This is a genomic window from Geoanaerobacter pelophilus (assembly GCF_018476885.1).
In the GTDB taxonomy this organism is placed as follows: Bacteria; Desulfobacterota; Desulfuromonadia; order Geobacterales; family DSM-12255; genus Geoanaerobacter; species Geoanaerobacter pelophilus.
This window is the reverse complement of sequence record NZ_JAHCVJ010000006.1, coordinates 173,014-230,684: the sequence shown is the minus strand read 5'-3', so window position 1 is coordinate 230,684 and position 57,671 is coordinate 173,014. Positions and strand designations below refer to the sequence as shown.

The 57,671-nt window shown below is 51.4% G+C and carries 50 protein-coding genes (1 of these 50 running past the window's edge); 14 read left to right on the top strand and 36 right to left on the bottom strand.

The window, feature by feature from the left end; translation table 11 throughout:
• Positions 1 to 70 precede the first annotated feature (70 nt).
• Positions 71 to 361, top strand: coding sequence for a PxxKW family cysteine-rich protein (locus tag KI809_RS15135; RefSeq protein WP_214172422.1), 291 nt, complete (start codon positions 71 to 73; stop codon positions 359 to 361).
• Positions 362 to 433: 72 nt separating this feature from the next.
• Entirely contained in the window at positions 434 to 874 is a 441-nt protein-coding gene (locus tag KI809_RS15130) for an NUDIX domain-containing protein (RefSeq protein WP_214172421.1), read from the top strand.
• A gap of 3 nt (positions 875 to 877) precedes the next feature.
• On the opposite strand, the gene KI809_RS15125 is transcribed toward KI809_RS15130, so the two are convergent.
• The 33 genes from KI809_RS15125 to KI809_RS14965 all read right to left on the bottom strand — a co-directional run bounded on the left by KI809_RS15125 (position 878) and on the right by KI809_RS14965 (position 35,405).
• A complete protein-coding gene (locus KI809_RS15125; RefSeq protein WP_214172420.1) occupies positions 878 to 3,259 on the bottom strand; it encodes an EAL domain-containing protein in 2,382 nt (793 codons plus the stop codon).
• Positions 3,259 to 4,098, bottom strand: a complete 840-nt coding sequence (locus tag KI809_RS15120) for a menaquinone biosynthetic enzyme MqnA/MqnD family protein (protein WP_214172419.1) — start codon at positions 4,096 to 4,098, stop codon at positions 3,259 to 3,261. Before KI809_RS15120 ends, KI809_RS15125 begins: the two co-directional genes overlap by 1 nt.
• Before the next feature lie 74 nt (positions 4,099 to 4,172).
• Positions 4,173 to 4,559: a glycine cleavage system protein GcvH gene (gcvH, locus tag KI809_RS15115; RefSeq protein ID WP_214172418.1), complete on the bottom strand. Its 387-nt coding sequence runs from the start codon at positions 4,557 to 4,559 to the stop codon at positions 4,173 to 4,175.
• A 3-nt stretch (positions 4,560 to 4,562) separates the two neighbouring features.
• Complete coding sequence (gene accC / locus KI809_RS15110; protein WP_214172417.1) at positions 4,563 to 5,903, bottom strand: acetyl-CoA carboxylase biotin carboxylase subunit; 1,341 nt, start codon at positions 5,901 to 5,903, stop codon at positions 4,563 to 4,565.
• A 9-nt stretch (positions 5,904 to 5,912) separates the two neighbouring features.
• The gene (accB, locus tag KI809_RS15105; protein WP_214172416.1) at positions 5,913 to 6,380 is read right to left on the bottom strand and encodes an acetyl-CoA carboxylase biotin carboxyl carrier protein; all 468 of its coding nucleotides are present in this window, start codon (positions 6,378 to 6,380) and stop codon (positions 5,913 to 5,915) included.
• 56 nt (positions 6,381 to 6,436) lie between these two features.
• Positions 6,437 to 7,504 (bottom strand): M24 family metallopeptidase, encoded by a 1,068-nt coding sequence (locus tag KI809_RS15100; protein ID WP_214172415.1) that lies wholly within the window; start codon positions 7,502 to 7,504, stop codon positions 6,437 to 6,439.
• Between the two features lie 13 nt (positions 7,505 to 7,517).
• On the bottom strand, positions 7,518 to 7,958 hold the full coding sequence (gene aroQ, locus KI809_RS15095) for a type II 3-dehydroquinate dehydratase (RefSeq protein WP_214172414.1): 441 nt from the start codon (positions 7,956 to 7,958) through the stop codon (positions 7,518 to 7,520).
• Between the two features lie 7 nt (positions 7,959 to 7,965).
• A complete protein-coding gene (locus KI809_RS15090; protein WP_214172413.1) occupies positions 7,966 to 8,331 on the bottom strand; it encodes a roadblock/LC7 domain-containing protein in 366 nt (121 codons plus the stop codon).
• Positions 8,310 to 9,338 (bottom strand): tetratricopeptide repeat protein, encoded by a 1,029-nt coding sequence (locus tag KI809_RS15085; RefSeq protein WP_214172412.1) that lies wholly within the window; start codon positions 9,336 to 9,338, stop codon positions 8,310 to 8,312. The genes KI809_RS15090 and KI809_RS15085 overlap by 22 nt, the downstream gene beginning before the upstream one ends.
• A 1-nt stretch (position 9,339) precedes the next feature.
• Positions 9,340 to 10,473: a 3-dehydroquinate synthase gene (gene aroB, locus KI809_RS15080; protein ID WP_214172411.1), complete on the bottom strand. Its 1,134-nt coding sequence runs from the start codon at positions 10,471 to 10,473 to the stop codon at positions 9,340 to 9,342.
• Positions 10,474 to 10,539: 66 nt separating this feature from the next.
• Positions 10,540 to 11,721, bottom strand: coding sequence for a chorismate synthase (gene aroC / locus KI809_RS15075; protein WP_214172410.1), 1,182 nt, complete (start codon positions 11,719 to 11,721; stop codon positions 10,540 to 10,542).
• Positions 11,722 to 11,801: 80 nt separating this feature from the next.
• Positions 11,802 to 12,434, bottom strand: coding sequence for a hypothetical protein (locus tag KI809_RS15070; protein ID WP_214172409.1), 633 nt, complete (start codon positions 12,432 to 12,434; stop codon positions 11,802 to 11,804).
• A 25-nt stretch (positions 12,435 to 12,459) separates the two neighbouring features.
• A complete protein-coding gene (locus KI809_RS15065) occupies positions 12,460 to 15,234 on the bottom strand; it encodes a type IV pilus secretin PilQ (RefSeq protein WP_214172408.1) in 2,775 nt (924 codons plus the stop codon).
• Positions 15,235 to 15,246: 12 nt separating this feature from the next.
• Positions 15,247 to 15,867, bottom strand: coding sequence for a pilus assembly protein PilP (locus KI809_RS15060; RefSeq protein ID WP_214172407.1), 621 nt, complete (start codon positions 15,865 to 15,867; stop codon positions 15,247 to 15,249).
• The gene (locus KI809_RS15055) at positions 15,848 to 16,453 is read right to left on the bottom strand and encodes a type IV pilus inner membrane component PilO (RefSeq protein ID WP_214172406.1); all 606 of its coding nucleotides are present in this window, start codon (positions 16,451 to 16,453) and stop codon (positions 15,848 to 15,850) included. Before KI809_RS15055 ends, KI809_RS15060 begins: the two co-directional genes overlap by 20 nt.
• Before the next feature lie 62 nt (positions 16,454 to 16,515).
• Entirely contained in the window at positions 16,516 to 17,097 is a 582-nt protein-coding gene (locus KI809_RS15050; RefSeq protein ID WP_214172405.1) for a PilN domain-containing protein, read from the bottom strand.
• The gene (gene pilM, locus KI809_RS15045; protein WP_214172404.1) at positions 17,091 to 18,146 is read right to left on the bottom strand and encodes a type IV pilus biogenesis protein PilM; all 1,056 of its coding nucleotides are present in this window, start codon (positions 18,144 to 18,146) and stop codon (positions 17,091 to 17,093) included. The genes KI809_RS15050 and pilM overlap by 7 nt, the downstream gene beginning before the upstream one ends.
• A 20-nt stretch (positions 18,147 to 18,166) precedes the next feature.
• Positions 18,167 to 18,367, bottom strand: a complete 201-nt coding sequence (locus KI809_RS15040; RefSeq protein ID WP_214172403.1) for a helix-turn-helix transcriptional regulator — start codon at positions 18,365 to 18,367, stop codon at positions 18,167 to 18,169.
• Between the two features lie 295 nt (positions 18,368 to 18,662).
• Positions 18,663 to 19,277, bottom strand: a complete 615-nt coding sequence (locus tag KI809_RS15035) for a pilus assembly PilX N-terminal domain-containing protein (RefSeq protein ID WP_214172402.1) — start codon at positions 19,275 to 19,277, stop codon at positions 18,663 to 18,665.
• A gap of 14 nt (positions 19,278 to 19,291) precedes the next feature.
• Positions 19,292 to 20,575 (bottom strand): PilW family protein, encoded by a 1,284-nt coding sequence (locus tag KI809_RS15030; RefSeq protein ID WP_214172401.1) that lies wholly within the window; start codon positions 20,573 to 20,575, stop codon positions 19,292 to 19,294.
• A gap of 13 nt (positions 20,576 to 20,588) precedes the next feature.
• Positions 20,589 to 20,999: a type IV pilus modification PilV family protein gene (locus tag KI809_RS15025; protein WP_214172400.1), complete on the bottom strand. Its 411-nt coding sequence runs from the start codon at positions 20,997 to 20,999 to the stop codon at positions 20,589 to 20,591.
• On the bottom strand, positions 20,977 to 21,495 hold the full coding sequence (locus KI809_RS15020; protein ID WP_214172399.1) for a GspH/FimT family pseudopilin: 519 nt from the start codon (positions 21,493 to 21,495) through the stop codon (positions 20,977 to 20,979). Before KI809_RS15020 ends, KI809_RS15025 begins: the two co-directional genes overlap by 23 nt.
• Positions 21,496 to 21,534: 39 nt before the next feature.
• A complete protein-coding gene (locus tag KI809_RS15015) occupies positions 21,535 to 26,676 on the bottom strand; it encodes an Ig-like domain-containing protein (protein ID WP_214172398.1) in 5,142 nt (1,713 codons plus the stop codon).
• Positions 26,673 to 26,975: a hypothetical protein gene (locus tag KI809_RS15010; RefSeq protein ID WP_214172397.1), complete on the bottom strand. Its 303-nt coding sequence runs from the start codon at positions 26,973 to 26,975 to the stop codon at positions 26,673 to 26,675. Before KI809_RS15010 ends, KI809_RS15015 begins: the two co-directional genes overlap by 4 nt.
• Positions 26,976 to 27,022: 47 nt before the next feature.
• A complete protein-coding gene (locus tag KI809_RS15005) occupies positions 27,023 to 27,829 on the bottom strand; it encodes a DsbC family protein (RefSeq protein ID WP_214172396.1) in 807 nt (268 codons plus the stop codon).
• 207 nt (positions 27,830 to 28,036) lie between these two features.
• Positions 28,037 to 29,413, bottom strand: a complete 1,377-nt coding sequence (locus tag KI809_RS15000; RefSeq protein ID WP_214172395.1) for a sigma-54-dependent transcriptional regulator — start codon at positions 29,411 to 29,413, stop codon at positions 28,037 to 28,039.
• Complete coding sequence (locus tag KI809_RS14995) at positions 29,400 to 31,001, bottom strand: sensor histidine kinase (RefSeq protein WP_214172394.1); 1,602 nt, start codon at positions 30,999 to 31,001, stop codon at positions 29,400 to 29,402. The genes KI809_RS15000 and KI809_RS14995 overlap by 14 nt, the downstream gene beginning before the upstream one ends.
• Before the next feature lie 7 nt (positions 31,002 to 31,008).
• On the bottom strand, positions 31,009 to 31,797 hold the full coding sequence (locus tag KI809_RS14990) for a prepilin peptidase (RefSeq protein WP_214172539.1): 789 nt from the start codon (positions 31,795 to 31,797) through the stop codon (positions 31,009 to 31,011).
• A gap of 425 nt (positions 31,798 to 32,222) precedes the next feature.
• Positions 32,223 to 32,633, bottom strand: coding sequence for a VOC family protein (locus KI809_RS14985; RefSeq protein WP_214172393.1), 411 nt, complete (start codon positions 32,631 to 32,633; stop codon positions 32,223 to 32,225).
• Positions 32,634 to 32,641: 8 nt separating this feature from the next.
• Positions 32,642 to 33,364 carry a cytochrome c biogenesis CcdA family protein gene (locus KI809_RS14980; RefSeq protein WP_214172392.1) on the bottom strand — a complete coding sequence of 241 codons (723 nt, stop codon included), beginning with the start codon at positions 33,362 to 33,364 and terminating at the stop codon, positions 32,642 to 32,644.
• Positions 33,364 to 33,888 carry a TlpA disulfide reductase family protein gene (locus KI809_RS14975; protein WP_214172391.1) on the bottom strand — a complete coding sequence of 175 codons (525 nt, stop codon included), beginning with the start codon at positions 33,886 to 33,888 and terminating at the stop codon, positions 33,364 to 33,366. Before KI809_RS14975 ends, KI809_RS14980 begins: the two co-directional genes overlap by 1 nt.
• A 151-nt stretch (positions 33,889 to 34,039) precedes the next feature.
• The gene (locus KI809_RS14970; protein WP_214172390.1) at positions 34,040 to 34,279 is read right to left on the bottom strand and encodes a hypothetical protein; all 240 of its coding nucleotides are present in this window, start codon (positions 34,277 to 34,279) and stop codon (positions 34,040 to 34,042) included.
• A 157-nt stretch (positions 34,280 to 34,436) separates the two neighbouring features.
• Positions 34,437 to 35,405 (bottom strand): polyprenyl synthetase family protein, encoded by a 969-nt coding sequence (locus KI809_RS14965; RefSeq protein WP_214172389.1) that lies wholly within the window; start codon positions 35,403 to 35,405, stop codon positions 34,437 to 34,439.
• A 196-nt stretch (positions 35,406 to 35,601) separates the two neighbouring features.
• Between KI809_RS14965 and KI809_RS14960 the strand changes: the two genes are divergently transcribed.
• From KI809_RS14960 to KI809_RS14950, 3 genes are read left to right on the top strand one after another with little or no spacing between them, the layout of a single operon-like run.
• Positions 35,602 to 37,101, top strand: coding sequence for a M16 family metallopeptidase (locus KI809_RS14960; protein WP_214172388.1), 1,500 nt, complete (start codon positions 35,602 to 35,604; stop codon positions 37,099 to 37,101).
• Positions 37,098 to 38,537, top strand: a complete 1,440-nt coding sequence (locus KI809_RS14955) for a M16 family metallopeptidase (RefSeq protein WP_214172387.1) — start codon at positions 37,098 to 37,100, stop codon at positions 38,535 to 38,537. The genes KI809_RS14960 and KI809_RS14955 overlap by 4 nt, the downstream gene beginning before the upstream one ends.
• Positions 38,534 to 39,328, top strand: a complete 795-nt coding sequence (locus tag KI809_RS14950; RefSeq protein WP_337833328.1) for a polysaccharide deacetylase family protein — start codon at positions 38,534 to 38,536, stop codon at positions 39,326 to 39,328. Before KI809_RS14955 ends, KI809_RS14950 begins: the two co-directional genes overlap by 4 nt.
• On the opposite strand, the gene KI809_RS14945 is transcribed toward KI809_RS14950, so the two are convergent.
• Together KI809_RS14945 and proC are read right to left on the bottom strand one after the other, a co-directional pair.
• Positions 39,325 to 39,492, bottom strand: a complete 168-nt coding sequence (locus KI809_RS14945) for a hypothetical protein (RefSeq protein ID WP_214172385.1) — start codon at positions 39,490 to 39,492, stop codon at positions 39,325 to 39,327. The genes KI809_RS14950 and KI809_RS14945 overlap by 4 nt on opposite strands.
• Positions 39,493 to 40,308 carry a pyrroline-5-carboxylate reductase gene (proC, locus tag KI809_RS14940; protein ID WP_214172384.1) on the bottom strand — a complete coding sequence of 272 codons (816 nt, stop codon included), beginning with the start codon at positions 40,306 to 40,308 and terminating at the stop codon, positions 39,493 to 39,495.
• A 315-nt stretch (positions 40,309 to 40,623) separates the two neighbouring features.
• Here proC and KI809_RS14935 point away from each other — a divergent pair, with 315 nt between their 5' ends.
• The 9 genes from KI809_RS14935 to KI809_RS14895 all read left to right on the top strand — a co-directional run bounded on the left by KI809_RS14935 (position 40,624) and on the right by KI809_RS14895 (position 55,525).
• Entirely contained in the window at positions 40,624 to 41,820 is a 1,197-nt protein-coding gene (locus KI809_RS14935) for a saccharopine dehydrogenase family protein (protein WP_214172383.1), read from the top strand.
• A gap of 4 nt (positions 41,821 to 41,824) precedes the next feature.
• Positions 41,825 to 42,973 (top strand): carboxynorspermidine decarboxylase, encoded by a 1,149-nt coding sequence (gene nspC / locus KI809_RS14930; protein ID WP_214172382.1) that lies wholly within the window; start codon positions 41,825 to 41,827, stop codon positions 42,971 to 42,973.
• A gap of 151 nt (positions 42,974 to 43,124) precedes the next feature.
• Positions 43,125 to 45,032 (top strand): arginine decarboxylase, encoded by a 1,908-nt coding sequence (gene speA / locus KI809_RS14925; protein ID WP_214172381.1) that lies wholly within the window; start codon positions 43,125 to 43,127, stop codon positions 45,030 to 45,032.
• A gap of 888 nt (positions 45,033 to 45,920) precedes the next feature.
• Positions 45,921 to 46,616 carry a PEP-CTERM sorting domain-containing protein gene (locus KI809_RS14920; RefSeq protein WP_214172380.1) on the top strand — a complete coding sequence of 232 codons (696 nt, stop codon included), beginning with the start codon at positions 45,921 to 45,923 and terminating at the stop codon, positions 46,614 to 46,616.
• Between the two features lie 64 nt (positions 46,617 to 46,680).
• Positions 46,681 to 49,293, top strand: a complete 2,613-nt coding sequence (locus KI809_RS14915; protein WP_214172379.1) for a multicopper oxidase family protein — start codon at positions 46,681 to 46,683, stop codon at positions 49,291 to 49,293.
• A 181-nt stretch (positions 49,294 to 49,474) separates the two neighbouring features.
• The gene (locus tag KI809_RS14910) at positions 49,475 to 50,188 is read left to right on the top strand and encodes a hypothetical protein (protein ID WP_214172378.1); all 714 of its coding nucleotides are present in this window, start codon (positions 49,475 to 49,477) and stop codon (positions 50,186 to 50,188) included.
• Complete coding sequence (locus tag KI809_RS14905; protein ID WP_214172377.1) at positions 50,185 to 51,765, top strand: efflux RND transporter periplasmic adaptor subunit; 1,581 nt, start codon at positions 50,185 to 50,187, stop codon at positions 51,763 to 51,765. Before KI809_RS14910 ends, KI809_RS14905 begins: the two co-directional genes overlap by 4 nt.
• Positions 51,762 to 55,025 (top strand): efflux RND transporter permease subunit, encoded by a 3,264-nt coding sequence (locus KI809_RS14900; RefSeq protein WP_214172376.1) that lies wholly within the window; start codon positions 51,762 to 51,764, stop codon positions 55,023 to 55,025. The genes KI809_RS14905 and KI809_RS14900 overlap by 4 nt, the downstream gene beginning before the upstream one ends.
• On the top strand, positions 55,022 to 55,525 hold the full coding sequence (locus KI809_RS14895) for a TlpA family protein disulfide reductase (RefSeq protein WP_214172375.1): 504 nt from the start codon (positions 55,022 to 55,024) through the stop codon (positions 55,523 to 55,525). Before KI809_RS14900 ends, KI809_RS14895 begins: the two co-directional genes overlap by 4 nt.
• A 19-nt stretch (positions 55,526 to 55,544) precedes the next feature.
• Here the strand turns inward: KI809_RS14895 and KI809_RS14890 are convergent, their stop codons facing one another.
• A protein-coding gene (locus KI809_RS14890; RefSeq protein ID WP_214172374.1) for an MMPL family transporter crosses the window boundary here: on the bottom strand, positions 55,545 to 57,671 show its 3' portion. 555 nt of this gene lie beyond the right edge of the window; the window shows 2,127 of its 2,682 coding nt (coding positions 556-2,682); its start codon lies beyond the right edge, outside the window; the stop codon is at positions 55,545 to 55,547.

Below are 57,671 nucleotides of genomic sequence, written 5' to 3'. Positions count from 1 at the left end.
TTAATTGAAGCAAACTTGGTAAATTAGGCTTTACGCTTGAATCAGCAGAACGGGAAAGAGGAGGAGAATCATGCAGTGTCAAACCGTGCTTCGCGGTACAGAGTGTACATTCTGGGGGAATCAGGGGTGTGTGTTCTCCGCTGGCTCGTGCCAGGTAATTGTGGAGAACTGCGAAGGATGTGAAAGAGTTACAGAAGGCTCAATCGGCCAGGTCTGTACCGCATATCCAGCACCAGCCAAAAAATGGGCTGACGGCATATGCAATTTCGCCACACACGTTAAGGTAGAGATCAAGAGCGAAGAGCTCAAAATCAACCCTCTCAAGGCATCCAAAAAAGCTGCCGGCGGGAAGAAGAAGTAACTCTCAAGGAGACAATTGTCTCCGTAAGTACCAGGGGGCCTCAGTTGGCCCCCTTTTTTTATGGGGAACTCAATGGCTTTTGACACCCTCACCTGCCCCCAATGCGGGCAACAGGTCAAGTCGTACCGCAACCCGCTGCCAACGGTAGACATAATTATCGAGATAGACGAGGGAATTGTCCTGATCGAGCGAAAAAACGAGCCGTTTGGCTGGGCGCTACCCGGTGGGTTCGTTGACTATGGCGAATCTCTTGAAACTGCGGCAATAAGGGAGGCCAGGGAGGAGACATCTCTGGAGGTTTCAGACTTGCATCTGCTTGGCTGTTATTCCGATCCGACCAGAGATCAGCGTTTTCATACGATATCAACGGTTTTTATCGGTAAAGGCTCTGGAACACCAAAAGCAGCGGATGACGCCATAAACCTTGCCGTCTTTCCTTTGGCAGCCCTGCCAACAGCTCTTTGTTTCGACCATGCCCAGATCCTGACTGATTATGCCAGGCTGCGCAAATAACCCCTAGGCCGCCGTTTCCGGGTTCCGGATCTGCTTGCCGCGCATAAACTCGGTAACCTTCTCAGGGGGCATTGGCCGACTGAAATAATAACCCTGCATTTCGTCACACAGCTTTTCCTTCAAAAATTCCAGCTGCCCCTTGGTCTCGACCCCTTCGGCAATCACTCTCAGATTAAGACTGCTCCCCATGGCGATGATAGCGGTGGCAATGGCAGCATCCGTTGCACTTGACTCAACTTCACTGACAAAGGTCTTGTCGATTTTCAGGGTATTGACCGAAAACCGCTTCAGATGCGATAGCGATGAATAGCCAGTGCCGAAATCGTCAATTGAAATATGAATTCCCAGATCTCTGAGTTTATTCAGCATGCTAATGGTGAAATCAGGATTCTGCATGATCACGGTCTCGGTTATCTCGAACTCCAGACATTCAGGATCAAGGCCGGTATCAGTTAAAGATTCCTCTACAAATTCAAGGAAGTTCTGTTGCTGCAGTTGATAGCCTGACAGATTGATTGCTATTCTCAGATTTGAAAGGCCCTCTTTCTGCCACACGACATTCTGGGCGCAAACGTGGCGAATCACCCATTCGCCAATAGGGATGATCAGCCCAGTTTCTTCTGCAAGGGGAATGAATTCTGCTGGAGATAGCAGCCCCAAATCAGGGTGATTCCAGCGCAGCAACGCCTCAAACGCAGTAATGTCACCGCTTGAGATATCTACCTTAGGCTGATAATGCAGCAGGAACTCGTTACCTTCCAACGCCTTTCTCAGGCTGTTTTCCAGCACAAACCGCTTGTGCGCGTGCTCGTCCATGTTGGGCTCATAGAATCTATAGGCGTTACAGCCGTCTGATTTGGAAGCATACATGGCGATGTCGGCCTTCTTGATCAGATTGTCAACATCCTCATCGTCTCTTGGATACAGGCTGATTCCGATGCTCGTTGTAATGAAAAGCTCGTGAGCATCTATTATATGCGGCGCTGACAGAGCAACAAGAATTTTTGAGGCAATCTTTTCTGCATCCGACGGTTCGCGGAGATTGACCAGGATGACAACGAATTCATCCCCCCCGATCCTGGCAGCAGTATCGACCTCCCTGACACAAGAAGAAAGCCGCTTTGCTACCGATTGCAGCAGCCTGTCTCCAACCGGATGGCCAAGGGTGTCATTGATGATCTTAAAGCGATCAAGATCCAGAAAGATGACCGCCATTGTCCCGCCTTCACGATGGGCATAAGCCCGTGCCTGCTTGAGACGGTCATAAAGCAAGACCCTGTTCGGCAACTCGGTCAGGGCATCATAATGGGCAAGCTGATAGAGCTGCTGCTGCGCCAATCTCCTCTCAGAGATATCACGGCATATCCACCAGACTGCTACAGGCCGGTTATCGCGAAAACTGCAGGTGAAACTCCCCTCAACCGGAATGATTTTGCCATCCTTGGTTATAAGGTCGGTTTCAATTATTTCTGAATAACCATGCTTGAGAGCATGCCCCACTGCTGCATTGTATGCCCTGAGCCCTGCAGACGAGATCGAGCCGGAGACCTGCAGCTCAAGCATTTCTTCTTTATTGTATCCCATCGCTTTGCTCAGGGCCTTATTGGCATAAACCAGCTGCCCTTCAGGAGTGAAACATAGGATAAGGTCGTTGGCAGTATCGATAAAATTGAGGAGCCGCTCCTCGCTTTCCCGTAAGAGCTGGGACTCAGTTCGAATGACACCCATCAGAAATGTCGTTACCAATGCAGCGACAGTGTTCAGCATCGCCACCCAAAGCCAGCGCAGTGCAATATACAGGTAGTCATGGTGCAATTCGCCGGCAACAAAAGGCATCAAGACATTATCAATCACGCCATAATACTCAACCACAAGCAAGGCCCCGAACAGGCCCCCACCAATGGCGCCAAGCAGCCAGACATCCCTCTTGTTCTTGAGGAGAAAAGCCGACTCAATGGTCACAACAAGATAGACCGCCCAGAACCAGCTGGAAACGCCACCACTCACATGAACAAGTGCGGTAACAAAAAATATGTCCAAAAGGATCTGAAAATGGTCGGCGTAGCGAAAACGGCTGATCCTGTCATAGCAAAATTGATATGCCAGGTTATAGACGGCAACTGAAAGGACACTGCCGATAAGAATCAGTTTTTGTTCCTGGGACAGGAAAAATCCGTAGCGGCTGAAAGTGAAGACACTCCCGGCTGAAACCACATATGATCCGATGAATAAAAGCAGCAGCCAACGCACCTTTACCACAAGATGGCACCGGACCTCTGAACCATTTATCGGCTCTGCCCTGCGACCATTTCTAACTCCCCTGAAGCGGTCGGCAAGGATGTCAAACCAGCGGGCGCTACCTTTATTTCCGTTTAAGCTGGGCATTAAAAACTCCCGCCGCTTATGGCTCCAGGGAAAAAAACAATCTCTGGCAGTTGCTCTATAATGCCCAATTCATAAGAGTAGCGATAAAAGGTCCGTAACCCTTCCATCTCAAGTTCCCCAAGGTCGTAGGATATGGTCTGCCAATAGGAAATCAAGTTATCAAAACCATACCATTCAAGCCCCGACCCTTTGACGTATAAAGGAAGCCTGTCCCGGCATGCTACCTTTGCTTGTTGCAGAGTGCGCGCCAAGTCAATTACGCTGTCTTCCTGTCCCGCTACGGACTGCCGATTAACAACCCACAGGGCATAAACAAACGGAAGCCCGGTGAAGCGATGCCAGAGTTCACCGAGATCGTAGACATGATAATCTGAGACAGTCATGCTCATTCTCATCGCCTGATTACCAATGAGCAAAAGTGCTCCAAAAGCACTATCAGCTTGCTGCGGCAGGGCATCAGTGCGCTGAAAGCTGTTTTTGAAAGCAAGGAACTTTCCCAGAATTATCTTCAAAAGTGCAACCGAGGTATCAGACTCATTCGTAAGCCCGATAGTCGCCCCGTCAAGCTCTTCAAGAGGCTGCCGCGTAAAAAGGAGCACGCTCCTCACCGGGCCGGTTGCGCTGATGGACAATCCGGGGAGAAGCCAGTATCGGTTGGGATCTTTTCCATAGGCTATTGATGACGAAGGTGAAAGGTCGATCTCGCCAAGTGACAGCATGGCGTTCAATATGGCGGGCACACCGTCAACAAATCTGTGGTCTTTATCACAAAGCGCATCAAACGCTTTGAACAGCGGGACGCAGTTCGCATACTCAATTCGGCCTACCCTTAGCGACATTGACAATACCCTCATCAAAAAAAAAGCAAGGCGAGAAACCTCGCCTTGCGTAAACATGATAATTCAGAGTCGCGTCATTCCACTTCTGCTACATAATCCTGATAATCATCGGCGCTCATCAGGAGGTTGAGTTCTTCCTTATCGGAAAGCTCAATCTCGACAAGCCAGCCGCCATCGTAAGGATCGTCATTGACCAGTTCCGGAGCATCATGGAGTTCCTCGTTGTAAGCAACAACTGAGCCTCCAACCGGAGCATAGAGGTCTGCTACCGTTTTTCTGGCTTCTATGGAGCCGAACGAGTCGTCCTGCTCAAGATCATAGCCAACATCCGGGAGCTCAACCGAAGTAATCCCTCCCAGTTCGATCTGGGCGTAATCGGTAATCCCCAGAACCGCCCTGTTACCTTCAACTCGCACCCAAAAGTGCTCTTTGCTGTATTTCAACTCCTCAGGAAAATCCATCGACTACTCCAATACGATACGCTCAAGGAAACCGGTATCAATGTTCCCTTCTATGAAGTCCTTGTTGGCCATGATCCGCTTGTGAAAAGGTATGGTCGTTTTTATACCATCGATTATATATTCGTCAAGTGCTCTGGCCATTCTGCAGATAGCATCCTCTCTTGTCTCAGCATGAACGATAAGCTTGGCAATCAAAGAGTCATAATGTGGCACTACAGAGTAATTGGCGTACACGAACGAATCCACACGCACCCCAAGTCCTCCAGGCGGATGGTAGGCAGTGATCCGGCCCGGACAAGGCGTGAACTTTACAGAGTCCTCGGCATTGATGCGGCATTCAATGGCGTGGCCATTGATCTTGATATCGCTCTGTTTGTAGCGAAGCTTGTGACCTGCGGCAGAGCGGATCTGTTCGCGAACGATATCGACGCCGGTAACCATCTCTGTCACCGGGTGCTCAACCTGAACCCTGGTGTTCATTTCCATGAAATAGAAATTATTCTGTTTATCGACCAGGAACTCCATGGTACCGGCGCTGCTGTAACCGACTGCCTTTGCAGCCCTGACAGCGGCTTCGCCCATAGCTTTCCGAAGTTCAGGGGTGCTGATGGTAGATGGCGCTTCCTCAATCAGTTTCTGATGACGGCGCTGAATCGAGCAATCACGTTCTCCGAGGTGGATCACATTGCCGTGCTTGTCGCCGAGAATCTGGATCTCCACATGGCGAGGCTGCTCGCAGTATTTCTCGATATAGACTTCCGGATTGCCGAAGCCTGACTGTGCCTCAGCCCTGGCAGTAGCAAAGGCATTGGGGAGAGTCGCCGGAGAATGGACAATCTTCATCCCGCGACCACCGCCACCGGCTGTAGCCTTGATAATTACCGGAAAGCCGATCTGCTTTGCGACTTTTACCGCTTCATTGACATCATGGACACCTTCCTTGGTGCCTGGAAGGATCGGCACGCCCTCTTTTATGACAGCTTGGCGGGCACTGATCTTGTCCCCCATAATACGCATGCTCTCAGCAGATGGGCCAATAAAGGTTATGCCGCATTTTTCGCAAATATCGGCAAATCCGGCATTTTCTGAAAGGAAGCCGTAGCCGGGATGGATCGCCTCGGCATCGGTCAGCTCAGCCGCGCTGATGATGGCGTTTATATTCAGGTAGCTTTTCAGGCTCGGAGCCGGACCGATGCAGACACTCTCGTCTGCCAGACGGACATGAAGCGATTCGCGGTCAGCATCAGAGTAGACAGCGACGGTTTTTATGCCGAGTTCGCGACAGGCGCGGATTACACGGAGTGCAATTTCGCCGCGATTGGCGATTAGAACTTTATGGAACATGTGTGACTCCTAGGCTTTTTCGACAAGAAAGAGGGCATCGCCGAACTCAACCGGCTGGGCATTCTCCTTACAAATCTTGACGATCTTGCAGCGGTATTCCGCTTCAATTTCATTCATCAACTTCATCGCTTCAACAATGCACAGAACCTGGCCTTTTTCGACGACCTGGCCGACCTCGACATAAGGGGCGGCATCAGGCGCCGGTGCGCGATAGAAAGTGCCGACTATCGGTGAAGTGATGGGATCACCTTTCTCGGCAACCGGTGCGGCAGCGGCTGCAGGAGCCCCAGCAACCTGGGGATGAGCCGCAGCAATTGCCTGAGGTGCTGCCATGACCTGAGGTGCCTGCACATGAACAACTTCCGTGGATGTCCCACGTTTTATCAAGATGCGCTCTTCCGGATTCTCGATCTCAAATTCCGTTATGTCCGTCTCTGTAACCATCTTTATCAACGTTTTAATATCTTTGATATCCATACTTTCTCCTTTTCACATGGCAGCATCAGCTGCCTCACGCTCAAAATCCGCGGTGCTTAAAGCACCCGCAGTTCCTTGGAAACCTTTGTCAATAAACGGCAACCCGATGCTTCGACAACCACCGTATCCTCGATTCTCACGCCACCTAACCCCGGAACATAAATACCAGGCTCGATCGTGAAGACCATCCCCTCGGCAGCAATCTCATCGCTTCTAAAAGAGACCAGCGGCTTTTCGTGCACCTCAAGGCCAACGCCATGGCCCAGGCCATGCCCGAAGAAAGAGCCAAACCCTTTCTCCGCAATGAAAGAGCGGGCAATCCTATCCAGATCTTTAAGAGGAACTCCCGGCTTCACCGCGTCAATAGCCCTGTCATGGGCTTCCTTAACAATCGAGAAGATATCGAGGAGCTGCGGATCGGGACTGCCCAAGGCAACAGTTACAGTTTCATCCGAATTGTAACCGTTGCAAATAGCGCCAAAATCAAAAGTTATCAGCTCTCCCTGGCAAATGACCCGTTCGCTGGCACGACCATGCGGAAGCGCGCCCCTCTCCCCCGAAGCGACAATAAAGTCAAAAGCCTTGTCATCTGCCCCCTGTCGCCTCATGGCAACTTCCAGTTCCAGGGCAAGTTCCCGTTCTGAAATTCCCGGCCGGATCAAGGGTAAAATGGATAAAAAAGCTTCGGAAGCCAGAGACGCTGCCGTCTCCAGGAGTACTATTTCCTCGTGGCTCTTGATCCTCCTGATATCGGCGAGCTCATCCTTCAGTGCAACAAACTCGACTTCAGGGAGTTTAGCTTTAAGTTCGTCGTAAACCTCAACCGTCAGTTGAGAGGCAATAAAACCGATACGCCTGCAACCACAGGCGGAAAACCATTCCACAACGGCATCAAGTTTGGACCGGTATTCCGCAACAGCAAAACCTGAGACCTCACGGCTTGCCTGTGTGGTGTAACGCGAGTCGGTGAGAAAACAGCCGGCGTCCGGCGTTACCAGCAGAACACCATCGCTTCCCGAAAAACCCGACAGGTAACGGATGGACTGGAGAGATGTCACCAGGAGAGCATCAATGGAATTTCGCTCCAAACACTCCCTGGCCGAAAAGATTCTGTCTTTTAGCATAATCAATGGGGGATTACAATCTCAATTTAATATGGCTAAAAATTGCGCGAAGCCCCAACAGATAGCTATCTACACCGAATCCGGAGATCTGGCCGACAGCTACAGGGGCAATATAGCTCTTACTGCGGAACTCTTCGCGGGCATGGACATTTGAAAGATGTACTTCAACAACAGGAATCGCCACGGCAGAGACAGCATCGCGAATTGCAACGCTGGTGTGGGTGTATGCAGCCGGATTTATCAAGATGCCGTCGCAGTCAGTCTTGGCAGCCTGAATGGCGTCAACAATTCCGCCTTCGTGATTGGATTGCACGAAAGCGACTTCAATGCCAAGTTCTCCTGCAAGGGCTTGCAGAGCGGCATTGATATTCGTAAGGGTAGTGTTGCCGTATATTCCCGGCTCGCGTGTGCCAAGCAGGTTAAGGTTCGGACCATGAATTACCAGAATCTTCATAACTTCCTCAATCCTGAAGCATGTCTCTGAAGGCTTGCGCATTCAGTCTTAGCAGGTAGCGTCCGAGGCCGAAATTCCCCTCTTTCTCCAAAAGAAGAACCATGAAAAACTCTTCGTTCAAAGCCCGGATCACCACTCTCAACTCTCCGGATGTTATGGAAACCTCCTCCATCCCGCCGGTCTTAAGGACATCAACAGTTCTTTTAATCTCCTTCAGTAAAGTGGCGTACTCTACCGCCAGCAGTTGCACATCAAGTGAGGCATTAGGGCGAATGCTCTCGTCGATGGGGATGCCGTCATAGCCCATTATCAGGGCACCTATGGCCCCATCGACCTGTTCGACTATTTTTTTCAGTCTCTCCCGGAACGACATTCTCTAGCCCTCCTTATATTATCCAGCCATCCCTGAAGCAGAACGACAAGTTCGTCGGTGCCCTCTGTATTAGGTGATGGAGTCTCATCAGAAGTAACAGCTGCGCTAAAAACGTCAGCAAAACCGGCGGCCTCCGGTTCAACGACAGAAAAGGCCTCATCTGGCGGCTCGAGCACTGATGAAGATTTGCTCTCGGCAAGCAACCGCTCCAACTCTTCTATTCTTTTCCGATGGGCCAGGTTTTCCGGACTGGCCGCAAACAGTTCCTGATAAATATCGAGCGCTTGCTCAAGGTGCCCCTGGGTGACATAAAGCTCGGCTATCGTGGCGGTCCTTATGCCAACAGGATAATCGACCGGATCGTCTAAAGAAGTTTGCGCATCATGATCCGGTATAAGAGCAGGTGGGAAAGGCTCCTGTTCGGCAAAGAAGGACGGGCTTCCCTCAAGCTCATCCAGTTCTTCAACAAGGTCAAGAGTCTCCAGCTCCTCGGCATTCTCCTCAGAAGCATCCAGTTCGACCATAAAGCTAACCGCGCCAGTCCCACCGGATTCAAGCGGATCTGACACGTCCTGACGATTCGACGCAGCCGTTCTCTCCAGAGACTCCAACAGCAGCCGACTCTCGGTATCGGCAGGATTTAATGCTAAAAGCGCCTCCAGGGAATTCTTTGACAGGTCATAATCACCAAGATCCATGTATATCTGAGACAAAAGTTTCTGGGCGAGTATATTCTCAGGACTCAGCGCCACTACTTTCTGTAAGGCATCCAGGGCCTCAGGGTTCATCCCTTTGTCCAGATAGGCCCTGCCAAGAGCCATATACCCGCCAAAATACTGCGGGTGCAAGGCAGTTCCCTTCAAGGCCGTTGAAATGGCGTCATCCAGCAGACCGGACTTGCGGTATAACTCAGCTAAGGGAGCAAAACAGTAGGAAGCAGGGTCCTTTACAAGCGTGTCTTCGAATTTCTTGATATCCGTCCAAAAAGAAGATTCGTTTTGCGCCATTTTACCCCCCTATGCCGGATGCCGATAGAAGCGGTTTTAGATCTGTCACCCGTTGGAAGCTGAAGCTGCCGATCCCCTTGTTACAAACAAAAGTTAGACCACCATCGCGCGCTTTCTTGTCCCTGACAAGAGACGCTATGTACTCTTCGGAAGTAAATTGAGGAGCGACTGTAGGCAACCGCAGCCTGCTGATCAAAGCCTCAATCCGGGCAGTATCCGCCGAGGAAGCAAGCCCCTTTTGCTCAGAAAAGCGGGCTGCTGCTACCATGCCTATGGCTACGGCCTCGCCATGAGCATATTTGCCATAACCAGAGAGTGACTCGACTGCATGACCAAGGGTGTGCCCATAGTTGAGGACAGCACGTAACCCGGCCTCGCGCTCATCCTTACCTACGACTTCAGCTTTCAGGCTGCAGCACCGGGATATGAGGTGCTTAAGAGTTTCCGGTTCCCGTGCAAGGACTTCATCCACATGACTCTCGATATAGCAGAAAAACTCACTATCCAGGATAACGCCATATTTGACAACTTCGGCCAGACCGCCGATAAACTCACGCTCAGGAAGGGTAGAGAGGGTATTGACATCAATCAGCACGAATTTAGGCTGATAAAAGGCGCCTACCAGATTCTTCCCTTTGGCAAGGTTTACCCCTGTTTTGCCACCAACGCTGCTGTCCACCTGCGAGAGCAGTGTCGTCGGCACCTGCACAAAATCGATACCACGCAAAAAAGTGGCAGCTACAAAGCCGGCCAGGTCACCGACTACGCCTCCGCCAAGAGCAATAATCACTCCACCCCGGTCCATACCGGCATCAACCAGATCGTCATAAACAGCTGCGACTACTTTAAGATTCTTAAACTCCTCACCATCGGGAATCTGGGCTGTTGCGACAGTGAACCCAGCAGATTCAAGCGACGTGATTACCGATTTGAGGTAATAACCGGCAACGGTCGGGTTGGTAATAACAACTAGCTTCTTGCTCAAGCCCAGATCATTACAGACCTGCCCGAGACTCGACAAAGTACCACTGCCGATGCTTATTCCGTAACTCCGCTCACCCAGGGCAACATCCACACTCAGTGACGGCGCTGTATTAACATCTGTATTATTACTCACTGGCAGGATTTTAGTCATAGTAAAATTCCAAAAGCAGATGATTGACACTAAGCATATTGGTTAAGAACTGCGGCGACTAATAGTTCAAAATGAGCGTAAGTATTCTATGTAGCTGCGATAATTCCGCTCGATCTCCTCCATGGAGTCTCCGCCAAACTTTTCTTGAAAGGCATTGGCAATCTCTATCGCCACCATGGCTTCGGCAACAACCGCTGCAGCTGGCACAGCGCAGGTATCGGAGCGCTCCACAGTGGCCTCAAAAGGCTCCTTGGTAAGGATGTCTACCGACTTGAGCGGTTTGTAAAGAGTAGGAATCGGCTTCATCGCTGCCCGAACCACGATCTCTTCACCGTTGGAAATGCCTCCCTCGATGCCACCGGCATTGTTGGTCTTGCGGTAAAAACCGCTGGATTCACCATGGGCCACCCGGCTCGATTCGTAATAAATTTCGTCATGCACTTTTGAACCAGGGTTGCGCGCAGCATCAAATCCGCTACCAACCTCAACCCCCTTGATCGCCTGAATGCTCATCAGTGCCATTGCCAGACGGGCATCAAGCTTCCTGTCCCACTGCACATGGCTGCCAAGACCTGGGGGCACGGCAGTCACCACCACTTCAATAACGCCGCCAACTGTGTCACCGGCATCCTTTACCCGGTCGATCTCAGCCTTCATCTGCGCTTCCGCATCGGCATCACAGGTAAACAGTTCGGACTTTGCAGCAAGTTCACGCAGAGCTGCAAGCGGCAGGTTCTTGCGTTCAGCCTTAATGCCAGCCAGTTCAGTGACGAAACCGCTGACCTCTATATTGAACTGCGCCAGCAGAGCCTTGGCAACTGCCCCCACAGCAACGCGAGCGGCAGTCTCGCGTGCGCTTGAGCGTTCGAGGATGTTTCGCACATCGCTATGATTATATTTCATAGCCCCCGGCAGGTCGGCATGACCCGGCCTGGACCGGGTCACCCTGATCCGCTCATCACGAAACCGCTCATGCGGAGACATCTTCTCCTGCCAGTTCTCCCAATCCCGGTTCTGGATGCCAAGAGTAATCGGTGACCCGATGGTTTTACCCCAGCGAACACCTGAGAAAATAGCTACAGTATCTTTTTCGATAAGCATTCTGCCGCCACGGCCATACCCCATCTGACGGCGGGCAAGATCGGTGTTTATGTACTCCTCGGTAAGAGAAAGCCCGGACGGAACCCCTTCAACAATGGCGGTCAGCTGCGGCCCGTGGGATTCTCCAGCGGTAAGAAATCTGATCATTTACTGGTTCCTTTGTAAACAAACGCCAGGGAATTCACCCTGGCGTAAATGTTAATATGATGGCTAAAAAAACCTCTAACTTATTGTAGCACTACACTAAAAGATGTCGACTGTCGTGTAGGCGACGCGTCTGTGACAGTCACAATAACTGTACCAGTTGCATTTGAAGCCCTTGTCACAGAAACTGCGTTCCCCGAGACAGAAACAGTGGCAAGTGCCGCATTGCTTGATGATGCAGAATATGGAGTTGTACCACCAGATATCGCATTTTGCTTAATTGTAGGTGCCGGTTCGGTATTTGTGAATGTAATAGAAGAGGAGGCAACAGATAAAACACCCAAAGCGGGTACAGAAACTGATTTAGTATCTTCAAGACCTCCGGAGCTTGCGACAATCAGAAACCCCTGTGGGGTTAGTTGTTGCGGCACAGTCCACTGACAGCCAAAACTGCCATTTGTTGGTGTTGTGTCTGAAAATGTGCTTATGATAGTATTTGTAGCAGTATCGATAAGCTTAAAAGTTATAGACACCCCGACAAGATTGCTTTGAGAAGGATTAGAGTATGTGGCTGTAGCTCCTACCTGATAAGTGCCGTCACCATTGTTAGTCGCAAAAGGAGTACCCAGAGTAAGACTTCCAACTTTGCCATCATCTCCACAACCAAAAAGAGACATGCAGATAAAAACTAAAAATATAATCCTCAACAATTTCATCTTTCCTCCTATATACCTATATATATCAAATAATTCTCGGTGTTATAAATATCAGCAATTCGGTTTTGGTTTTGACCTTGGTGTTGGATTTGAAAAACCACCCGAGCAGCGGGATATCCATGAGATATGGTACTCCGGAATCGGATTCGGTATCGCTGTCCACATAAATACCGCCGATAACTGTTGTTTCACCATTTTTCACGAGCAGTTCCGTATTGGCTTCCTTCTTGTTCACTGCGGCAGTTGCCCCGGATGGTGCGGTACCCGGCGCATCGTTCTTGGCAGTGATCTTCATGGATATGGTGCCATCGGGAGTTATGTGCGGCGTAACCTCCAGAGAGAGGGTAGCATCGACTTTATCCTGTTTTGTTCCTTCTGCTGAAGTCGAAGGGAGATAGATTGCCTGGCCTTGGGAAATCTTCGCCTGCTTGTTATTCAAGGTGACAACCTTCGGGCTGGAGACAATCTTTACCAGACCGGCGTTGGCTGCAGCAGACAAACGGAGATCAAGCTGGATATTGCTGGTCAGTTTCCCGAATGATAGCCCCATGGATGCGCCGGATGTGCTGGAAGAGTTAAAACCTGAAGTAGGTGGGGTGATCCCTATAACTCCACCCCAACCGGTGTCAATGCTGTTAATGCCGGCCATTGATGCCGAGCCATCCTTGTAATGGAGCCCCCATTGCACCCCGAGATCGCGAGAGAAAGTTGAGGTTGCCTCAACAATGCGAGCTTCGATAAGCACCTGCTTCTCAGGCATATCTACATTTTTAAGCAGGAATTTCATTTCTTCAATCGCTGGCTGGACATCCTTTACTATAACCCGATTGGTGCGACCGTCTTTAGTAATGACCCCTCGCTCACTCCTGATCTTTTCAAACTGAGCCTGAACCTCACCAATATCGGCAAAGTTTACATCAAAGATTTCAGTTACCAGCGGCAAAGCACGTTCCTGAGCTTTCTTTGCTTCCTGCTCTTCAATCTGAGCGCTTTTGAACTTACCCTTAGGCTTGATCTGGACAATGTTCCCTTCACGCTTCATCTCAAGATTTTTGGATTCGAGAATAACGTCCAGTGCCTGATCCCAAGGAACATTGACCAGCTTGATACTGATTGTGCCGGTTACGTCGTCAGCAATAAGGAAATTGAGGTTACTGACCTCGGCAATCAACTGGAATATTTTGCGCACTTCTGCATCGGAGAATTCGAGTGAAACTCTGCGGCCAGTATATTTCTTTTTAGAAACCACCTTCGGAACAAAACTATTGGCCTTGTCGTCGGCCAGGATTTCAACCCCAGTCTCGCCGGCAAGCTCATTTTCTGATGGCTCTCCAATGAAGGATTTCTGGGGTTTAACATCGCCGGACAAAAGCTCCGGGACATTCTTATCCACTTTTGCGGGAGGCAGTTTGGTATTCTTAAACTCCCACACATATTTTTCACCGGACTGAGTTAGCTTATTGGGAGCATCAGCCCTGAGCTGTACGATAAGCCTGGTGTCATTGCTATTTTTTCTCTTGATGCTGAGCGGGGTTATGCCTTGAACAACACTCGGAAATGACCCTGAATCTATGAACCGCTGGAGTTTACGAGAGATCTGGCAGTTTTTGAATGTTAAGGTCATCCCTTTAGCGACCTTCACCGGTCGCCCCGGCTCACAGGAACCACTAACGGTTACCGTAATTAGTGAATTATCGCCCTTGACCTCAAAATCAATCGCTTCAACAACACCGGCTCCCCTTGATTTGAGATTTTTCTTTACGGTAGTTGCTTCAGTTTGAGCTGGAGGAACTTCTGCAATTGGTGCTTCTTTTACCTTTGATTCATTTGACTCACCAACCGGAGAAAAGATCACTTTCAGGCCGGCATCGCCAGTTGTCACCTGACTCGGCAGTAACTTGTCTTTTGCGGCATCAAAAACAAGACGTACCTTATCGGGATTAATACCAATCCTCACCTTGCCGACGCCAAAGGAATTAAGATCGATAGCTTGGGCTTTTATCGACGTTTTCGCCCCGAAGACATCAACTACAAGCCTGTCTGGCTTGTTCATCCTGAAACTCTTGAATGAAACCTGACCCTTGATCTTGATTTCAATTGAGTCTTTTAAAGCTTCGACCGCTGTGACCTCAATTACTGCACTATCTGACTTTTCAGATGCGACAAGTGTGGCTGCGGGAGATGCACTCTGGGCGTTAGCTTCATTTTTACCAGGTTGAGCATCGGGAGAAGCAGCCGTTTTGGGAGACGCAGGAGCAACAGCAGCTGTAACAGCAGGGACCACAGGTGCACTTTCAGCAGCTTTTTCCGAAACCTTTACTTCATCCTGCTTTTGTTCTTCGGGCTTTACAGACTGGGCCGCTTGGGGCTTTGTAAATGCAATAACAAGGCGGCCTTTATCTTCCGGATTCGGCGTTACGGTAAACTCTTCATCCGCAGCAAGAACGATCTCGACCCTGCTCAAAAAACCTGCCCCGAAAGTATGTTTGGTGACATTGATCCTCTTGATAATGCCGGCATTAACTTCCATGTTTTTCGGCAGTTCTCCGGCATCAGCCTGAGCAAGATCGATCACTGCCCGATGCGGATTTGATGTTTTATAATAAGTGAATGTCAGTGCTCTATCCGCAGCAATCTCAACCTGATAGCCATCAGGCGAAGCATTGATCGCTTTAAGCAAGGCAGGAGAATCCGCCCCTTTGTCAACCGCTGCCGAGGCCAATCCGGTCCATAACGCCAGGATCATTCCCACGACGGTCAGTGCATGAGTGAGCAGCTTACTGAACGGATGTTTTCTCATCTGACTGTCTCCTTACTTTTTCTGAGGCAGAACAAGCCGCACAGTACGTTTACGAAGTATCCCATTATCATCACGGAACTGTTCGAGAACCTCTACGGCATTATTCGAGATTTTTGTTATACGGCCATTGTTGTTACCCAGCAACATCCCAGCCTTGACCACATACCCTTTGCGATAAGGATCCACAATCAAGGCGCGATTTTCTTTAAGGCCGGCAATGATTCCAGCAAGCATGAACTTGTTAACATCAAAGCTCTGTATGGGAAGGGCATTTTGATTGGCCGATGTAACTCCTTTTTTAACAGGCATTACAGGTTGGACAATGAAAGGCTTGAAAGGGTCTTTTCTGTTGGAGAAATCTATTTGCGACTCATTGATTGCGACACGCTTGATTGACGAACTCTGCTGCTGAATCGCTTTAACCTGTCCTTTTGAAGAAGATGGCTGTTTTTGAACACCCTTTGCCACAACCCCACCTGCAGATGTCATTTGCTTTTGCACAACCTGTTGTGCAGGCTTGGCGGCCTTGGCTGGAGAAGGCGCGGCGTTCTCCTCCTTTTTGCATCCAGTAGCTCCAGCTATTAAAGCCAGTAACAGGAAGGCGATCTTGAGACTATTTCTTCTTCTTGTCATCCTTGATCTCTTTCTTGTCCAGGAATCGGAATGTCGTTGCAAGACAGGTGACACGCAGATTAGTACGCCCCTTATCCTTGTCATATTTGATGTCGGCAAAGTTCACATCTCCAATATTGACGATTCTTGGGAGATTGCCCACAGCAATGAAAAAGTTGGCAATATTCATGAACCCACCGGAAACTATTATATCAACAGGAACTTCTGCATAAAACCCTTTGGCGACTTCGGGCTTTGGCCTAAAAAGCAAAAAATCCAACCCTGCCGCTTTCCCGACATTGGTTATACTGGTCAATAGGGATGGGATCTCTTTCTGGTTCGGAAGCTCGGTCAGAGCGCTATCAAGGTCCTTTTGAAGCTTTGCATATTCAGCTCGGTACTTAGGTAACTGATCCGCAATTTTTTTCTTCTCCTGAACCTGGTCATGGATCTTAGCCAGAGTGTCCTGCTGGGCCTTCAACTCTTTTAACTTTGGCTGTTGAAGGCCGAAAAAGAAGCCAGCGCCGATAGCGATAACTACCAGTAGAAGAATAGCTAACTTCTGTTTGGCTGGAAGCTTCAGAATTTTTTCAATATTCGGATCCATAAATTATCCCCAAAGAAATTATCATACGGATAAGCCATCTCCAGTGAGTTGGAAGCCGTTGTTTACTTCTTGGGAGCACCTCCATCCTTAGGGGCAATTGATTGAACCGGCTTCAGAGTGCAAATAAGTTCAAATCTCTTTGCTTTTACGCCAACAACTTCATACTGCTCTGACACCTGGAGTTCAACATTAGAAAAATCGCCGGTTGCCATAAGGTTGCGCATCAACTCGGCAATCAGTTCTTCGTTGTATGCAACGCCAGCCAATGAAGTCGCGGCACTGCTTTCGACATATTTTGTCAGCCATACTTTTTCGGGTATGGCATCGCATATATGAGCAAGCCTGCTTGCAGGCCCGGTCTTGTTTTTACGAAGCTGATTGAGAACATCAAGTTTCCGTCTCACTTCGTCCTGGAGTTTCTTGATGTTATCGATTTCGCCTATTTTAGTTTTCAGAATCGCAATCTCTTTTTCAGATTTGCCGATTTCCTGCTTTGTGGCCGCAATCTTCGCTAGGGTAAGCGAATAAACGCTTATGCAAGCAACCAAGCACCCAGCTACAACAAGCGCGAAAATAAGAACCTGCTGTTTAGCAGTCTCTTTCTTTTTATTTGTCCTGACAGGGAGTAGATTAATTCTTACCATTTATCCCCGGACCTCCTTGTCGCCAAGCCAGTAACAACTGTCATTAACGGCGCAATTGCCTGAAGGTATTCAGGGTCAAACTCTTTCTCGCTAAATTTAATTTTCTGGAATGGATTCAATATCTCAACAGGCATTCCAAGACGTTCACTCACAGCTTCGGCAAGTTTAGAAGTCTTTGAACAACCACCGCTTAAAAACACCTTGGAAATTTTCCCATCACTTGCATTTGAGTTATAGAAGTCAAGCGATCTGCGAATCTCTATCGCCAGGGTGTCGTTGATCCTGTCTATTACGTCACTCAGTCGCTCAGGCTCCTGAATGTCACCAGTGAGCTTGACACGCTCTGCATCATCACGTGATAAAGCAAACTGTTTCTGAATCTCTTCTGTATAAAGATTACCGCCCATCTGAACATCACGGGTGAACAAAGAGATCCCACCCCTGACTATATTAATGTTCATAATGCTGGCGCCTACATTTATCAGGGCATACACTTCGTCGGGGTCGGTATCATAATTAAACTCAAATATATTCTGAACAGCAAAAGAATCGACATCCATTACCACAAGTTTCAACCCGGCCTCGCTGAAGACTGTGGTGTAGTCATTAATTATGTCTTTTTTGCTGGCCACAAGCAGCACGTTCATTTTTGAAAGGTCATTCTCGTCCTGGGCAAGCAGCTGGAAATCAATATTAACATCGTTGACATCAAAAGGAATATACTGTTCGGCCTCCCACTGAATCTGCTCTTCAAGCTCTTCTGGCGGCATTGCAGGAAGCAATATTTTCCTGATAATGACCGAATTCCCTGATACAGAGCAGGCGATCTCCTTATCTTTAATATTGAGGCTTTTTATAAGGTTCTTAACACTCTCCACGATAGATGAGCTGTCCATAAGGGCATTATCGACAATTGCCTCAGGAGGTAGGGGCAGCAGCCCGAGATTCACAAGGCTGTAGCCATTTTTCTGCTGTTTTAGCTGAACAAGCTTCACGGAACTGGAACCTATATCAATCCCGAGAATGTCCTTTTTTCGTTGGAATAACATGAGCTTTTCCTATCCTGGGATTATTCCTGAAAAACCTTGTCCTTTTCGGCAAGAGAAAAGCCGAGCGCCAGTATTATCTTTCTCTTGGTCTCCACTCTGCATTCCTTCCCGTCTTCAATGCGATCAATGGTGACCGGAGATACCCCGGCAAGTCTCGATAACTCAGCCTTGCTCATCAACTTAGCTTCTCTGATTTTTTTTACGCTGTTCTTACTTTTCATGCCTGTTCCACCATATATTAAGACATTTCCTATATTTAGCGGAAATGTACCGCATTTTCTACAATTGTCAAGAAGTTTAATATAATTATATGTTATTGTCATACTATTTCCATAAAAGTCCAACAAACTGCGACAATTTATTCATTCCATAGAATGAGTCAATAAAGTGCAATTCTTTTGACTTCACGGATAGGGAGGGACGTCGTCAATGAGAATATGAAGAAGATGTTTTTTTTATCGGCGGGCAGGTGACATTCTTAAATCAATATTTTGCAACTAAACCTCTAACGAAGTATCAATAAGCATACAGTGCCGAGATATTGGCCTGCTCCCTGGCATTTGACGAACGCTCCCCCTGAACCTCGACCCGGTAAAGATAGGGGAAATGCTGTGGAGTTAGAATGGGTGAGCTCTCAGCAACCCCAGACCCTTCAAGCTGCAGTCCGCTTAGATCGGAATTCCCTGAAACCGTATCAATTATCTTTGCGTAAACTTTATATGGATCTCCTGCAGTAGCTTGAAGGGTAAAACTCATATCAGGGCTCTGTCTGGGACTCATTGCTGAGCTGCAATCTGATGGCCACTGTGCTATGGGTGTTGTAAGTTTAGCTTGAAGACATGTTTTAGTGGTTGCAACTTGAAGCCCAATACCGCTGAAACCGCTCTCCACCTGTGATACAAGGTTTGTTTCAGAATAGTTTCTGAGAATCATCGGCAAGATATCTTTCATGGCAACCTCGGTCCCGCCATGAGCAGCCTCCATCGCTGTACGGTACCTTTTTTGCGCTCCAGAGAGCTTTGCCCCAGAGGTTATCATGGTGAGAAGAGCCATAATGATCCCCAAGGATATGAGGGTAAGCATAAGGGCAGTAACCAGCGCCACACCCTGCTCATTTTTCAGGAGTTTCATATCGGTCCCGCCTATCAATTATTGCTGGTAAGATTCTTTGGCCGGACTACAAGTTTATATACCTTCCAGCGGTAATTTCTCATGCTGTTTCCCAAGGCGTAGGTGCGGCCAAGCGTCGATTCACCGGTATCAAAAAGCTGGTAGCTTGCAGGGCTGGTGTAATTTGGGTCCTTTTTGCCATTCTGGGCCAGAATAAACACCTTGACCAGCTTGAGACTTGTCCGAATACATTCCGGCGCTGCGGGATATCCAGGCTGTTGCGCGTCTGTCCCTAAACATCCCTTCACTTCAGCAATTGATGCCTCACCACTAACCGCGCCACCATCAGCTCGGGAATAGGTATCGATCAATCCATCAGTGCCAGATGCTCCTCCACTTTTAAGATCCCACCCGTATATCACCTGCATATCGGCTATGCAATCCATTAGAGGTAGGGAATAATTGGTTTTCCCATCTTCTTGATTAATGTTACCCTTATACAAGATCCCAGTGTTTGGAGCGCAAGAGGCCGGCATGCTTTTGGCTTCAGCGGGGCGCAGAACAAAGTAGTCTGTCCTGTTGAAAGGCATGCTGATGTCATCTAAGTCTTTTGCCGCAATGCCATAGATGAAAAAAATATCATTTTTAGTAGACGGATTAAATGCAACCGGCGTTAGGAATCCTGTTGGATCATAAGTAAAAGAATAATAGAGATTTGAGGTTACACTTGGAAGGATATCTGGATCTAAAACAAGCTGATTTACATATTTACCATTGGTAAATGCCCGTCTCAAGGCAATCACCCAGTCATTTTTGACAAAGTTCTCCCCTGATGATTGCCATGCATGAGGTTTAGGAGAAGTTGAAGAATAACTAACATATGTCCATTTTTGTGATGCTGCTGACTTTGCCAAGGATGTTCCACGAAGAACTAGATAATCCGAACCTGTCACTATATTGCCGACGCCAGTGAGATCGTTGCCGGACATAATAGCTCTCGGTATCCCGCTTGGCGCATCATTGTAATCTGAAGCAGGAGAATCCTTGGCCTCCTCGTACTGTGGATCATTAGCAGAAGCAGTGCCATCAGAGTTGACAAAGGCATAAGGCAGCCCAAAACCTGACTGCTGCAAGTCATGCCTAAACTGCTCCAGCCCTACGATTCCTTCAATATTGCTCTCTTCGCTCTGCATCAGCTTTGATGTCTGCAAAAGTATCAGGTTAAAAGCATCTGTTGTTATCATGATGACGAAAATAAAGACCGCCATCGACACAATCAGTTCAACCAGTGTAAAACCTCGGTCGTTTCGTAAAGTCATAATGAGCCCGTTACTACTGTATCTTTGAAATAAGGGTCGAGGCACCATGCTGGAACCTGTCTTTCTTGTATCTCCAAGCCACCACAACATCCACTCGCTTGGTGTTATCTGTCACAGAACTGCCTACTTTAGTCACTGAGTAGTTCCTGAAACCATTCATAACTTTTTGGGAGATCAAAAGCTTGCTCGTCACTGTTGAAATCGCAGCAAACCCGGCTGTTGTGCCACCCTTAGAAAGCTCGGTTGCAAGCACTGAATCCGCCACCATTGCCCCCTCCAAACGAAGCTGATTGGTCATATTATGGCTTATGGCAAGATTGACCGATTGCAACAGGGCAAGGATGCCAAATGTGAGAATAACCAGCGCAACAAGAAATTCCAGTAAAGTAAACCCCTTAGAATCAGAACTGACAGGTGTTGTCACTTGCCACCCTCCCCATGTTTATCCTTGATGCCGAAACAACAATACAGTTCTGACTTGCTTCATTGCCAAGAGGATTCACAACCAAAGTTGTCCCAAAATCAGTAAAACCCCTGATATCAAACAGGATCATTTCATTAGCATAGGTTGTTCCGCCCTCCTTGGTAATCGCGTTGGGAATGGCTCTGGTTACAAGCGTCCTGCCTGCAGTAGTTGGCTCATTGGTAGTAAAATTCTTAAGCGCGTAACTATTAGTGTTCAGTATCACCGCATGCCTCTTCTTTGTGTGAATTGAATCTATCCTGGCGCTATTGATATCGGCGTACATTTCTCGAGTTTGGTTTTCAATCCCAGATTTGACCCTGTAGTGCCTGAAATTGATCGTAGCAATTGAAAGTAATACTCCCATGATTGCAATAACGGTAATCAACTCTACAAGAGTAAATCCAGATTCTCCGCCAGACGATTTATTATAAGATAGGAAAATGTGCCTAATCATTGCCAGCCCCTGGAATCAAAATGCTTTTAAGGCGTTGTCCTATTTCTCCATGATATGCAACAGTTTCTTCATCGGTTGTGGGTTAGTGATAAGCGCCAGCCCCTGAGAAGCAGGAGGAACTCCGGAAATTTTCTCGTTGAGCCGCCGTCCCTCGTATCCTTGATGACCGACAAGTGCCCCTTTTTGCTTGAAAGCTTCCCGGAGGGTCAATTCAGCAAAAGCACCGGTTGAAACCTGCAACAACGCTTTTCCTTGCATCGCAGCAGATGGCGGCACTCCGCCAGTATTGTATTTAACCGCCCAGACCAATGACTCACCGCCGAATTTGCAGACATTGGAACTCGGTTTGAACGTGGTAAAGAAAACTGCACCAGATGGCGTTGCTATTGGGTCGGTAATCACCCGCTCTGAATAACTATCGACCCCTGAGGCTTCCAATTGAATCTTCCAGCCGGCAGCAGTCGCGGCAAGAGTGCTGGCAGGCGCTGTTGAAGCGTCACCTGTCTGATCCACCAAAGACTCAGTTACCGTATCGGTACAGGTTGGGTCAAAACGATTACTGGCACCACTGGCATTGGTCTTCGGAGTATGCGCCTGCCTGTTGTTAGTTGAATAGCAGGGGTCTTTGATGCCATAAAGCTTCTGCTGTACTGCAGAAGGATCGTCCTGCTTGAAGAAATATCGACCAGTCCCAAAGTAAACCCACAAAGAATAATTATTCCTGTCCTGAAGTTTTGTAACCGATGAAGTCACTGGGCCGATACCGTTTATCAGAGTGGAGAGCTGCCATTTTGTAGGATCAGGGTCTTCCTTTGTTGACAACCTGAGGACCCCCCCCTTGGTCCAGGTATTCGGAGTTACAGATGTATCCTTCTGCACATACCCGATGTAAATGACATCATCGCTATAGAAACCGGAAAGTGAAGAGCTGTATCGATCGGTATCGACAAAACTTGTAGAAAGGGACCCAGCAAAAGCCTTTGCTATCCCAGTGTCGATTGTATGAAGAAGCGTACCTGTCCGGAGATCAACAACAAACAGCTTGAGATTCTGATCGGATTGTCCCTTGAACTCCTTGGTTGCCGTATCAATAGGACCTGTGGGACCGGAAGCGAAAACGGCAAACCATCGCCCGTTCTTGTCATGATTTGGGGAACAATAAACTTTTGGATCTGCAGCCAACCCATCTGCAGGGCTACAGGTATCAGGAGATTTGGTTGAGACTCTTACAATTGCTGGGCCGGTGGTTGAAAAACCAAGTGCCCCCCTGGCCGCTGCGTGAGATGTGGTGTTGGCATCTGCAGCGATTTCAGCACTCGGAAATTCCCACATATATTTCGGTGATTCCGGGTCAGTAACGTCAAGTGCAAAATAGGAGGATAAACCATTCCCAGAACTAGGCGTTTTAACACACCCCTCACCTGCACAAGCTCCTGAAGAATCCCTGCAGGCACCCCCAAGCCCCATACCTCCCAGTAAGACAGTCCGCCATGTAGATCCATTTGCGGCTTTAGTTTTTTTCCAGTAATCGGTATCGGTGCCGTCCGTTCCAATGCTCGCATCAAGCAGTGATGCTGTCTTGTCTACATAATACAAGTGACAGTAATCTTGCTCCTTCAGGTAGGCAAGATAAGGCAAAGCATTACGTGGGACATAACCCCACATCTCTTTGCCGAGTTCATTATCGGCAGTCGCTGTGTTGTCTGAAGTATCAACCAGCTTGGCTTTTTCGGTTGTACCGTTAATTTCTTTGAGAATGCCGAGTTTGAAGGCATGAAGCATACCGTCGTTGGCACCAACAAAAACCATTCCACGCTGCTTGTAGGTAGTTGAAGCCGCAAAAGCAGCGTAACTGTTATCTGCATACCCTGTTGGCGCGGCGAGAGAATAGTTGTTCATTCTGATACTTGAAACAAGCTTCGGAGTTGAGGAAACTATGTCTCCCAGGCGCCAGACCGATGAACTGTTAACGCATGTTCCGGGAGAACATTCACTATCAAGACTGCAGTTCTTTACGCGATTGTTGCTGCATGTTTTTATAGTTACTGTTCTTGATCGTGCTCCGGCCAGATCCTCACCACTTACATACTTGACTATATCCTGTGCTACGGTTTGATTGGCGGCCTGCAAAAGGGACTGGACATCAGTATCCGTCGTAAGCAACGATGAAAGGGTTGCAAGCTTGGAAGTAGCGCTATCATATCCCAGTCCTGAATGAGTATATATAGTCCTCGGCCCCTGCTTTCCGTCAGCGCGGGTAAGATCTCTTGCCCAGAGCATTCTGCCAGCCCGCCAAATGCTGTTGACATAATCCGGCGAAATCGTGTCTATCGGGGTTGAGGAATCAGCAGAACCATCCCCATCAGCATCTTCATAGCGATTAACCTTTGTCTGGTTATCAGATGTGTCAAAGTAAAATTGAACAACCTTGTCACCTTCAGGCGGACTCGCTGACGGTGTCGTCTTTACTTTCAGGATAAAGTTTTGATCAGAATCTTCTCGAATCGAAGTTTTCTGTAGGGCTGGATCCACATAATACCAAAGGTTCTGCATTTCACCGATCCAGCTTACGTCTGATCCTTCCACAAAGGCTTTCTTCGGATAAAATACCGCCTGTAGAAGATTGGCCCCGCTCCCCTCACTGTTATTGAGGATTGATGCCGCTGTACCGGAAGAAACTCTTGTCAGAATATCGAGCAGCGCCCCTTCAAGCACTCCCGGCAGTTTGCTGCCATCTTGCGCCTCATAGTAAGTATCAGGGATATTATCATTATTCTTATCCCATTCACTTTTCAGATCTGGCTTGTCATTGCCGTTCGAGTCATCAAACCCCCCATATTTGCATGTTTTCTGCAAAAGATCCCTGCCAAGATTTGAGTCGTCAAAAGCAAATACGGCATATATTGTGAGGTTCTGTTTATCTGCAATATCGCTCTTACCCATGGTGGAGGTTCGTAAATCAGTAATGTGCGCCCAGTAAGCCACCGCTTCGAGGTAATAGGAACCATCGCTAGTATTGGGCGAAGTGGCCCACTGGCTCGCATATCCTTCATTCGCGGCAATCTTGTCCATGTATGTCTTTACATTAAATGTATAAGGTGAAGGATTATCATCCGAAACCGGCGTGCCCCAGTTCCCTCCGGGCAAATTCTGATCCTTCGTTGATTCACCGTCGGTGAGAATCAGGACAAAGTTTTTCTGACAGGCGAAGGTAATAGGGTCTTTACCGTTATAGGTTCCTCCGTTAAACATGCTGGTGGTTGCCTGGAAGTATCGGGTAGCTTCATAATAAGTCTCGGCCAAGGGAGTCCAGGTCGTCGGATTGGTATTCTCAACCTGTGTCACCAGATTGGTGCCGGATGAACCGATGTCAACCGACACATAGCCGCCATCTTTAGAGTTATTCTGGTTGTCCTCAAACTTTGTGCCGGTGTTAAAAAACATGATCCCAAAGTTGATCCTGTCCACCATCTTGATAATCAGACCTTCTTCTGGAGGGTTATCACCCACATATACTTTGACATTATAAGTATTTGCCGCGTTACTGGATGAACACTCGGAATTATTGCCACAAGAGTAAATCTTGCCGTTGTCAATGACATAATAGTTATTCACATACCTTTTGTAGTAATCACGGTCAGGGTTGTCATGAGCCAACACATAATTTGCTGTTGAGGCAGACCGTGGAGATATCTTCCCTCCCACCAGCACCTTTCGGACAAGATCGGTTCTCCGCATTGTCAGCCAGTTAAGGAAATTCCCTGACCAAAAGCTGGTTTTATCGATTGCGGCAGCAGAGTTGATCTTGAAAAACCCGCCAGAAGTCGTGTCGTACTGAAACATTTTTGTCGAATCAAAATAGCCATAATAGGTTTTTCCGGAATCATAGCTAGTGTCGTAGTTGCTGTCGCCATACCCCTTATTCTTGTACGCAAACTCATTCATACTCCCTGAGTTATCAACCATCAGCAAGACATTGGGCTTTACCGCTGTGTTCGCAGCAAAAGGTGGAACCTGACAGAAATTGCCCATACCTGCCGGAGGGGTGTTTTGAGCTGTCGTAAATGAGGCAGTGTACGCAGCCTGCATTGCGTTACCGGAGAGGTCTTTCGCGGCTGTTGAGACCGTCACCGTGTAGGTCGTCGAATACGCAAGCGGGGCCGACGGCACGAATGTAGCTTGCATTGTGCCGCTGGAATCGTAGGTAACAGTACCGGTAACACCACCATTGACCGTTATTGTAGTAGCCGGTGAATTGATTGTTGCCGGGTTCATCTCTTCGCTGAATTTAATAACTATGTCCGTTGCAATAGATACCAAAGTTGCACCGTTAGCAGGGGTCACGATACTGCAGGTAGGCTTTGTAGTATCGCCGGCAACCGTCTTAAACGAGAATGAATACGGCTGGCTGGCGACATAATTCCCGTTTGCATCTTTCACGTTCTTTACCGTAACGGTATAGGTCGTATTTTGGGCTAGGGCGGATGAAAAAGTAATCTTGGCAATGGACTGCCCGGCATCATAGGAGAGTGTCCCTGCTACGGCAGGGGATATGTAAAAATTTGCCGGATTGATAACAGAGTCAGCATAATTAGCATCTGCAGCAGTTGAAGCTATCACCTGTTGGTCGAACTTCACTGAAACCGACGGCTGGTTGAGCGGGATGTTGATATCATTGTTGTTCGGATCAGTATCAATGATTTTTGCAGCAGTAGGAGCAGCCCCGGCCGTTTTAAATGTCACAAGGATATTGGAATTACCTAAACCATCACCGTTATCGTCTTCGATACTCTTATTAATAACAATTTCATAAACAGTGTTTGGCAAAAGGTCAGTCGACGGGTTTGCCTTGTACCAGTTACTCTTTTTTGACCCACTATCGGGATCAACCCAGCTACCGGACCAAGTAGACCAACGCGTGAAATCCGAAGAAGTCAAAAGATTTGCCGTTGTCCCTTTTTTCCTGAGTGTAATTCGTAACTGATTATTGTGATAAATTTCGTCCCACGGTACGGTAACGCCGAAAGTAAAGTAAATATTAACGTCAACGGCAACAGGATTCAGAAAAGACGGGTCATCCGCTGGAGTTGTGGTTACCGTATTGGTTGCAGCGTTAGATAAAGACGACAACAGTAGTGATAACGTGAGTACCGAAAAAAGGACAATGATCAGACGCTTCATTTCGGCACCTCCTTGATGGTGATCATAACAGCCCTGTCACCCTTGGCAGTAACGCTCAGCCGCGTCCCAGGGAGTAACTTTTCCAGTCTGGCTGTACCTTCACGGGAAGACACTAGAGTGTTCTTATTGACATCAAATCGCTCAGTGGTCCCTTTTTGATCCATAACAGTCAGGGTATTCCCTTTAAAACTGACCAAGATGCCATAAAAAACAGACTGATCTGCAGCTGAGCTAATTGCCGAAAACAAGGGGATGGACAGGAACAGAACTACCAGAATTACAACGCTGTATCTTTTCATAACCTTGCTCTCCTTAACCTTTCTCTTTAGGCCGAGAAAACATCTAACTACTTCTCAATCTCTCCATTTACAAGCTGCTTAATCTTGGCAGCATCGCGAAAGCCGCTGACTATACGCCCGTCCGGTAGCACCAGCGTAGGCGTTGCAGCTATGCCCAGCGATTGGCCAAGTTTAATAGATTCATCAACTGGTTCTTTTGCATCCTTAGGCCCGGGCGCTGGCAACTGTTCCCCGGCAAAAGCCTTATTGAGCAGATATGGCGCGTCCCCGCCCAGTATGACCCTCGCCTTGTCATAAGCGCCGGGGTGCATCTTAAGTGGAAACATTTTCACATAAATCGCCAAGTCGGGCTCCATATAGATCAGCTTGATCAACTCCATATGCAGTTTGGAACAGAACGGACAATCGGGATCGGTAAAAACAAACAGTCGCTTCTTCCCTTCAGGATTTCCGAGAACAATCGAATACTTTGTCGGCAAGGAGTTTATATCCACCTTCGCGGGGTTTGACTGAGGAAGCTGCGGTCCATCAACCACTTGCTTTTTTGTTTCCAGAGAAAAGATCGTCCCGGCAATCAGGTGTTTTTTTGCATAATCGACATAAGCGGTTCCCTTTTTGCCCTGGCTTTCCAAAGCAACCTCAAAAAGCCCTCGCACCGGTGAATGCTTAACAGAAAGGACTTTACCTACTCCCTCCACGAGCTTGCTTGCTTCATTCAAATCCAAATTATGGCACTTCGCACAATCTTCGCCAGAGTGGCCCGATCCGCCGGAACAGCTCTCGTCCAACTGAAGAGCAATCGCAGATGCGACAGGGAGCATCAATAAAAGTCCAGCAATAATCACTCGCTTCATAGTCTACCTTTCGTCATGAATCATAGAAATATTGAGTATTTATTTATAATGAGTGATAAAAAATTAAAGCAATTGAAGTGCCACATCAACCAAAGAGAGCATTAGCTTGCATTTTCTACAGGTTATTTAATGCGCATACAGTAACAGTAAGAATTATACCGCAATATTTGCATAGCGTTTCCATCAATACTACGCATTAATTTCACACTACTCAATATTGTATTCTTTAAGCTTGTACAGTAGCGATCTGTGGCTTATCTCAAGCATCCTTGCTGCGTGGCTTCTGTTACCACCAGTCGCTTCAAGAGCTCGCCGAATAAAAGCCCTTTCAAGAAGTTCGCCGGCGCGTTTTAAAGAAATACAGTCAGGGGGTATGACTTCAGGCAACTCCCTGGCATTAATACGACGAAGCCTTTCAGGCAAGCATTCGGGGCCAAGAACAGTGCCGTCACACACGACTACCCCGCGTTCTATGGTATTTTCCAGTTCCCGGACATTGCCGGGCCATGGGTATTCCAAAAGAAGCTGCATGGCACTCTGGTTACACCGGATGCCATTCTTTCCGAATTTTTCCCCATAGCGGCTCAAGAAATACTCTGTCAAAAGCGGAATATCCTCTGTTCTCTCTCGGAGCGGCATGAGCGTGAGCGCAAAGACGTTCAATCTGAAAAAAAGGTCCTCCCTGAAGCGCCCCTTGAGCACATCCGCTTCCAGATCCCTTGAAGTGGCAGATACGACTCTGACATCAACCTTTTTTGACGATGACGCTCCGACCTTCCTGATCTCCTCCTCTTGTAGCACCCGAAGCAATTTCACCTGAAGCGACAAAGGCATCTCACCGATTTCATCAAGGAACAGCGTCCCACCATCAGCCTGCTCGAAAAGCCCTGTTTTGTCACTGAAGGCATCGGTGAAGGCGCCTTTAACATGACCGAACAGCTCGCTTTCGAGGAGGTTCTCAGGGATTGCGCCGCAGTTTACCGCGATGAATGGCCCTTTGCGCCGAACACTGTTGAAATGCAGCGCCTTGGCGATCAGTTCCTTTCCGGTTCCTGACTCCCCAAGAATGAGAACAGTGGTTTTGAAGTCACAGACCTTCTCGACCAGAGAGAAGATTTCGAGCATTCGAGGATTCTTGCTTATGATTCCGGAAAAACAAAACTCACGAGTTACCGCCGCCTGGAGCTGGCGGTTTTCCGTTTTCAGTCGCTCCCTCTCTTCGGCCTTCTTGAGCACCAAAGCGATCTCATCACTCTTGAACGGCTTGGAGATATAATCGTATGCGCCCAGCTTCATGCACTCAATGGCCGAATCGACCGTGCCATAGGCAGACATCATGATAATTGTTGCCGGATCCCCTGATTGCACAGCCTTGCTTATAAACTCAGTCCCGTCGACCACAGGCATCCTGATATCACAAAGCACAAAATCAAAGCGGTCACTTCGCATCAGCTCCAGCGCTTCGCTACCGTCAGACGCCAGCTCCACCGAATAACCGAGCTTTTGGAGCATTACCTTGAGCATATGGCGAAGATTTTCCTCGTCGTCTACCACCAGAATACGTTTGCTTTCAGGAGATTTCATGGTTCTCTGAGCCTCCGGTTGCCGGGACCGGCAAATAAATACCGAAACAGCTCCCCAACCTTTGATCGCTGGTCACGGTTATGCGCCCGCCAAATGAATCAATAATCCTGGCAGCGATGGACAACCCCAGGCCTGTGCCCTTCCCGGGCTCTTTTGTGGTAAAAAACGGATCGAAGATCCGCTCCAGGTTCTCTGGCGAGATCCCGGAACCACTGTCATGAATATCGACCCTGAGCATTTTGTACGTATTCCCTAAGGTAAAGGTGCTCTGAAAGGCTGAGCCAAAGTCTTCCTTGCGCCTCCCCATAAATCTGCCTGAAGGTGATTTAGCGCTCCTCCGGTCAATCTGTTCTTCAATCCCGGCTTTAATCTCTATGCGCCCTCCCGATGACATCGCGTCACGAGCATTTAAGAGCAGGTTGATCAGCACCTGCTGAAACTGAAACCGATCAATATACGGCTCAGGAAGCGGTTCAGCCACAGAGAATGATACAGTTAGACCTTTCAGTGCGCCCTGCCCTTCCAGCAGCGCAACAGTCTCCTTGATAAGTGACGGTATCTCCACCGGTGCCAACTGACATTTCAGAGGTCTGGCATAATCCAGCAGATCACGGACAATTCTGTCAATCCGTCCTGCTTCTTGCTCGATACGCCGGGAATAGTCCCTTTTTTCCGGGTCAGTGGACAATTCATCGGAAAGGATGCCGGCATAGCCGATTATTGAGGCAAGAGGGGTGCCGATCTCATGCGCGGTACCGGCGGCCAGCAAACCTATGGATGCCAGTCTTTCGGAACGGATAGCTTCTTCTCTGGCCTCTTTAAGCTGGCGGTTTACCTCTTCCAGTGAGCTGACATGCTGCCTCACCTCTACCCGATTGTTGCGTAAGGTCGTTACCATCGCATTGAAGGAATCAGAAAGGTCTGCTATTTCAGCGCTGCCTGGCACATGAACCGTCTGCCCGTAATCACCTTTGGCAACCCGCTCTATTGCAGCATGGAGATGCCGCATGGGCGCAACGACACTTCTCCTCAGAAACACAAACCCCATACCAAGAAGCAACAGAAAATCCAGAACAAAATAGGCCATAAGAAGCCGTTGTGACCTGGCAAGCCGTTCATGTTCGCCAGACAGAGACAGTGTCAGGCGCGCTGCGCCGATGCAGAGATCTTCATGCAGGATGGGCGCATATACATGAATCTCACGGGCACTGTCGCCCAAGAGATACGACCCGGCACCGGATTTGATGGTATCCGCCAGCTTCTGATCGATGCCGCGTTTATCATCAACCGCGTAAACAGCTTTGCCATCATGATCAACCAGCAGCAGACCGGCGAAATCAGGAATGCCCTGCAGGGACCTGGTTTTACCGGAAAATCCTGATTCGATCACATTACTCAATACAAGGGGATAAGGGGCGGAATTTAGCATTGTTGCAAGAAGAGCGCTCCCCTCCTGCCCCTTCATAGAGTAAAGATCCTTTTTGGAGAGGCTTAAAGAGATAGCCCCGAGCAGAAGCCAGTTCAGCAACAAGATTGAGGACAATACTGCCAAAATGGAAAGAGTGAGGCTTGGCCTGAAGCTTTTCATTTGGGGTTTATTGCCCTCCAAGCCGCGAGAGGCCAAGATACCAATCAATTATCCTGCTGCCGTAAAATATATAGAGGATTGCGCCCAAAGCAAGGAAAGGGCCGAACGGTATAGGTAGCTTCGAATCGCGACCGCGGGCAATCATGAGGCCAACCCCGATAACTGAACCTACCAGTGAAGCAGAAAAGATTATGAAAAGAATGGAGCGCCACCCGAGAAAAGCACCCAGCATGGCTAACAGTTTGACGTCGCCGCCCCCCATGCCATCCTTGCCGGTAAGCAGTTGATAGCCATAGGCAACCAGCAACAGGCTGCCACCGCCGGCCAGCAACCCGATAAGTGAGTCTTTCCATCCAAGCCAGGGAAGAAAGAAGGAGAAGGCGAAACCCACGGCAATTCCAGGCAGGCTTATGACATCAGGAATTATCTGATGGTCAAAGTCGATGAATGTTATCACCACCAGGCTCGAACATAAAATAAACAGGGCGAGAAAAGAAAGCGTCGGGCCGAATTTGATAAAGAGCATCAGGGTCAGCAGGCCGTTAATGATCTCAACCAATGGATAGCGCATTGATATACGAGCCTTGCAAGAACGGCATTTCCCACCGAGAAGGATATAGCTTACTATCGGGATATTGTCGTACCACTTGATCCGGTAGCCGCAGAGTGGACAGCTCGATGGAGGCGATACTACCGAACGGTTTTCTGGAAGCCTGCAGATGCAGACATTGAGAAACGACCCAACCACGGCACCGTATATGAAGGCAAAGATATTGTAGACGATAACTGGAGACATTAAAGAAAACCTTTTCATTGAAATAACATCCGGACCGTTGAATTATACATGAGGCAATCGCAATTTCCAGGCGGTTCCCGCAATTAAGAGATAATGCAATCTACATATATACACAAAACCAAATATCTGATATATTTGGTCCTTGAGGTGACAAGAATGAAAGATCTGCTCATTTTAGTTGGCGTTTTTGTTTTCTGGATTGTCCTGCAGAAATATATCCTGCCGCGCTTGGGGGTCCCCACCTGAATGTCTGATTCATGCGACCTCGGGGACCGGGGAACTAAAAAGAAAGACAGTGAAAATAAGAAGTAGCAAAAAGGCCGCCATGCCCTGGCGGCCCTTTTTGGGTTTGGTATGTGAGAGTATCGTGAACAGGCTCAGTCATCCATAAAGCCAGAATGATCTGTACTTGCATCTCACAATATCTAACGAGTAGGTTCTTCCAGAACTATCAGGTAGCCGTCCGGGTCAAAGCACCAGAGATCCTTGATCCCGTAGGGCTGTTCCTCCATGTGATAGAGGATTTCCATCTCCTCTTCCATAATAGCTTGATAGATCTCATCCAACCCTTCAACCCTGAAATGGAGAGTTGCCCCAACCCCTTTCGGGAACATGGCAAACCGCTCTTCGAGTACCGGATGCACCTTCAATACTGTCGCCTCTTCCACAAAAATAAGATTACACCCTTCAACTTTCATCTCAAGATGTTCCGGGGCACCAGGCACTGTAAGTGCTCGTCGGATCGGCAATTCCAGAATTCCTGCATAGAAGGCTTCGGTAGTCGATAAGTCTGCCACTGTGAGCTGGATTGACATTGCCGGAGTATGGCGGCTCATAGACCCTTTCATCCAATCAGCTTGGTAGAATACCTGCCCAAGATACTCAGGTAATTGGTAAACAACATGATGCCCAAAACTATCAGAAATATTCCGGTCGCTATTTCAAAGAGCCGGATATGTTTCTTGAACCTGTTAAACACCTGGATGAAACGGTTCAACGCCAGCGATGACAAGAAAAATGGGATCGCCAATCCCATGGAATAAGTCATTAACAGGGCGATGCCATGATAAACAGTATCCTCTGCAGCTGCCACCATCAGAATCGATGCCAGTATCGGACCGATGCAGGGAGTCCAACCAGCGGCAAAGGCAATGCCGACAAGCAAAGTCCCTAAGTAACCGGCAGGTTTTCGCTGAATATTGATCTTCTTCTCTCCCAGAAGAAGACTGATGGGGATAAGCCCGGTTATATGAATCCCGAAAAGGACAATCAGCACCCCGCCAAGCTTCCGCAGCAAATCCATCTTTGACTGCAAATAACCGCCGATAAAGGTCGCAGACGCACCAAGAAGCACAAATATCAAAGTGAATCCACCAATAAACATGAGAGAATGGATAATTGTCTGATTTCGGACTTTGTGGGAAGGGGTTTCCTCCTGAAGTTCAGCGAAGGAAAGGCCGGTAATATATGTTATGTACGAAGGAATAAGGGGCAAAACGCACGGAGAAAGGAACGATAGTAACCCGGCGATGAATGCCCCTGCAAAAGAAATGTTTGCTCCGGACATTATTTTGATGCCAACTCGGAGAAGAACTGAACTGAATCAGCAGACGCCCAGTCCATCCCTCCTATGACTTTTTTTACCACGACCCCGTTCTTGTCGATGACAAAGGTCTCCGGCACACCGGTTATGCCATAAACTTTGCCGGCTTTTTGTTCAGGATCATTCAAACTCGGCAGATTAAAACCGGTACGTTTAAAAAAAGCCGTAACTGCATCCTTACCACCTTCGTCGATAGAAACAGCAAGCATCTGGAATGATTTACCAGCCATTTGCTGGTTAAGCTTCATCATTGAAGGGATTTCTTCCTTACACGGAGGGCACCATGTTGCCCAAAAGTTTAAAAAAACAACCTTTCCTTTAAAGGAAGAAAGGGTAACGTCACGGCCGTCAAGATCTTTCAGCGTAAAATCCGGCGCTGCTGTGCCCTCACGCAATTGGCTGACCGATGAAGATTTGCCCTTTTCCTCCTTTGAACAGCCAAATAAAGCCAAGCAGAGCAGTATTACGATCAAGACAAGTCTCTTCATACATACCTCGATAATCTTCGTTTGGATAATTGCTGAGTTATATTTTAGGCAAGGATCATTGTAAAGCAAGGAGATTTTAAAAGTGCAAACGCGAGAAGGCAGACGCAGGAATGGCGGGCTAGGTAAAACAACAGAAGGAACAGATTATGACTTAAGCGTCCTCGCCACGAATCTGCTGGCGAACCCTGCGGGTGGAGACAGCAAGTGGCAGCAGCTCCGTATGCTTTGTCAAGACATCTTCGAGTGACATGCCATCGTTAATTATGATGTCATCCCCGCCAAGATAAGTCTTGGCAAAATGACGACCGTCGTCTCTACAGTAAACCTGAACGTGATAAGAGTCGCCGTCTACCTGAACGCGTGCTTGATGCACCAGAGTCCCGTGTCCCATAGCATTTCACCACATAATCGATAACATTAAATAAAATAACTATATTCCTACGCAGGCTAAGTGCAAAATACACACCAAGCAAAATAGCATTAAATATTAAGCGGTTTTTGAGTTTTTATGGTGACAGCGGATGGTTATTTAACCAGAACTCCGGGTTTTAGCGCTGCCTGGTAACCACGTAGTCGGAGAGGTCGAAAAGCGCAGACTTAATGGTTGACTCTGGAAATGATGCTAAAGAAGCTTTGGCACTCTCTACATAATCGCGAGCCCTCGACACAGTGAATTCAATACCTTGGTGCCGTTGCACAAGATCAAAGACAAAGGCGAAATCCTGATCTTCGACAATCTCCGCAGTAACGATATCCCCGACCCGGTCCTTCTCCACATCGGTACAATGCATCAAGGCGTGGATCAGAGGCAAGGTTATCTTCCCTTCTTCGATATCGTGCCCAATGCTCTTGCCAAACTCCTCCTGGTCAGCGGAATAGTCCAGCACATCATCCATCAACTGGAAGGCAATCCCCAAATCCATGCCGAAATCTCGCAAGGCATTTTCCATCTCAGTGGAAACCTTGCCAAGGATGGCCCCGGCCTGGCATGCTGCTGAGATCAGAACTGCAGTCTTACACTTGACGACATCAATATACCTGGCCTCTGTCATGGTGAGATCACTGGTACAGACCAGTTGCAGTACCTCGCCCTCAGCAATCATGGTGGTTGCGCCCGACAGAACCCGGAGAATATCCAGGTCGCCGTCTGCCACCATAAGAGAGAATGATTTTGAGAACAGGAAATCGCCGACCAGCACGGAAGCTTCGTTACCCCAAAGGGTGTTTGCCGAGGCAATGCCCCTGCGGAGATTGGCGTTATCGACAACGTCATCATGAAGAAGGGTTGCAGTGTGGATGAATTCGACCACACTTGCCAACGGCACATGACGGTCGCCACTATATTCACACAGCTTAGCCGCGAGAAGAAGCAAAGCCGGTCTTATCCGTTTCCCACCGCTGGAAAGCACGTACTCGCCAACTTTGCGGATAAGCGGAACATCGGACGCCAAGTCCTTACGAAACTGCTGCTCTACCTGTATAAGTTCATCCCCGATAAGGGCCAGAACTGCTTCCATTAATGATTACCCCTTTAAAATCTGCGCCAATACTATAGGAACCCCGGACAGTTTGTCAAAGTTTTTCTGGTTAGAGTGGTATCGGGACACGCCTTTATTTACCACCCCTTTGCCTTGCAAATTAAAAGACTACAAGGTAATATGTGGCCGCTAAAAACAAAGTCATACTGCAGAACTCCTTAAGAGGTAATCTAAAATGAAACTGATCATCCGAATCACCCTGCCGCTCCTGCTGCTTAGCATGATGGCCGTCCAGGCATCAGCTGCAGGCCTATCAGAAAGGGTAATAGAACATACCCTGAAAAACGGCATGAAAATCCTTATGGTTGAACGACACACCTCTCCAACTGTCTCAGCATGGATCCGTTTCAAGGTAGGCAGCGTTGATGAGCGGAGCGATGAAAGGGGGGTGGCTCATCTCCTGGAACATATGCTCTTCAAGGGGACCAAGACGCTCGGCACAAAGGACTATGCCTCGGAAAAACCGCTGCTCGACAAAATCGAAGAGGTTGCGCAGAACCTGGTCCAGGAAAAAGCAAAGCAGGAGCGCGGCGATAAAGAAAAAATTAAATCTCTGCAAAGCGAGCTTTCCCGGCTTGAGAGCGAAGCAGGTAAATTCGTCATCAAAGAAGAGTTCGCTGACCTTTACTCCAGAAACGGTGGATACAACTACAATGCCTTCACCAGCAAGGACGGCACGACCTACCTCATAGGCCTGCCGTCAAACAAGCTGGAATTATGGGCTGCCATTGAATCAGACCGGATGCAGAATGCCGTACTCAGGGAGTTCTATACCGAGCGGGACGTTGTCATGGAAGAACGGAGAAGGTCGTATGATGCCGAACCTGCCGGACGACTTTGGGAGACCTTCCTGGCAACTGCCTTTATGGCCCATCCCGTCGGCCAGCCGATAATCGGCTGGATGTCAGATCTGGAAAACCTCACCCGGACCAAAGCAGAGCATTTTCTCAAGAGTTACTATGCCCCCAACAATGCAATAATCGCAATTGTCGGTGACATTAACCCGCAGAAAACCGTGGCGATGGTTGAACGGTACTTCGGCAATATCCCCCCTGGCAAATCTGTGCCTCCGGTTGCAGTCAGGGAGCCCCAGCAACATGGGGAAAAGAGAGTTGAAATCATTGGGGATGCCGAGCCGGAATTAATGATAGGCTTCCACAAGCCTACCCTGCCCGACCCTGACGATTACGTATTCGATGTCATTGATATGCTGCTTGCTGACGGAAGAACATCGCGCCTCTACAAAAAACTGGTTATCGAGAAACAGATCGCGACAGAGGTCGGTTCATTCTCTGCCCCTGGAAGCCGCTACCCCAATCTCTTTGTCATTTCAGCGACCCCCAGAGCCCCACATAGCGTCAAGGAAGTTGAAGATGCCATATATGCTGAGTTGGAGCGGTTCAAGAGCGAGCCGGTCCAGGAAAAAGACCTGCAGAAGATACTGAACCGGCTCGAATATGAAGAGTTCCGCCAAATGGGCTCTAACGGCGGCCTGGCCAGAAACCTGACCGAGTATGAAGCGGTTACCGGCAACTGGCGCTACCTGATCGAACACCGCCAGAAAGTGGCGGCTGTTACCCCGATGGATGTCGTCAATGTTGCGAGAAAATATTTCACCAGAGAAAACAGAACTGTCGGTTTCATAACCAAGAAGCTTAAGGAGGAATCCAAATGACCAGAGCCACCTGTCGCTTTCTTGCACTCATCATAACCGTTTTCGCACTATCTGGATGCGCCGGTCCGAGTACCCAGGTGAACCCTCGTTCCATGTCGTTCCCACCGCTCTCTTTCGAGATCCCCAAAAGCCAGCGGATGGAACTGCCTAATGGCATGGTGGTCTACCTTCTGGAGGACCATGAACTTCCATTGGTGAGCATTACCGCGTATATCAACACAGGAAGCATTTATGAACCGCCGGACAAGACAGGCCTTGCATCGCTCGCCTCTGCCGTATTGAGGACCGGGGGTACCGATACGATCACACCTGACGCAATGGATGGCGAACTGGAATTCATGGCTTCTTCAGTTGAGGCCGGGATCTCGTCCGACGTCGGCAATGTATCAATGGCCACCCTCACAAGGAATTTCGACAGGACCTTGCAGATCTATGCCGATGTTTTGATGAAACCGGCATTTCGCGAAGAGAAGCTCAACCTCGCTAAAAAGCAGACAATAGAGGCACTGCGCCGACAGAATGACAACCCGAAGGCGATCGCCGACCGTGAACTCCGGAAAGCCCTCTACTCCGGCCATCCCCTGGGGGCATACCCGACAGTAGAAAGCATATCAGGGATTACCCGTGATGACCTGATCAAATTCCATGGCCGATATTTTAGACCGAATCGGGTGATTCTTGCTGTTGCCGGTGACGTAAAGACAGAGGAGTTATCCGCCAAGCTTGAGAAGCTGTTTAACGGCTGGGAAAAAACGGACGAGTCTTTGCCAAAGGTTGCCCCGCCAGCCGCTGAGGTAAAGCCGCAGGTTCTGCTGGCACACAAGGACGTCAACCAGTCGGCGATCCGGATCGGCCATCTCGGCATCGATAAGGACAGTCCGGACCTCTATGCCATACGGGTGATGGATTATATCCTTGGCGGCGGCTTTACTTCACGGCTTACCCAGGAGATCCGCTCGAATCAGGGGCTTGCCTATAATGTCGAGAGCCATTTCGATATCGGACGCCGCTTTGTGGGGACCTTTATCGCCCAGACCGAGACCAAATCTGAATCAACGGCCAAGGCAATAACCTTGATGCGCGATATCATTGCCGGAATCACCAAAGAGCCGGTCTCCAGCCAGGAACTTGATCTGGCCAAGAATTCGATCATCAATGCCTTTATCTTCGGCTTTGCCAAGCCTGAAGCCGTGGTCAACCAGCAGGCCAGGCTGGAGTATTACGGCTACCCCAAGGGATACCTCGAAAACTATCGGGACAACATCGCAAAAGTCACCAAAGATGACATTCTGCAGGCAGCGAAAAACCATCTTCACCCGGATAAAATGGTGATCTCCGTGGCTGGCAACGACAATGCTTTTGACAAACCGTTATCGATCTTCGGTCGAGTGACTGACATCAAACTGGAAACTATGAAAGGTGATAAGACTCAATAATGCTAAGGATCCTTACAACTCTTTTACTGCTGTCACTGCTAGTAACCACTGCCTCTGCATCTCAAACAACAGAGCAATCAGGAGTGCCGATACTCCTCTATCACCGCTTCGGACCCACTGTCGCCGATGGCATGACCATCACCACACCGGTATTCGAGTCACACCTCAAGTACCTTAAAGACAATGGCTACACAGTGATCCCCCTGAGAAGGCTGGTTGACTGGTACCAGAAAAAGGCACCGGTCCCTCCGCCTAAATCAGTGGTGATCGTTGAGGATGATGCCCATAAGACCGTTTACAGTGACATGCTGCCACTGATCAAAAAATACAAGGTGCCTGTGACCGTGTTCGTCTATCCGTCGGCGATCTCCAACGCCAAATACGCCATGACCTGGGACCAGCTGCGGGAACTGAAGAAGACCGGGCTTGTCGACATCCAGTCGCATACCTACTGGCACCCGAACTTCAAGAAAGAGCGAAAGAAGCTCAAGCCGGCAGAACTGGATAAACTGGTGAACACCCAGTTAAAAAAATCAAAGGACAAACTGGAGAAGGAACTAGGCGGGAAGGTTGATATGCTTGCCTGGCCGTTCGGCATCTACGACGACTATCTGCTGAAGATGGCCGCAGCTAACGGGTTTACCACTACTTTCACCATAGAGCGTCACCATGCCGGAGCCAGCGACTCGGTTATGAAACTCCCCCGTTATCTACTGATCAATTCGGACCAGGGCAAGGCATTTGCCCAGATACTGGCAGGAACAGCGCCTAAACGAAACATCGCTTACTAAATACGGTCTTTGTTGTTCAATTTCTCAAAAAGCTCAATCTGCTCCTGCAGAGAGAGCTTTTTCTTTGCCTGGCACCCGGTGGCAAGACACAACCGGCAGCGGTCGTCACTGCACCACTGACAATAGCTACAGTCCTGGCACGGGTGTTTCTTTCCCTCAGTCATTCACTTTTTCTTCCCGAGTTCCATTGACCGTTGCGTCGCCGCTTCGACACAGCGCATGACCGTGCCGCGGAACCCGCCAACTTCAAGAGCCTGAAGCCCGGCGATGGTGGTGCCTCCGGGAGAAGTCACCTTTTCACGGAGCAGCGCCGGGTGCTCTCCGGTCTCGTTCAGCAGGCAAGCAGTACCGTATACTGTCTGGAGAGCCAGGCCGGATGCGACCTCACGGGGCAGTCCGTTCTTGACGCCCGCATCGGAAAGGGCCTCGATGAACGTCAGCACATAGGCAGGGCCACTTCCGGAAAGACCGGTCACGGCATCGATCAGTTTTTCATCCACCTGCCAGCACTTGCCAACCATGGTGAAGATTTCCGCAGCCAGCGTCATATCCTCGGCAGACGCATGTGTCCCGGCAGCTATTGCTGTTGCACCCTGCAGGGCCAGTGCCGGGGTATTGGGCATTGCCCGCACAACCTTGACCGGTGTCGGGAATAAAGATTCAATGATTGAACAAGGCACCCCGGCCATTATCGATATGAGCAAGGTATCACCGTTTATGGCTGATGATATGCCTGACAGGACAGAATCAACCATCTGCGGCTTGATCGCCAGCAGTATCAGGCGACAACCTGTCGCCACCTTGGTGTTATCAGCAGAAACACCCACGGCATAGCGCTCTGCCAGAAAATCCCTGCGTCCGGCAACCGGCTCAGCTACCTCGATTTTATCAGCAGCAATCCCCCCCTGGATCAAACCCTTGATCATTGCCTCGGCCATGTTGCCGCCACCAATTATGCCTATTCCCAGATTCCGGAACATCGTGCTATCCCCCCTGCGCAATCTTGATTCATGCTCTCCAATGAACTTATAGAAGAAATTTCCCATGTCAACTTAAAATCATTATCTGCCCCCGGACGCAAAAGATCGTCATGTCGCACAATTCACACACCGTTTACAGTGCCAGAATCAGCAAACCGTGCATGGGGTTGATTATCGACCCAGGCCCCACTTAAATTTCCCGTAATACTTAGACTTTACCGGCATTAATGCTAAACTTTTCACTTGACAGCAAGCCGCGTAAAGAATATTTGGAAAGGTCCGATAAATTACTCCATCGCACAGGGAGATAAATAGATGAGCAAGGTTCTGATAATCGGAGCAGGGGGCGTCGGCCAGGTCGTTGCCCATAAATGCGCCCAGCGTCGTGACATTTTCAGCGAGATCACCCTGGCCTCGCGCACCAAGGCCAAGTGTGACACCATTGCCGCCCAACTGAACAACAGCATAAAAACCGCTCAGGTAGATGCCGACAACGTCCCCGAACTGGTTGCCCTGATCAAGGCAGAGCAGCCAAAACTGGTGATCAACGTGGCGCTGCCGTACCAGGATCTGCATATCATGGATGCCTGCCTGGAGACCGGTGTCGATTACCTCGACACTGCCAACTACGAACCGCTGGACACCGCCAAGTTCGAGTACTCCTGGCAGTGGGCCTACCAGGACCGCTTTAAAAATGCCGGTTTGATGGCGCTTCTGGGTTCTGGTTTCGATCCGGGTGTTACCAACGTCTACACCGCCCTGGCAGCCAAAAAGTATCTGGATGTCGTGGAGGAAATCGACATCATCGACGCCAATGCCGGCAGCCACGGCCAGCCGTTTGCCACCAACTTCAACCCGGAGATCAACATCCGCGAAGTGACCGCTACCTGCCGCCACTGGGAAAACGGCCAGTTTGTCGAGAGCCCGGCGCTCTCCACCAAGCGGGTCTTTGATTTCCCGGAAGGGATCGGGCCGATGAACTGCTATCGACTCTACCACGAGGAGATGGAGTCGCTGGTCAAGCACATCCCGACCATCAAGAAAGCCCAGTTCTGGATGACTTTCTCCGACAACTACCTGAAGCACCTGGAGGTACTGCAGAACGTCGGCATGACCAGGATCGACGAAGTGGAGTTTAACGGTCAGAAGATCGTGCCGATCCAGTTCCTAAAGGCGTTGCTCCCTGATCCGGGTTCGCTGGGTCCGCTGACCAAGGGCAAGACCTGCATCGGCGTCATTGCCCGCGGCACCAAGGACGGCCAACGCAAGCAGGTTTACATCTACAATATCTGTGACCACGAGGCCTGTTACAAAGAGGTCCAATCCCAGGCGATCAGCTACACCACCGGTGTCCCGGCGGTGGTCGGCGCCATCATGATGCTGACCGGCAAGTGGCACGCACCTGGGGTCTGGAACATGGAGCAGTTTGACCCGGAGCTGTTCCTTGATGTGCTCGGCCCAATGGGTCTGCCGACGGTGGTCATCGACGGCGGTGAATGGCCGGAGTTATAGCGCATTGACCGGTATCGACATCGACAAAATCCTGAAGCTCTCACCCTCCCCTGCCTATGTGGTGGACCTGGGTCAGCTGCGTCATAATCTGGCGATACTGGACGAGGTGCAACAGCGCTCCGGCGCCAAGATCCTCATGGCGCTGAAGGCGTTTGCCATGTGGGGGGTGTTTCCGCTGATCCGGGAAACCCTGCATGGCGTCTGCGCCAGCTCCCCCTGGGAGGCACGCCTCGGCCGCGAGGAGTTCGGCCGCGAGGTCCACAGCTTTGCCGCGGCGTTCAAGGAAGCAGATGTAGTTGAGTTGTTGCAGATCTCCAATCACCTGGTTTTCAACTCCTTCAACCAGCTGGAGCGGTTCCGACCGCTGTGGGAGCAGAGCGGCGTCTCCATCGGCCTGCGGGTCAACCCGGAGCATTCCGAAGGTCACACCCCTATCTACGACCCCTGCGCGCCCAAATCGCGGCTCGGCATCCCCCGGAAAGAGTTTGACGGCCGGTCGCTGGCCGGGGTTGAAGGGCTGCACTTCCATACCCTGTGCGAGCAGCTGTTCGAGCCGCTAGCGCGGACCGCCAAAGTGTTCGAGGAAAAATTCGGCGAGTTTCTCCCTCAAATGAAATGGTTGAACTTAGGTGGCGGCCACCACATCACCCGCGAGGGATATGACATCGACGCCCTGGTGGAGCTGGTCAAGCATTTCAAAGGAAAGTACGGCATTGAGGTCTACCTGGAGCCAGGCGAGGCGATCGCCATCGGCACCGGCATCCTGGTGAGCGAGGTGCTGGATGTGGTGCACAACGAGATGGATATTGCCATCCTCGACGTCTCTGCCACCTGCCACATGCCGGATATCCTGGAGATGCCCTATCGACCCGGCATCACCGGCGGCTATAATCCCGAGGAAAAGTCCCACACTTACCGTCTCGCCGGGCCATCCTGCCTGGCAGGCGACGTAATCGGCGACTGGTCGTTCGAAAAGCCACTCAATCCCGGCGACCGGCTGGCCTTCGAGGACATGTCCCACTACACCATGGTCAAGACCACTACCTTCAACGGCATCCAGCACCCGGCGATCTGCACCTATGAGCCGGCGAGCGGGGAGCTCAAGGTCATCAGGCAGTTCGATTACGAAGATTTCAAAGGACGCCTTTCATAGGCGATAACACCAAAACCACCCGAATTCGATTTCGGGCGTAGAGCAAGGCGACGAGGAAGGGTTGACGCAGGCGTAGCAGGGCTACGTCGAGGAGAGCCCTGACGAGGCAACACAGCTATACGGCCGAAGGCGGATTCGTTCAGGAGAACCCATGGAAAAATGGACCATTGCCGATTCTGCAAAGATTTACAACATCGACAACTGGGGCTCTGAGCTCTTCTCGATAAACAAGAAGGGCCACGTCTGCGTCCACCCTTCTCCTACCTCAAAATACTCCATCGACCTGCGGGATCTCATGGAAGACCTGATCAAGCGCAAGATCAAGCCCCCGATTCTGCTCCGGTTCATGGACATCCTCGAAGGGCGGATCGGCGCCATCAATCGCGCCTTCAAAAGCGCCATCTCCGAGAATGACTACCCGGCCAAGTACCGCACCTTCTACCCGATCAAGGTCAACCAGCAGCGCCAGGTGGTGGAAGCGATCACCCAATTCGGCAAACGCTACAACATCGGCCTGGAGGTCGGCTCCAAACCGGAGCTGGTTGTGGCGATCTCCTTTGCCTCAGGGACCAACATTCCGATCATCTGTAACGGCTACAAGGATGCCGAATTTATCGAGACCGTCCTTTACGCAACCAAGATCGGCTTTGATATCACCATCGTTGTGGAGAAACTGTTCGAGCTGGAAAAGATCATCGCCCTGGCCAAGAAGGTCGGCATCGTGCCGAAGCTGGGGATTCGCGTCAAACTCTCTTCCAAAGGGACCGGCAAGTGGGCCACTTCAGGCGGCGAAGACGCCAAATTCGGTCTGCGGATCTCCGAACTGATCACCGCTATCGAGCTGCTGGAAGAAGAAGGGATGGTGGACAAGCTTAAACTGCTCCATTTCCACATCGGCAGCCAGATCACCAAGATCGACAAGATCAAGAACGCCCTGATCGAAGGGACCCGTGTCTACGCCGAGATGCGCAAGATGGGGGTCGACCTGGAGTACGTCGACATCGGCGGCGGACTGGGCGTCGATTACGACGGCACCAAATCGAGCTACTTCTCCAGTGTTAACTACACGGTTGAAGAATATGCCAATGACGTCGTTTACCAGATCAAGAACATCTGCGACGAGGCAGGGGTCGAATGCCCCAACATCATCTCCGAATCGGGCCGGGCCATTGTCGCCCACTATTCGGTACTGATCACCAACGCCCTGGACACCAACACCCAGAGCCTTTCCCCGGATTTCGAAGAGGTCCTGGAGACCACCGAAAAGCTTTCTCCTACGGTGCGCAAGCTGGTGGACATCTACAAAAGCATCGACCGCCACTCGCTGCGCGAGGATTACCACGACACCCTGCAGCTGATCCAGGAAGCGGTGAGCCTGTTCAACCTCGGCTACCTGAACCTTCAGGATCGCGCCGTTGCCGAATGGCTCTGCTCAAGGATATTCAAAAAAATCAACGGCATCGTCGAGAAGATCAAGCCGATCCCGGAAGAGTTGTCCAACTTCCACCTGAGCCTCCGCCAGACCTATTTTGCCAACTTCTCGCTGTTTCAGTCGATCCCCGACTCCTGGGCCATTGACCAGCTGTTCCCGATCATGCCGATCCAGCGGCTCAACCAGAAGCCGGATGTCATGGCTTCCATTGCCGATATTACCTGTGACTCCGACGGCGAGATCACCAGCTTTGTCGGCGAAAATGGCCGCTCCAAGTTCCTGCCACTGCACAAGGTCCGCAAGAACGAGGATTACTATATCGGCTTTTTCCTGATCGGCGCCTACCAGGAGATCCTTGGCGACATGCACAACCTGTTCGGCGATACCAACGCCGTACATATCACTTTCAACAAAAAGACCAATTACAAGATAGATACGGTGATCAACGGCGACGCCGTCTGGGAGAGCCTGAAATACGTGCAGTACAAGGGGCCGGAGATCCTCAAGCATGTCCGCGACACCCTGGAGAAGAGCGTTGCCCACCGTAAGGTCTCCATTGAGGAGAGCAGCCATTTCCTGGAACTGCTCGACAAGACCTTGCTGGGGTACACCTATTTCGGCGAATAACAACCAACCGTATTAAAAAGGGGGCGGTTATTCCGCCCCCTTCGGGTGCGCCATTAACATTAAATCACAGGCAACATTTTGTAATGTCGGGAATTACAACACTTTTTCAGGCATCGTAGACCTGAAACTTTTTTTACAAGCCCCCCATCTTTAACATTCTGCAATCATCCCCCCTACCCCAAAAGGGTTATTGCCATTTCATACTCTCATAACAACCAGTTATCGAATACATATTTCCGAAACCAAGTAAAAATTTCAGGCAAATCAGGTTTTACGTCTTTGTAACTGCAAAAAATTTTACACCCCTTACAGATATACCCAGGAAATCAGCCCCCACAACTTATTATATTTACTAACTATTTATACACACATCAAATTTTGCTTAATGATGCGGCAAACGAGCCAGCTAAAACTAATCGCACTACACCTGTCGAATCTACTTACACTTTCATCTTGAAATAAATATTGCAAAAGCATACCTGCCGGATGACAAACGGCGTTACCCACAAGCATTTAAGCATCCCCATTCACTGGCACAATCCCTTCCCAAACAGACTTGTGGCTCTTTAAAGGCGCTAAGGACTGAGCTTGACTCACTGTTCAGTTGCAATCACCAAATCCTCATATCTGCAACAAATGCTTCTTTACCCCCAAGGTAAAATGTCGACTGGGCTTACATCTCTGCATTTCTCACATTAAAATAAGACGACCCAAGCTGCATAAACACCAATATTTCAATCAAGTTACAAAAGAAGGCCACCATTTGGCACTTTGATTGCCTATATCCTTCTAACAAATCATTTTGTAGGTAATTCTTGTATTGAGCGGTGGACAAAACAACAGGAAACCTGAAAAAGGTTTCACATTTAGTAGGGAGGTAAACAAATCATGAAAGCAACTCACTCACGCAGCATCATCCTCGTAGTTATCATCGGCATACTCTGGGCTACCCAGGCCTTTGCTATGCCCACCAATTACATTCTCTCAGGTAGCGGTTACGGCGATTTGAATGGAGACCCGGTCTTTAACGAAGTTTCCTACAAAATCAACCTGGCGACAAATGCGAGCACAACCGTAGACACCTCTACCTACAGCGGCGTCACCTATCTGCTTGGTCTGCAGGGCAAGATCGGGCTCGGTCCGGACGCCTTCCCCGAGCCATCAAACACAGTGCCCTACAAAGGCTACGTCGGGAATTTTGTCGATAATCTCTATCTGGCGTTTGATGCCAACTCAAAAAGCCTTGAGTTCGGTTCATTCGATGTAGCGGCAAACGATCCTGGCAATGGAGATTTTTTTGGAGCAAATGCATTCTGGCGTTTTGATATCGGCACGGCACTCAATCCGTTTGCCGGCAGTGGCCCTGTTACCTGTTTTATTGATCCTGCTTTTGACCCGCTCAACGCAACCGGCTTCATGTGGGTTTCTGAATTTACTGCCGCGATGTCGACAGGCGATGTTCTGACCCTCGGCCCTAATACCATGGTCTATGCTGCACCGGTTCCGGAGCCGTCCACCTTTGCCTTAATCGGTGCCGGTCTCATCGGTCTTGGATTTTTACGTAAGCGTACCAGCAGAAGCTAGGCGAAACCGGGAGTAATAGTCCAATACAACTGATATCCTCCCCTAACACGAAAGGAGTTCACATATGGACGCAAAAATAAGCCGCAGAAGATTTCTTCAGATATCCGCCCTGGCTGCCGGGGCAACCATGCTGCCGATGCCGGTACGCTGGTTGGGAACCGGGAGTGCCCAGGCATTCGCCCAAAGCCCGCCGCTTTTGAAAAAAGATGCCTATAAGCTGCGCGGCTTGGCGCTTCCTCCCATGGTCTTGGGGCTGATCCCCAATTCTGCTTTCTACGCCAACGACGCTGGGGGCATTCCGGTGCTCGACGGTACGCCAGACCCGGCATTCGCCAATACCTTGAAGTACAACGTAACGGCCAGTGAATTTACCGATCAGCTCCACCCGGGCATGGGACCTACCAGACTCTGGGGCTACAGGGATACTGCCAGCGCACCTGCGAGCCAGAAGCACCTGGGCGGAGTCATCATAGCCGCCCGCGGCACCGCAACCAGAATCCGGATGACCAACGCCCTGACCACCAACGGCTCGCCAACCGGCCCGGCACTTAACAGCATTATCCCCATTGACAACTCAATCCCGGGAACCGGCATGGGAGTGGCCCAGAATCGCATCGCCGTCCACCTCCATGGCGGCTACATCCCCTGGATCAGCGATGGTGGTCCGTTCGACTGGTGGACCCCGAACAATGCCGGCGGCACCGGTTTGAGCTTCAAGAACGGTCCTGGCAGCCTGTTCGATACTGCCGACCCCATGGTCCCCGGCCAGGCCGATTACTATTACCCCAACGATCAGAGTACCCGGCTCATGTGGTACCACGACCACGCCCACGGCATCACGCGCACCAACGCCTATGCCGGAGTGGCCACCGGTTACCTCTGCCTTGATCTCGCCCAGGAGACAGCGCTCGGCACTTCCATACCACCGGTCACCAGCCTCGTCCCACTGGTATTCCAGGACAAGATCTTCGTGAATGGCGACCCGGTCACCGGAACGCTCAAGACTGACCCGACCTGGGCGAACGTCGCTCCGGCACGAGTGCAGGCCCCCGGCAGCCTCTGGTATGCTCATATCTATGATCCAAAGCTGTACCGTCTGAAAAAAGGTCGTGGTTTCCTGGCACCTCCGGACCCTTCCTGCGTACCGGAATTCTTCGGCGACACCATGCTCTGCAACGGTACCGTAGCCCCGGTGGTTGAAGTAGAACCGAGAAGGTTCCGCTTCATGCTCCTTAATGCCTGCAACGCCCGTTTCTTTAACATAAACATGCTACAGGTGCAGCCCGGCTGCGAAGTAACGACCGGAAATCTCCCTGGCGCTGTGGGAGTGCCGATCGGCCAATACAATTACATTACCGGAACACCGGTTGCAGCGCTGCCGACTCCAGGCCCCCAAATCATCCAGATCGGTACCGAGGGTGGGTACTTGCAGAAACCAGTGACTCTCCCGGCGGTAGCACCGACTGCAGCCACCGGTAACATCGTTCCCTTCAATCCTGCTACCTTCAGTGGTAACCTGGTTGTTGGCAACGCGGAACGGGCTGACTTCATCATAGATTTCTCCGCATACGCTCCGGGGACAGAGTTCGTGTTCTATAACGATTCCCCGGGCCCGTTCCCGGCAGGTGCCCCGACCAACGACTACTATGCAGGTAATGCAGCCACGCCGGCGGCAGTGCTGGGTTCTACCGTGGATACCAGAAACATCCTCCGTTTCCGGGTGATTCCGTTCAAGACAGGGAATGCCCCTGATCCGCAGGTCGGATTGCCGACTCTGCCAGCCATGGACCCGCCACCGCTCGCCACGGCAGCAGCAGTTGCCGGCGGCCCACTGACCGTACCGGCCAATGCGGCTGTGCGTGATCTGACCCTTAACGAGGATTTCGACCCCTACGGCCGCCTGCGCCAGTTAATCGGCACCACCAAGCCGGCCCTGGTCGGCAAAGGGTTTGGCCTGGATTACCTGGCCCCGGCCACGGAAATCATCGCTGCCGGTGCCACTGAAGTCTGGCGGGTTTTCAATTTGACCGCAGATACCCACCCTCTTCATTTCCATCTGCAAACCTGCCAGATCGTGTCACGGCAGCCGTTCAAGATTATAAACGGCAGATTCACCCCGACCGGTGTTGCCAGAGGGCCGGAGCCGAATGAGATGGGGTGGAAGGAAACCATCAGGATGAATCCGGGCGAAGTCACCTCGGTCATCTTCAAGTGGGATATGTCCGCCGTACCGTTCACCGTACCGTTCAGCGACCGCACTATGGGCGATCCGCTTGTCTATCCTGGCGGCATCATACCTCAGGCAAACGAGTTCGTTTACCACTGCCACATCCTGGAACACGAAGAGCACGACATGATGCGGCCACTGGTCATCACCGGCGTGAACCCGCAGCGGCCGAACATCAAGCCGACCTCGGCGGCAGCCACGGTTACCGGCGCCCCGGCGCCTCTCCTCCTGAACTTCACGGTTACCCTGGCTCCGGGAAGCACGATCGCCTCGATCGCAGCGACCTCCAGCGATCCGGCCTATCCGGCACCTGCTGCGGCAACCAATGCGGCCGGCTTCGACGTGACACTCCCGACGCTGGTCATGGCCCCGGCGACACCGATAAAGCTGAATTACGAAGTAACCGACAGCACCGGGCTGAAGTCGTCGATAACCATTGTCGCGTCCTGATCTAATGGTGCTTCTGCTTTAAACTTTCTAGGCAGTTGCCAGCCCCGGCGCTTCGGCACCGGGGCTTTTTTCATCTGCTGCATTTGCCCCGCAGGGCTTGACAACCGGGCAGGGGAAATTACTCTTCTTCTAACCCTGCGATAATGGCAGCAGGCTTATCGACTTGATTCCGGAGATGCCTATGAAGAAAAAATCGCTAAAAACCCTCATCAAGCAGGTACGAGCCGAACTCGAATGGCCAATCCTCGAAAAGTCTCACGAAATGCCGGTAATTCGCATCGCTTCTTACCCACGCACCCGTTCGCATGTCTTTCTCATGCCGAACAAGCTTCACAACAAGAGCACCGATCTGGATTATCTCCACGAACTAGGACATGCTTACTTGTGCGAAAAAGTCCACCCGGTCTTCTCAGCTACGAGCCAGTTCAGTTCGGAAAAGGACAAGCGTCAATTTCTGATGGCAATTCCCGCGTTGAACGCAGCCTGTGACTGGTTCATCGGCCACTGGCAGATGGAACTCTCACCCCAGGAGGCGCGAAAACAGCTGCAGGAGAATATCCCTATTGCCGAAGAGGTCCTTGCCGCGCCACAGCTCCCCCCCCTTGAGATTATCCTCGACGCAGCGCTGTTGATCGCCGAAGGAATTAACTACCTGGAAGAACCTTTCGAATGCCAGGGTGTCCTTAAAACTGTCGTCGATGCCTTCCTCTCTGTACCCCCCGGCCAGCCTTCTGCCGACAACTGCAGCTTGCTGGTCAACCGTCTTATGTCAACCTATACCGACCATCGCGCGCGTCTGATAAACCAGGACGGTTACCATGTCTGGGATATCTACCTCCCAGATACGGCATCACATGATTCCGCATCTGACCCAACCCGGGAAACCACTGTATGAGCAAGCGGCTGGTTATCTCGATTATCCTGCTCCTGATGGCTGCCTCTTTCCTGGCTGGAGCATGGATCAGCTACCTTAAGGCAGGAAAAGCGTCTCCTGCCGGTGGCCGGAAAATTCTTTACTACGTCGATCCGATGCACCCTTCCTACCGTTCCGACAAGCCCGGGACCGCACCCGACTGTGGCATGCCGCTGGAACCGGTTTATGCTGACGGCACGGTCGGCGATGGTTCGACGTCCCTTCCACCTGGGGCAGTCCGCGTTTCGCCGGAAAAGCTCCAGACCATTGGTATTGTGACCGGAACGGTGGAAAAGAGCAGCGGCAGCCAGAACTTGCGGCTGACCGGGCGCGTAGCACCTGATGAATCAAAGGTCTATGTAATCAATGCCACTATTGACGGCTGGATTACGGCGGTCGGCAGCAACACAACCGGCAGCATCGTCCGCAAGAATGAAGTGCTGGCTACCTTCTACAGTTCCGAGTTCCTCTCTGCTGGTCAGGCTCTCATCTATGCGCTCAGCTCAATGGATCGAATACCGGGTGGCGGGACCTCTATGAATCAGGCCCAGCATGACCAGATGCAACAGTTCAACCTGAGCCTCAAGCAGTACCGCGATTCGCTACGCAACCTGGGAATGGGAGATCGCCAGATCAATGAAATGATCCGCACCCGCAAATATATGGAAAACGTCGACATCGATGCGCCGGCCAGTGGCCTGGTCCTGGTGCGCAATGTCTCTGCCGGGCAACGTTTCGAGCGGGGCAAGGAACTGTACCGCATTGCTGACCTCTCGAAGGTCTGGGTCCTTGCCGACACCTACGGCGCGGAAGTCGATCAGTTCAAACCCGGCATGAGAGTCAAAATTTCTCTGCCGAACCGCGGCAAGACTTTTTTTGCCCGGGTATCTCCGATACTGCCGCAGTTCGATCCCACGGGCCGGACCTTGAAAGTGAGGCTTGAGGTTGACAACCCAGACTATCTGCTCCGCCCTGATATGTACGTTGACGTCGAGCTTCCGTTCAACACCCCTCCGATGCTGTCCGTGCCTGCTGATGCGGTTCTCGACAGCGGCCTGAAAAAGACCGTCTTCGTTGAGAAAGGGACCGGCATATTCGTGCCGCGTGAGGTGGAGACGGGCCGAAATATCGGCAATCGGATCGAAATCCTTACCGGTCTTAAGGAGGGGGAGCGGATCGCCATCTCCGGCACCTTCCTGCTTGATTCCGAAAGCCGGATGAAAAGCGCTGCTTCCGGGATTTCCGGCACCCCGCAGCAAGATCCGGTGTGCGGCATGTACGTGGATGAGACCAAGGCCCGCAGCAAAGGGTTGATGATCGAAGCCGGAGGCAAGACCAACTTTTTCTGTTCCGATGACTGCAAAGGGAAGTTTAAAAAACAGCCTGCGGTCAAGCCTGGCAGCGGCACCTCCAAATCCAAGGCACCAGCGGTAATGCCCGCCAAAACCGAAGTAATTAACCCGGCGGAGCATGATGCGCATGCCGGCCACAAGGCTGCGCCAGCGGCTTCCGGCCAGATGGACCACTCCGGACACGATATGCAGGGCGGGATGAAATGATCGAACGGATCATCGACTTCTCGGCCCGCAACCGGTTTCCGGTCATTGTTGTTGCCCTGATTGCCGCGTTGTGGGGATGGTGGTCCTTGCGCCACCTGCCGATGGACGCCATTCCCGATCTCTCCGACACCCAGGTGATCATTTACTCCCGCTGGGACCGCAGTCCGGACATCATCGAGGACCAGGTCACCTACCCCATTGTCTCGGCCATGCTCGGCGCCCCCAAGGTCAAGACCGTCAGGGGGTTCTCCGACTTCGGTTACTCATTCGTCTACGTCATCTTCGAGGAAGGAACCGACATCTACTGGGCCAGGTCCCGCACCCAGGAGTACCTGTCCGGAGCACTCTCCCGCCTTCCCCAGGGGGTCAGGACGGAGCTCGGCCCGGACGCCACCGGCCTCGGCTGGATCTACCAGTATGCGCTGGTCGACACTCCCGGCAGCAAGAGCCTGGCCGACATCCGCTCCTACCAGGACTGGTATCTCCGCTACTACCTGAAGTCAGTGCCCGGAGTGGCTGAAGTCGCGCCGGTCGGCGGCTTTACCCGGCAGTACCAGGTCAATGTCGATCCCAACAGGCTCCAGCTGTACGGGCTGTCGATCAACAAGGTGGCCGAAGCAGTCAGGACAGGCAACAGTGAGACCGGCGGTCGACTGCTAGAGTTCGGCGGCACCGAGTACATGGTGCGAGGCCGCGGCTACGCCCGTTCCATAGAGGAGTTCGGCGCCATTGCCGTGTCGGTCAGCGACACCGGCACCCCGATCAGGGTCAGAGACCTGGGGAGTGTCACCGTCGGCCCGGATATCCGGCGCGGCGTGGCTGACCTGAACGGCAGCGGAGATGTGGTGTCCGGCATTGTGGTCATGCGCGAGGGGAGCAACGCCCTGGAGGTGATCGACCGGGTCAAGAAAAAGATCGCAGAGATCGGCCCCGGCCTGCCGAATGGCTTGAAGATAGTGCCGGTCTATGACCGCTCCGAGCTGATCCTGCGGGCCATCGCCACGCTCAAATCGACCCTGCTCGAAGTGATCGTCACCGTCATGCTGGTGATCTTCCTGTTCCTGCGCCATCCGCCGAGCGCCCTGATTCCGGCTATCACCATTCCGTTTGCCGTGCTGATCTCCTTCATCCCCTTAAAGCTGATGGGAGTCACAGCCAACATTATGTCGCTCGGCGGGATCGCCATCGCCATCGGCGCCCTGGTTGATGCGGCCATCGTCGTGGTGGAGCAGACCCACAAGAAGCTTGAGGCGTGGGAGGCAGGCGGCCGGGTCGAAGACCAGCAATCAGTGGTCATTGCCGCCATCAAGGAGGTCGGCGGGCCAAGCTTTTTTGCCTTGCTGGTGATCGCCGTGGCCTTCCTGCCGGTCTTTGCCCTGGAGGCCCAGGAAGGGAGGCTGTTCAAGCCGCTCGCCTGCACCAAGACCCTGGCCATGGCAGTGGCCGCGTTCCTGACCATAACCCTGGATCCGGCCCTGCGGGTCATGCTGACTCACACCCGCCAGGTGAACATCCGCCCGCTCTTCATCAGCAGGCTCATCAACGCCTTTACTGCGGCCCCATTCAAACCAGAGCACGAGCACCCCATCAGCAGCTTCCTGATCCGCATTTATGAACCGGTGGCCCGCTGGGGGCTGCGACACGGCAGGATCATCATCGGCGCGACCCTGATTGCCATGCTGGCAACGATACCGGTTGCCATGCGGCTCGGCAGCGAGTTCATGCCGCCGCTCGACGAAGGCACCCTGTTCTACATGCCGACCACCATGCCGGGCATTTCCGTCGGCGAGGCGCAGAAACTGCTCCAGGTAACCGACCGGATCATCGCCAAGTTCCCGGAGGTAGAGCGGGTACTCGGCAAGGCCGGCCGGGCCGAGACCTCGACCGATCCGGCGCCGCTGTCGATGCTGGAAACAGTGATCACCCTCAAGCCGAAGGAGCAGTGGCGGGCCAGGGAAACTTGGTATTCCGGCTGGGCGCCGGGCTGGCTCAAGCCGCTGTTGCGCCCCCTGACGTCAGACCGGATCAGCCGCGACGAGCTGGTTACCGAAATGAACGAGGCGCTCAAGATCCCCGGTCTGTCCAACGCCTGGACTATGCCGATCAAGGGGCGCATCGACATGCTCACCACCGGCATCCGTACCCCGCTCGGGATCAAGATCAGCGGCGCCAACCTGACCGAGATCGAGCAGATCGGCACCCAGGTGGAAGGGATCCTGGGCAAGGTCAAAGGGACCCGCAGCGTATTTGCGGAACGGACCGGCGGCGGCTACTTCCTCGACATCACCTGGAACCGCGACGAACTGGCCCGATACGGCCTGTCGATGGATGAGGCGCAAGGGGTGGTGCAGAGCGCCATCGGCGGGGACAACGTCACTACCGCCATCAAGGGAAGGGAGCGGTACTCGGTGAATGTCCGCTACCAGCGGGATTTCCGCAGCGATCTGCAGTCTCTCCGGCGCGTGCTGGTGCCGGTTGATGGGGGCAAACGCCAGGTGCCGCTCGGCGAACTGGCTGAAGTCTCCGTTGCCAGCGGTCCCGCCATGATCCGCAACGAAGACGGCCTGCTTACCGGCTATGTCTACATCGACCTGGCGAACCGCGACCCGCAGGGGTATATCGATGAGGCCGATCCGCAACTCCGCAAGAAGATTGAGCTGCCACCAGGATATACCTTCAGCTGGAGCGGCCAGTATGAAGCGATGCAACGGGTCAAGGAGCGCCTCAAGCTCGTGGTGCCGGTCACCCTGTTGCTGATCGTGGGGCTGCTCTGGCTCAACACCCGCTCAACCGCCAAAACCGCCATTGTCATGCTGGCAGTGCCGTTCTCCGCCATCGGCGCCTTCCTGTTCCTCTGGCTGCTCGGCTACCATATGAGCGTCGGTGTCTGGGTCGGCCTGATCGCCCTGCTGGGGGTCGATGCCGAGACCGGTGTGTTCATGCTGCTCTACCTCGACCTGGCCTATGAAAACGCCCGGCGGGAGGGACGGCTTTGCAGCCGGGCCGATCTCCATGAAGCGGTCATTGACGGGGCAGTAAAGAGGATCCGCCCCAAGTTCATGACCACGGCAACCATGTTTCTCGGCCTGGTGCCGATCATGTGGGCCACCGGCACCGGCAGCGATGTCATGAAACATATCGCCGCACCGATGATCGGCGGCATCTTCACCTCGTTCCTGCTGGAATTGCTGGTCTACCCGGTAATATACGACAACTGGAAATGGCGATCTGAGCTGAGAAAATCGGGAGCTGGTCAATGAAACAAGCGTTCTTAGTCACCCTGTTGCTACTGCTAACGCTGCTCTTCTTCCCGGCTGGCAGAGCAGAAGCAGTGGTCAAGATCGGCATGAACCTTCCTGCCGGGCAGTTCCAGGGACTTAAAGGCGGGTCGGTCAGGCTGCCCGATGCGGTCAGGGGAAAGGTTGCGGTCATTCATTTCTGGGCATTGGGGTGCAGTTCATGCCGCGAGGAGATGCCGGCCATGGATTCCATATACCGGAAGCTCCGGGCCCGAGGGGTCGAAATCGTGGCAGTCAATATGGGCCAGGGCAGGAGTGAAGTCGAAAAGTTTGCCCGCGAGACCGGCATCAGTTACAGCCTGGTGCTGGACCCGGAGAGGCAAAGTGTGCAGTTGTACGATGTGGCAGGGATACCGCGCACCATAATCCTCGACCGAAACGGCACGATCCGCTTCAAGATTATCGGCAGCACCCCGGCCGAGCTGATCCGGAAGTATGTGACCAGCCTGCTCGACAGCTGATCACAACTGACAACGGAGGCTAGCGTCTCTTTCCTTCAACAATTATCAGCAGCGCCGGGAGAAAGACCAGGAAAGCAGCCACCACTGCGGTCATGCCGATTGACATTACCGCGCCGATGCTGAAGACCCCCTGGTGCCGCGCCACCATCAACGCCCCGAAGCTGAACAGGATCGTCAGGGCGTTCAGCAGGACCCCGACCCCGGCGCTGCTGGTCACCACCTGCAGCGGCGTCTCCCCCTCGTTGCGATAACGGTTGATGATGTAGATGGCCGAATCGACCCCAACCCCTAGCAACAGCGGCATGACAATGATATTGGCCACGTTGAACCTGATTCCGCCGAGCCACATCCCGCCGATCATCAGCAACAGCCCGGCCAACAAAGGCAGCAAACCGAGCAGGGCAAACTTGACGCTGCGAAAAGTGACCAGCAGGATGAGGGCAATCCCGGCAAAGGCATAGCCGAACGCCCTTAAATAGGCGTCCCGGAGGATGGTCATCGATTCGAAGACATTCACCGGCTCGCCGGTTACCTTAGGATACACAGTCCTGATCTGGGCGATGAACTCTGCCAGCGGCTCGCGGTCGAAGATCTCCTGCTTCGGTGCAACCTGCAGCAGCAGCTTGCCGGTCTTGCCGACAAACCTGGATTTCAGTTGCTGCGGCACATCGCTGTCAGTGACCGGTGCCGCCTCAAGGCTCGACTTCAGCTCAGCGATCTTGGCCGGGAACTGGGCGAACATGCTCCCCTGGAACTCCCGGAGCATGCCCAGGGCATTGCGGTCCTTCTCCTTTTCCAGCGATCCGAAAAACTTGTCCAGGGTCTGGAGAAATCCGGCTACAGCCGGCGCCTCACCAGCTTTGCGCCCTTCCAGCGCACTCTTCAACTTAGCCACCCGGTCGCGGAACCCCTCGAATACCGCCGGCAGCTCCATGACGCTCAGGTTTTCGTCATACGGCACCGGTTTCACCTCTGCCAACACCCGGCGCAGGGCCGCGATCTCGGCCAGCTTCGCCTCCTGGCCGTCCGGCGCAAAGGACAGAACGCTCACCACATGATCCACTGCCGGCAGCTTTTCCAGCCGCTGGGTCAGCTCCAGAGCTTCGCTGCGGTCCTTGGCCACAGCCACCCCGAAATAGCCGGAGTTTTCACGGCTCCGCATAAGCTTGTAGGCGTAGGTAACCGAATCCAGACCCTTGGCCTGCAAATTCATCATGTTGTAGTCAAAGCCGGTCCGCGTCAGTGCCAGGGCACAGAGCAGCGAGAGCGCAACCGTGGCGGCAATAATCGGCCACGGCCGACCGAAGAGCGCCGCCAGCACCGGATGGGCAAAGCTGACTGATCCTTTGCCTGTCTGTGCCGGCTTTGGTTTGCGCCATTTTGCCATAAGCACCAGGATCGCCGGCAGCACCGTGAAGGTGCAGAGCACGCAGAAGATAATGCCGCCGGCAGCAATGATCCCCAGCTCGGCAATCCCTTTGAAATCGGTCATGGCAAAGGTGGCGAAGGCGAGCGCTACGGTAGCCCCAGCCATGATAATCGCCAGGATGTTCCTGGTGATCCCGCCATCAATCGCCTCAATATGTGGCAGCCCGGCCTTCAGACCCTCCTGGTAGCGGAGCACCACCTGGATGCCGTATTCCACCCCCAGGCCGATCAGCATCACGGCAAACGCCATGGAGAGAATATTGAGATGGCCAACCGCCAGGGTGGCGAAGCCGAGCGACAGGGAGATCGCCACCAGCAGCGAAACCATGGCCGCGATGACGTTCAGCACCCCGCGGAAGGCAACCAGCAGGAGCAGCACCGTCAGGCCGAGGGAGAGAAAGGTGGCGGTTTCCATATCCTTCTGGCTGGTCGCCATCTCCTCGTATTCCAGCACCGGCACGCCGGTCAAACCAGCCTGGACCCCTTTGAACTCCGGCTTCTTGAGGAGTTCGGCCAGCTCGGCCCGGATCGACTTGATCGCCTTTTCCGCCGGAACAAAGCTGGTCTCGTCTTTCACCGGCAGGATAGTGATCACCTGCTGCTTGCCGACGCTCTCCAGCAGGGACGGCTTGCCGCTGCCGCTACCCTTGAGGAACGAATCCATGGACAGGGCGCTGTTCTTGCCGTCAAACCCCTTAAAGCCGGTATCCAGGCTGGC

Coding starts and splice junctions, on each gene's coding strand:
- KI809_RS15015 (WP_214172398.1), bottom strand. CDS start 26,676: ATGAAGCGTCTGATCATTGTCCTTTTTTCGGTACTCACGTTATCACTA.
- KI809_RS14900 (WP_214172376.1), top strand. CDS start 51,762: ATGATCGAACGGATCATCGACTTCTCGGCCCGCAACCGGTTTCCGGTC.
- KI809_RS14955 (WP_214172387.1), top strand. CDS start 37,098: ATGACCAGAGCCACCTGTCGCTTTCTTGCACTCATCATAACCGTTTTC.
- aroB (WP_214172411.1), bottom strand. CDS start 10,473: ATGACTAAAATCCTGCCAGTGAGTAATAATACAGATGTTAATACAGCG.
- KI809_RS14905 (WP_214172377.1), top strand. CDS start 50,185: ATGAGCAAGCGGCTGGTTATCTCGATTATCCTGCTCCTGATGGCTGCC.
- KI809_RS15000 (WP_214172395.1), bottom strand. CDS start 29,413: ATGAAATCTCCTGAAAGCAAACGTATTCTGGTGGTAGACGACGAGGAA.
- aroQ (WP_214172414.1), bottom strand. CDS start 7,958: ATGAAGATTCTGGTAATTCATGGTCCGAACCTTAACCTGCTTGGCACA.
- KI809_RS15010 (WP_214172397.1), bottom strand. CDS start 26,975: ATGAAAAGATACAGCGTTGTAATTCTGGTAGTTCTGTTCCTGTCCATC.
- KI809_RS15020 (WP_214172399.1), bottom strand. CDS start 21,495: ATGATTAGGCACATTTTCCTATCTTATAATAAATCGTCTGGCGGAGAA.
- KI809_RS14910 (WP_214172378.1), top strand. CDS start 49,475: ATGAAGAAAAAATCGCTAAAAACCCTCATCAAGCAGGTACGAGCCGAA.
- speA (WP_214172381.1), top strand. CDS start 43,125: ATGGAAAAATGGACCATTGCCGATTCTGCAAAGATTTACAACATCGAC.
- KI809_RS15005 (WP_214172396.1), bottom strand. CDS start 27,829: ATGAAGCGAGTGATTATTGCTGGACTTTTATTGATGCTCCCTGTCGCA.
- KI809_RS15065 (WP_214172408.1), bottom strand. CDS start 15,234: ATGAGAAAACATCCGTTCAGTAAGCTGCTCACTCATGCACTGACCGTC.
- KI809_RS14920 (WP_214172380.1), top strand. CDS start 45,921: ATGAAAGCAACTCACTCACGCAGCATCATCCTCGTAGTTATCATCGGC.
- accC (WP_214172417.1), bottom strand. CDS start 5,903: ATGTTCCATAAAGTTCTAATCGCCAATCGCGGCGAAATTGCACTCCGT.
- KI809_RS14945 (WP_214172385.1), bottom strand. CDS start 39,492: ATGACTGAGGGAAAGAAACACCCGTGCCAGGACTGTAGCTATTGTCAG.
- KI809_RS14915 (WP_214172379.1), top strand. CDS start 46,681: ATGGACGCAAAAATAAGCCGCAGAAGATTTCTTCAGATATCCGCCCTG.
- gcvH (WP_214172418.1), bottom strand. CDS start 4,559: ATGGATTTTCCTGAGGAGTTGAAATACAGCAAAGAGCACTTTTGGGTG.
- KI809_RS14965 (WP_214172389.1), bottom strand. CDS start 35,405: ATGGAAGCAGTTCTGGCCCTTATCGGGGATGAACTTATACAGGTAGAG.
- aroC (WP_214172410.1), bottom strand. CDS start 11,721: ATGATCAGATTTCTTACCGCTGGAGAATCCCACGGGCCGCAGCTGACC.
- KI809_RS14970 (WP_214172390.1), bottom strand. CDS start 34,279: ATGGGACACGGGACTCTGGTGCATCAAGCACGCGTTCAGGTAGACGGC.
- KI809_RS15120 (WP_214172419.1), bottom strand. CDS start 4,098: ATGTCGCTAAGGGTAGGCCGAATTGAGTATGCGAACTGCGTCCCGCTG.
- KI809_RS15125 (WP_214172420.1), bottom strand. CDS start 3,259: ATGCCCAGCTTAAACGGAAATAAAGGTAGCGCCCGCTGGTTTGACATC.
- KI809_RS14995 (WP_214172394.1), bottom strand. CDS start 31,001: ATGAAAAGCTTCAGGCCAAGCCTCACTCTTTCCATTTTGGCAGTATTG.
- KI809_RS15100 (WP_214172415.1), bottom strand. CDS start 7,504: ATGCTAAAAGACAGAATCTTTTCGGCCAGGGAGTGTTTGGAGCGAAAT.
- KI809_RS14935 (WP_214172383.1), top strand. CDS start 40,624: ATGAGCAAGGTTCTGATAATCGGAGCAGGGGGCGTCGGCCAGGTCGTT.
- KI809_RS14975 (WP_214172391.1), bottom strand. CDS start 33,888: ATGAAGAGACTTGTCTTGATCGTAATACTGCTCTGCTTGGCTTTATTT.
- KI809_RS15040 (WP_214172403.1), bottom strand. CDS start 18,367: ATGAAAAGTAAGAACAGCGTAAAAAAAATCAGAGAAGCTAAGTTGATG.
- KI809_RS14985 (WP_214172393.1), bottom strand. CDS start 32,633: ATGAGCCGCCATACTCCGGCAATGTCAATCCAGCTCACAGTGGCAGAC.
- KI809_RS15030 (WP_214172401.1), bottom strand. CDS start 20,575: ATGACTTTACGAAACGACCGAGGTTTTACACTGGTTGAACTGATTGTG.
- KI809_RS15085 (WP_214172412.1), bottom strand. CDS start 9,338: ATGGCGCAAAACGAATCTTCTTTTTGGACGGATATCAAGAAATTCGAA.
- KI809_RS14895 (WP_214172375.1), top strand. CDS start 55,022: ATGAAACAAGCGTTCTTAGTCACCCTGTTGCTACTGCTAACGCTGCTC.
- pilM (WP_214172404.1), bottom strand. CDS start 18,146: ATGTTATTCCAACGAAAAAAGGACATTCTCGGGATTGATATAGGTTCC.
- KI809_RS14990 (WP_214172539.1), bottom strand. CDS start 31,797: ATGTCTCCAGTTATCGTCTACAATATCTTTGCCTTCATATACGGTGCC.
- KI809_RS14960 (WP_214172388.1), top strand. CDS start 35,602: ATGAAACTGATCATCCGAATCACCCTGCCGCTCCTGCTGCTTAGCATG.
- KI809_RS15135 (WP_214172422.1), top strand. CDS start 71: ATGCAGTGTCAAACCGTGCTTCGCGGTACAGAGTGTACATTCTGGGGG.
- KI809_RS15055 (WP_214172406.1), bottom strand. CDS start 16,453: ATGGATCCGAATATTGAAAAAATTCTGAAGCTTCCAGCCAAACAGAAG.
- accB (WP_214172416.1), bottom strand. CDS start 6,380: ATGGATATCAAAGATATTAAAACGTTGATAAAGATGGTTACAGAGACG.
- KI809_RS15130 (WP_214172421.1), top strand. CDS start 434: ATGGCTTTTGACACCCTCACCTGCCCCCAATGCGGGCAACAGGTCAAG.
- KI809_RS15070 (WP_214172409.1), bottom strand. CDS start 12,434: ATGAAATTGTTGAGGATTATATTTTTAGTTTTTATCTGCATGTCTCTT.
- KI809_RS15050 (WP_214172405.1), bottom strand. CDS start 17,097: ATGGTAAGAATTAATCTACTCCCTGTCAGGACAAATAAAAAGAAAGAG.
- KI809_RS14980 (WP_214172392.1), bottom strand. CDS start 33,364: ATGTCCGGAGCAAACATTTCTTTTGCAGGGGCATTCATCGCCGGGTTA.
- KI809_RS15090 (WP_214172413.1), bottom strand. CDS start 8,331: ATGTCGTTCCGGGAGAGACTGAAAAAAATAGTCGAACAGGTCGATGGG.
- proC (WP_214172384.1), bottom strand. CDS start 40,308: ATGTTCCGGAATCTGGGAATAGGCATAATTGGTGGCGGCAACATGGCC.
- KI809_RS15035 (WP_214172402.1), bottom strand. CDS start 19,277: ATGAAACTCCTGAAAAATGAGCAGGGTGTGGCGCTGGTTACTGCCCTT.
- KI809_RS15060 (WP_214172407.1), bottom strand. CDS start 15,867: ATGACAAGAAGAAGAAATAGTCTCAAGATCGCCTTCCTGTTACTGGCT.